General features: G+C 73.2%; 49 protein-coding genes (2 of these 49 running past the window's edge). 23 read left to right on the top strand and 26 right to left on the bottom strand.

All coding sequences use genetic code 11. The features are described 5' to 3' along the window. Positions 1-712, bottom strand: partial view of a pyridoxal-phosphate dependent enzyme gene (locus ABT160_RS08135; RefSeq protein ID WP_351645053.1) — the 5' portion only. It extends 323 nt beyond the left edge of the window; 712 of the gene's 1,035 nt are visible here — the first part of the coding sequence; it begins with the start codon at positions 710-712; the stop codon falls past the left edge of the window. A gap of 514 nt (positions 713-1,226) precedes the next feature. Continuing rightward, positions 1,227-2,228, bottom strand: coding sequence for a LuxR C-terminal-related transcriptional regulator (locus tag ABT160_RS08130; protein ID WP_351645051.1), 1,002 nt, complete (start codon positions 2,226-2,228; stop codon positions 1,227-1,229). Between the two features lie 247 nt (positions 2,229-2,475). On the opposite strand from ABT160_RS08130, the gene ABT160_RS08125 reads away from it, so the two are divergent. The 5 genes from ABT160_RS08125 (at position 2,476) to ABT160_RS08105 (ending at position 6,310) form a co-directional block, all read left to right on the top strand. Next, a complete protein-coding gene (locus ABT160_RS08125; RefSeq protein ID WP_351645048.1) occupies positions 2,476-2,781 on the top strand; it encodes a hypothetical protein in 306 nt (101 codons plus the stop codon). Positions 2,782-2,991: 210 nt separating this feature from the next. After that, positions 2,992-3,528, top strand: coding sequence for a hypothetical protein (locus tag ABT160_RS08120; protein WP_351645046.1), 537 nt, complete (start codon positions 2,992-2,994; stop codon positions 3,526-3,528). Between the two features lie 55 nt (positions 3,529-3,583). Then, a complete protein-coding gene (locus ABT160_RS08115; RefSeq protein ID WP_351645045.1) occupies positions 3,584-4,624 on the top strand; it encodes a ParB N-terminal domain-containing protein in 1,041 nt (346 codons plus the stop codon). 278 nt (positions 4,625-4,902) lie between these two features. Beyond that, entirely contained in the window at positions 4,903-5,982 is a 1,080-nt protein-coding gene (locus ABT160_RS08110; RefSeq protein ID WP_351645043.1) for a prephenate dehydrogenase, read from the top strand. A gap of 73 nt (positions 5,983-6,055) precedes the next feature. Beyond that, entirely contained in the window at positions 6,056-6,310 is a 255-nt protein-coding gene (locus ABT160_RS08105) for a Thoeris anti-defense Tad2 family protein (RefSeq protein WP_351645040.1), read from the top strand. Positions 6,311-6,379: 69 nt separating this feature from the next. On the opposite strand, the gene ABT160_RS08100 is transcribed toward ABT160_RS08105, so the two are convergent. The 3 genes from ABT160_RS08100 to ABT160_RS08090 form a co-directional block, all read right to left on the bottom strand. Continuing rightward, positions 6,380-6,886 carry a hypothetical protein gene (locus ABT160_RS08100; protein ID WP_351645038.1) on the bottom strand — a complete coding sequence of 169 codons (507 nt, stop codon included), beginning with the start codon at positions 6,884-6,886 and terminating at the stop codon, positions 6,380-6,382. 120 nt (positions 6,887-7,006) lie between these two features. Next, positions 7,007-7,675: a response regulator gene (locus ABT160_RS08095; RefSeq protein WP_351645035.1), complete on the bottom strand. Its 669-nt coding sequence runs from the start codon at positions 7,673-7,675 to the stop codon at positions 7,007-7,009. Continuing rightward, positions 7,639-8,910: a sensor histidine kinase gene (locus tag ABT160_RS08090; protein ID WP_351645068.1), complete on the bottom strand. Its 1,272-nt coding sequence runs from the start codon at positions 8,908-8,910 to the stop codon at positions 7,639-7,641. Before ABT160_RS08090 ends, ABT160_RS08095 begins: the two co-directional genes overlap by 37 nt. Positions 8,911-9,178: 268 nt before the next feature. Here ABT160_RS08090 and ABT160_RS08085 point away from each other — a divergent pair, with 268 nt between their 5' ends. The 5 genes from ABT160_RS08085 (at position 9,179) to ABT160_RS08065 (ending at position 14,847) form a co-directional block, all read left to right on the top strand. Next, entirely contained in the window at positions 9,179-9,916 is a 738-nt protein-coding gene (locus ABT160_RS08085; protein ID WP_351645034.1) for an ABC transporter ATP-binding protein, read from the top strand. Then, complete coding sequence (locus ABT160_RS08080) at positions 9,910-12,375, top strand: FtsX-like permease family protein (RefSeq protein ID WP_351645032.1); 2,466 nt, start codon at positions 9,910-9,912, stop codon at positions 12,373-12,375. The genes ABT160_RS08085 and ABT160_RS08080 overlap by 7 nt, the downstream gene beginning before the upstream one ends. A 131-nt stretch (positions 12,376-12,506) precedes the next feature. Beyond that, on the top strand, positions 12,507-13,700 hold the full coding sequence (locus tag ABT160_RS08075; RefSeq protein ID WP_351645029.1) for an amidohydrolase family protein: 1,194 nt from the start codon (positions 12,507-12,509) through the stop codon (positions 13,698-13,700). A 197-nt stretch (positions 13,701-13,897) separates the two neighbouring features. Then, positions 13,898-14,107, top strand: coding sequence for a hypothetical protein (locus ABT160_RS08070; protein ID WP_351645027.1), 210 nt, complete (start codon positions 13,898-13,900; stop codon positions 14,105-14,107). Further along, positions 14,104-14,847, top strand: a complete 744-nt coding sequence (locus ABT160_RS08065; protein ID WP_351645025.1) for a restriction endonuclease — start codon at positions 14,104-14,106, stop codon at positions 14,845-14,847. The genes ABT160_RS08070 and ABT160_RS08065 overlap by 4 nt, the downstream gene beginning before the upstream one ends. A 26-nt stretch (positions 14,848-14,873) precedes the next feature. On the opposite strand, the gene ABT160_RS08060 is transcribed toward ABT160_RS08065, so the two are convergent. The 7 genes from ABT160_RS08060 to rpmG all read right to left on the bottom strand — a co-directional run bounded on the left by ABT160_RS08060 (position 14,874) and on the right by rpmG (position 19,151). Continuing rightward, positions 14,874-16,142 (bottom strand): hypothetical protein, encoded by a 1,269-nt coding sequence (locus ABT160_RS08060; RefSeq protein ID WP_351645022.1) that lies wholly within the window; start codon positions 16,140-16,142, stop codon positions 14,874-14,876. Between the two features lie 114 nt (positions 16,143-16,256). After that, on the bottom strand, positions 16,257-16,448 hold the full coding sequence (locus ABT160_RS08055) for a hypothetical protein (RefSeq protein ID WP_351645020.1): 192 nt from the start codon (positions 16,446-16,448) through the stop codon (positions 16,257-16,259). A 504-nt stretch (positions 16,449-16,952) separates the two neighbouring features. Further along, positions 16,953-17,123, bottom strand: a complete 171-nt coding sequence (gene rpmF, locus ABT160_RS08050) for a 50S ribosomal protein L32 (RefSeq protein ID WP_351645018.1) — start codon at positions 17,121-17,123, stop codon at positions 16,953-16,955. A 61-nt stretch (positions 17,124-17,184) separates the two neighbouring features. Next, positions 17,185-17,421, bottom strand: coding sequence for a 30S ribosomal protein S18 (gene rpsR / locus ABT160_RS08045; RefSeq protein WP_351645016.1), 237 nt, complete (start codon positions 17,419-17,421; stop codon positions 17,185-17,187). 44 nt (positions 17,422-17,465) lie between these two features. Next, positions 17,466-18,617 carry a GTP-binding protein gene (locus ABT160_RS08040; protein WP_351645014.1) on the bottom strand — a complete coding sequence of 384 codons (1,152 nt, stop codon included), beginning with the start codon at positions 18,615-18,617 and terminating at the stop codon, positions 17,466-17,468. Between the two features lie 59 nt (positions 18,618-18,676). Next, positions 18,677-18,934: a type B 50S ribosomal protein L31 gene (locus tag ABT160_RS08035; protein ID WP_351645011.1), complete on the bottom strand. Its 258-nt coding sequence runs from the start codon at positions 18,932-18,934 to the stop codon at positions 18,677-18,679. A 52-nt stretch (positions 18,935-18,986) separates the two neighbouring features. Next, the gene (gene rpmG / locus ABT160_RS08030; RefSeq protein ID WP_351645009.1) at positions 18,987-19,151 is read right to left on the bottom strand and encodes a 50S ribosomal protein L33; all 165 of its coding nucleotides are present in this window, start codon (positions 19,149-19,151) and stop codon (positions 18,987-18,989) included. 132 nt (positions 19,152-19,283) lie between these two features. On the opposite strand from rpmG, the gene rpmB reads away from it, so the two are divergent. The 4 genes from rpmB (at position 19,284) to ABT160_RS08010 (ending at position 21,555) form a co-directional block, all read left to right on the top strand. Continuing rightward, positions 19,284-19,520: a 50S ribosomal protein L28 gene (rpmB, locus tag ABT160_RS08025; RefSeq protein ID WP_351645007.1), complete on the top strand. Its 237-nt coding sequence runs from the start codon at positions 19,284-19,286 to the stop codon at positions 19,518-19,520. After that, the gene (rpsN, locus tag ABT160_RS08020) at positions 19,520-19,834 is read left to right on the top strand and encodes a 30S ribosomal protein S14 (protein WP_351645005.1); all 315 of its coding nucleotides are present in this window, start codon (positions 19,520-19,522) and stop codon (positions 19,832-19,834) included. The genes rpmB and rpsN overlap by 1 nt, the downstream gene beginning before the upstream one ends. A gap of 213 nt (positions 19,835-20,047) precedes the next feature. Beyond that, a complete protein-coding gene (locus tag ABT160_RS08015) occupies positions 20,048-20,467 on the top strand; it encodes a hypothetical protein (RefSeq protein WP_351645003.1) in 420 nt (139 codons plus the stop codon). Positions 20,468-20,601: 134 nt separating this feature from the next. Next, positions 20,602-21,555 carry an SDR family NAD(P)-dependent oxidoreductase gene (locus ABT160_RS08010; protein WP_351645001.1) on the top strand — a complete coding sequence of 318 codons (954 nt, stop codon included), beginning with the start codon at positions 20,602-20,604 and terminating at the stop codon, positions 21,553-21,555. A gap of 15 nt (positions 21,556-21,570) precedes the next feature. Here the strand turns inward: ABT160_RS08010 and ABT160_RS08005 are convergent, their stop codons facing one another. After that, entirely contained in the window at positions 21,571-22,884 is a 1,314-nt protein-coding gene (locus ABT160_RS08005) for a hypothetical protein (protein WP_351644998.1), read from the bottom strand. Between the two features lie 248 nt (positions 22,885-23,132). Here ABT160_RS08005 and ABT160_RS08000 point away from each other — a divergent pair, with 248 nt between their 5' ends. The 3 genes from ABT160_RS08000 (at position 23,133) to ABT160_RS07990 (ending at position 25,949) form a co-directional block, all read left to right on the top strand. Then, complete coding sequence (locus ABT160_RS08000) at positions 23,133-23,621, top strand: hypothetical protein (RefSeq protein ID WP_351644996.1); 489 nt, start codon at positions 23,133-23,135, stop codon at positions 23,619-23,621. 275 nt (positions 23,622-23,896) lie between these two features. Next, positions 23,897-24,241, top strand: coding sequence for a DoxX family protein (locus ABT160_RS07995; RefSeq protein WP_351644994.1), 345 nt, complete (start codon positions 23,897-23,899; stop codon positions 24,239-24,241). Between the two features lie 52 nt (positions 24,242-24,293). Further along, the gene (locus tag ABT160_RS07990) at positions 24,294-25,949 is read left to right on the top strand and encodes a TIGR03086 family metal-binding protein (protein WP_351644991.1); all 1,656 of its coding nucleotides are present in this window, start codon (positions 24,294-24,296) and stop codon (positions 25,947-25,949) included. A 126-nt stretch (positions 25,950-26,075) separates the two neighbouring features. Here ABT160_RS07990 and ABT160_RS07985 read toward each other — a convergent pair whose 3' ends face one another. After that, positions 26,076-29,585 (bottom strand): DNRLRE domain-containing protein, encoded by a 3,510-nt coding sequence (locus tag ABT160_RS07985; protein WP_351644990.1) that lies wholly within the window; start codon positions 29,583-29,585, stop codon positions 26,076-26,078. A 535-nt stretch (positions 29,586-30,120) separates the two neighbouring features. Between ABT160_RS07985 and ABT160_RS07980 the strand changes: the two genes are divergently transcribed. The 3 genes from ABT160_RS07980 to ABT160_RS07970 all read left to right on the top strand — a co-directional run bounded on the left by ABT160_RS07980 (position 30,121) and on the right by ABT160_RS07970 (position 38,700). Beyond that, a complete protein-coding gene (locus ABT160_RS07980) occupies positions 30,121-37,311 on the top strand; it encodes a ricin-type beta-trefoil lectin domain protein (RefSeq protein WP_351644987.1) in 7,191 nt (2,396 codons plus the stop codon). An 88-nt stretch (positions 37,312-37,399) separates the two neighbouring features. Next, a complete protein-coding gene (locus ABT160_RS07975; protein WP_351644985.1) occupies positions 37,400-38,143 on the top strand; it encodes a hypothetical protein in 744 nt (247 codons plus the stop codon). A gap of 41 nt (positions 38,144-38,184) precedes the next feature. Then, positions 38,185-38,700: a hypothetical protein gene (locus tag ABT160_RS07970; RefSeq protein WP_351644982.1), complete on the top strand. Its 516-nt coding sequence runs from the start codon at positions 38,185-38,187 to the stop codon at positions 38,698-38,700. Between the two features lie 84 nt (positions 38,701-38,784). Here ABT160_RS07970 and ABT160_RS07965 read toward each other — a convergent pair whose 3' ends face one another. After that, positions 38,785-40,506: an FG-GAP-like repeat-containing protein gene (locus ABT160_RS07965; RefSeq protein WP_351644979.1), complete on the bottom strand. Its 1,722-nt coding sequence runs from the start codon at positions 40,504-40,506 to the stop codon at positions 38,785-38,787. A gap of 78 nt (positions 40,507-40,584) precedes the next feature. Then, the gene (locus tag ABT160_RS07960; RefSeq protein WP_351644977.1) at positions 40,585-45,186 is read right to left on the bottom strand and encodes an AAA family ATPase; all 4,602 of its coding nucleotides are present in this window, start codon (positions 45,184-45,186) and stop codon (positions 40,585-40,587) included. 146 nt (positions 45,187-45,332) lie between these two features. Here ABT160_RS07960 and ABT160_RS07955 point away from each other — a divergent pair, with 146 nt between their 5' ends. Continuing rightward, complete coding sequence (locus ABT160_RS07955; protein ID WP_351644975.1) at positions 45,333-46,214, top strand: hypothetical protein; 882 nt, start codon at positions 45,333-45,335, stop codon at positions 46,212-46,214. Positions 46,215-46,265: 51 nt separating this feature from the next. On the opposite strand, the gene ABT160_RS07950 is transcribed toward ABT160_RS07955, so the two are convergent. The 4 genes from ABT160_RS07950 to ABT160_RS07935 form a co-directional block, all read right to left on the bottom strand. Next, positions 46,266-47,513: a glycosyltransferase family 39 protein gene (locus tag ABT160_RS07950; RefSeq protein WP_351644973.1), complete on the bottom strand. Its 1,248-nt coding sequence runs from the start codon at positions 47,511-47,513 to the stop codon at positions 46,266-46,268. A 235-nt stretch (positions 47,514-47,748) separates the two neighbouring features. After that, positions 47,749-48,543, bottom strand: a complete 795-nt coding sequence (locus tag ABT160_RS07945; RefSeq protein WP_351644970.1) for a HEAT repeat domain-containing protein — start codon at positions 48,541-48,543, stop codon at positions 47,749-47,751. 104 nt (positions 48,544-48,647) lie between these two features. Beyond that, positions 48,648-49,019 carry a hypothetical protein gene (locus ABT160_RS07940; RefSeq protein ID WP_351644969.1) on the bottom strand — a complete coding sequence of 124 codons (372 nt, stop codon included), beginning with the start codon at positions 49,017-49,019 and terminating at the stop codon, positions 48,648-48,650. Positions 49,020-49,193: 174 nt separating this feature from the next. Beyond that, a complete protein-coding gene (locus ABT160_RS07935) occupies positions 49,194-49,604 on the bottom strand; it encodes a BlaI/MecI/CopY family transcriptional regulator (RefSeq protein ID WP_351644966.1) in 411 nt (136 codons plus the stop codon). Positions 49,605-49,799: 195 nt separating this feature from the next. Between ABT160_RS07935 and ABT160_RS07930 the strand changes: the two genes are divergently transcribed. Then, positions 49,800-50,636 (top strand): undecaprenyl-diphosphate phosphatase, encoded by an 837-nt coding sequence (locus ABT160_RS07930; protein ID WP_351644964.1) that lies wholly within the window; start codon positions 49,800-49,802, stop codon positions 50,634-50,636. A gap of 54 nt (positions 50,637-50,690) precedes the next feature. Here the strand turns inward: ABT160_RS07930 and ABT160_RS07925 are convergent, their stop codons facing one another. Further along, on the bottom strand, positions 50,691-52,079 hold the full coding sequence (locus ABT160_RS07925; protein ID WP_351644962.1) for a signaling protein: 1,389 nt from the start codon (positions 52,077-52,079) through the stop codon (positions 50,691-50,693). Between the two features lie 431 nt (positions 52,080-52,510). Here ABT160_RS07925 and ABT160_RS07920 point away from each other — a divergent pair, with 431 nt between their 5' ends. Continuing rightward, positions 52,511-52,900 carry a peptidase inhibitor family I36 protein gene (locus tag ABT160_RS07920; protein WP_351644961.1) on the top strand — a complete coding sequence of 130 codons (390 nt, stop codon included), beginning with the start codon at positions 52,511-52,513 and terminating at the stop codon, positions 52,898-52,900. A gap of 120 nt (positions 52,901-53,020) precedes the next feature. Here ABT160_RS07920 and ABT160_RS07915 read toward each other — a convergent pair whose 3' ends face one another. Then, positions 53,021-54,322 carry a phosphodiester glycosidase family protein gene (locus tag ABT160_RS07915; protein WP_351644959.1) on the bottom strand — a complete coding sequence of 434 codons (1,302 nt, stop codon included), beginning with the start codon at positions 54,320-54,322 and terminating at the stop codon, positions 53,021-53,023. After that, positions 54,316-55,035 (bottom strand): peptidase inhibitor family I36 protein, encoded by a 720-nt coding sequence (locus ABT160_RS07910; RefSeq protein ID WP_351644957.1) that lies wholly within the window; start codon positions 55,033-55,035, stop codon positions 54,316-54,318. Before ABT160_RS07910 ends, ABT160_RS07915 begins: the two co-directional genes overlap by 7 nt. 282 nt (positions 55,036-55,317) lie before the next feature. Beyond that, positions 55,318-56,328 carry an aldo/keto reductase gene (locus tag ABT160_RS07905; RefSeq protein WP_351644954.1) on the bottom strand — a complete coding sequence of 337 codons (1,011 nt, stop codon included), beginning with the start codon at positions 56,326-56,328 and terminating at the stop codon, positions 55,318-55,320. A gap of 1 nt (position 56,329) precedes the next feature. Continuing rightward, positions 56,330-57,379: an endonuclease/exonuclease/phosphatase family protein gene (locus ABT160_RS07900; RefSeq protein WP_351644952.1), complete on the bottom strand. Its 1,050-nt coding sequence runs from the start codon at positions 57,377-57,379 to the stop codon at positions 56,330-56,332. Next, positions 57,376-57,379, bottom strand: partial view of a glycosyltransferase family 4 protein gene (locus tag ABT160_RS07895; RefSeq protein ID WP_351644949.1) — the 3' portion only. 1,154 nt of this gene lie beyond the right edge of the window; only the last 4 of its 1,158 coding nucleotides appear in the window; its start codon lies beyond the right edge, outside the window; its stop codon occupies positions 57,376-57,378. Before ABT160_RS07895 ends, ABT160_RS07900 begins: the two co-directional genes overlap by 4 nt.

The raw sequence follows: 57,379 nt of genomic DNA, 5'->3' as shown, positions 1-57,379 counted from the left end.
GCACGGTGACCGGGCCGCCCGCGCGCAGCGCGGCCGTGAAGGCGGGCACCGCCGCGGGCTCGGCGCCCAGCACCGCCGTACCGTGCCCCGCCGCGGCCAGGCACGCCCCGGCCAGGGCGCTGCCCCCGCCGATCGGGACGACCAGGCTGTCCAGGGCCACGCCCTCGTCCGCCGCCTGCTCCAGGAGCTCGGCGCTCGCGGTGCCCTGTCCGGCGACCACGTACGGGTTCTCGTACGGGTCCACCACGTCGTAGCCGTGCCGTACGCGCAGCTCCGCGACCCGGGCCACGCGTTCGGCGAGGGTCGTCCCCGCGAACACCACCCTGGCCCCGGCCTCGCGGATGCGCCCGACCTTGGCCGGCGGCGCGTCGGACGGGAGCACGATCAGGGTGGGCAGCCGGTGCGCGCGGGCCGCCAGGGCCACCGCGATCGCGTGGTTGCCGGTGCTCTGGGCCAGCACCCCCCGGCTGCCCGCCGCGGCCAGCTCCTCCACCGCGAGCAGCGCGCCGCGGACCTTGAACGAGCCGCCGCGCTGGAGGTTCTCGGCCTTCAGCCACAGCCGGGCCCCGCACAGCGCGTCGAGCTGGTCCGAGCGGACCAGGGGAGTGCGCTGGACCCTTCCGGCCAGCCGCCGCCGGGCGCGTGCGACATCGGCGGGACCGGGCGCGGACGGCGCTCCGGTCGGGGCGGGGGCGCTCCTGGTATCGGGCATCGATGTCCCTCCGGGAATGTGCGGACGGATCCGTGAACGCGCGACCGGGCCGGAGAGGAATGCCCTTCCGCGGCGCATGATTGCGCCCGGATTCGGGAAAGGGCGGGAGGCAGCCGGAGTTCGGCACGGATGCCGCCGGTGAATTGCGGGCGAGTGCCCGCGCCAGGCGGTCAACGTACTGCGTCCCTCCGCGAACACGCACGTGTCCGCATTCACGGTGGGCGCGGGACATTCCGTCAAATGCCGAAGGCTTGACGCGAACCGCGGGACTCCACCGGCGCGCGAGCGGGCAATTGCGGCTGTCCTTCGGGCCGGGAATGGCCGCTCAACCGGGGAACACCGCGGTTGAACGGGACGCTCCGCGGCTGAACGCGGCGTTCCGGCGATCATTCCCGGCCAACGGCGCGGTGTGCGGCCGGAAAGTAAGCGGCCCGGGGCCGGAGGGCCGCGGGCGTGGGGTATTACGGGGTGATCCCGGTGGAGCGGTACGAAGCGGGCGCCGGGCGGGCGGCCGTCATTCGGGGGTGGCGGGCAAGTAGCCCTCCTGCACGGCGAGTACGCCGGCCTGGAAGCGGCTGCGCGCGTTGAGGTGGGTGAGCAGGCCCGTGGCGATGCGTCTCGCGGTGCGCGCGGACACCCCGAGCTTCTTGGCGATCGACTCGTCCGTGGCACCCTGGGCGAGCAGCTGGAGCGCCGTGACCTGCTGCGGAGTCAGCTCGCCCGGCTGCTGGGCCGGTGCTGCCGCCCCGAGCGGCTGGGCGGCGCGCCACTCGTTCTCGAACAGCGCGCACAGCGAGGAGATCAGCCCCGGTGAGCTGATGGCCACCGCGCCGACCCCCGTGTGGTCGCTGTCGGTGGCGATGATGGCGACCCGGCGATCGCAAATGATCATCCGGTTGGGCAGGGAAGGGGCCGTCCGCACCAGGGCGCCGTGGGAAGTGAGCCATTCTGCGTGTTCAACACTGGGCTGGTCGCGGCGAATGCTGTCGAGGTATATCGTGCGCATACTGATGCCGCGTTCAAGCAACCGACGGTTGAGAGGACGCGAAGCCCGCATGTTCGCCGCGGTCTGCGCCCCTCCGGGAGCGAAAGTCAGGAATTCTTCTTCGACTTGGTTGTTCAACGCCGCAAGATAATCGCGAATGGAATCGACGCCCTCGAGATATCGGACCGATGCATTCGACTGGGAGGACTGCTCGTGCGCGAACTCGGAGATGAGGCGTGCGGCCGCCGCGCGGCTCGCCTCGATCCGCTGCTGCTGGGCGGCCAGTTCGGCCTGCTGGCGCGCGAGCAGGATCTCCATGCCGAGGTGCGGGTTCACCGCGTGCACCTGGCTCGGATCCTCCGAGGACGCCCGGACCAGGGCCAGTTCACTGAGCTTGTCGAGTGCTCCGCGCAACTCCGCGTCCGGCAGGCCCAGTCGGTCCCCGAGCTCCGACAGGGAGTCGCCGGGGTGTGCCAGCATCCCTCGGTACACGGTTTCCGCGGCGGGGTCGAGTCCGAGGTTGATCAGCATCAAGCGTCCATCTCTGTCGAGCACTCCTGGCAGGATGCACGCAACCGATCACTTCCCAGCTGCGTACACGCGTTCCGGGCAGTTCTTCGCAAGCCTAACCGAGGCCCGTTCTCAGATCATCAAAATTTTTCCACGCCTGCTCCAGGGGACCTGACCGCCCCTTACACAGGCATGGTTGGGGCTGATAGCGACCTCTCCTGAGCTTTTGACGCGTGATGTTCCTCTTTATCCGGGCAAGGTTTTCTTCGTGTATCTCGTCCATATCCGTCTGCTGCCGCCCCCCGGGGCCGTCCCGTGGCCCGAAGACCTGGTGGCCCTGATGTCCCGGGACCAGGGGCCCGACGTCGACAACCGCATCGAGCACGTGAGCCCCCATCCGCACGCCAGGCCGCACCCGGTCGTCGGCGTCTACGTACAGGCGTCGACCCTCCGTGCGGCGGAAGCGGCCACGGAGCGCGCCTGGCACCGCGCGGTGCTGGCCCATCCGCCCCTGGGGGCCTGGACCGTGCTGTCCGTCGAGGCCCCGCTGCTGCGGCGCCACCTCGACGACTGATCCAGGACCGTTGTAAGGACGCTCTTAACTCGCCCTAAAGAAGGGGGAATCAGAGCCTCCACCCGGTGAAGGTCTGGACTGAACGGGCCAAGGCCGCTTTGCCCACCCCGAAGCCTCTTCTGCTACCCGCTGGCTGCGAGAAAACTCATGTCCATCGCCAGCAAGCACCGAGCAGAGCCCGAGCGAGTCTCGAGCGGAAGAGGAACCACGATGATCCGTCAGTTCATTCTCACCAGCGTCGCCGCCGGGGTCGTCCTCCTGGGCGCCCAGTCGGCCTGGGCCGCCGACTCCACGGCGGCCGAGGTCGCGGTGAGCGCGCAGAGAGTGCAGCCGGCCGCGCCCGAGGCACAGGTCAACGACGACTCGGGCTGGCAGCGCCCGGTCCCGACCGCCCCCAGCGGCCTGTCGGCCAAGGGTGACGCGACGACGCAGGACGACTCCGGCTGGCAGGGTCCCAACCCGACGCCGCCGAACGGTTTCGCGGCCAAGGGTGACGCCACGGTCCAGGACGACTCCGGCTGGCAGGGTCCGAACCCGACGCCCCCCAACGGCCTGTCGGCCAAGGGCGACGCGACGACGCAGGACGACTCGGGCTGGCAGGGTCCGAACCCGACGCCGCCGAACGGCTTCGCCGCCAAGGGTGACGCGACCGTGCAGGACGACTCCGGCTGGCAGGGCCCCAACCCGACGCCCCCGAACGGCCTGGCCATCACGGGCAACGACGACCGGGACTCCGGATGGCAGTAGAGGCAGCGAAAGACCCCCAGGTCAGCTCCCTACGCACGGCACTGGAGGTGTCGCCATGACCGCTCAGCTCGAAAGACCGTACACACTGCCCGTCCGCAGCAGCTCGGACTACCTGATCGCCCTGCGCGACAAGAGTCTCAGCGACGCACCCGTCGAACTCGTCGACCTCGACGCACTGCACGTCGTCTACACCCCCCGCACCACCGGCGTGGACACCGAGTACGCCCGGTCCCTCGCCGAGATCGAGTCCGAACTCCCGCCGATCCTCGTCCACCGGCCCACCATGCGGGTCGTCGACGGAGTCCACCGCCTGCGCGCCGCCCAGGCCAACGGACAGACCTGCATCCGGGTCCGCTACTTCGACGGCGACACCACCGACGCGGAACTGCTCGCGGTCGCCCTCAACGTCTCGCACGGCCGTCCGCTCTCCCTGGAGGACCGGGCCGCGGCCGCGGAGCGCATCTTCGCCTCGCACCCCGAGTGGTCCGACCGGGCCGTGGCCGCCGTCGCCGGACTCTCCGCCCGCAAGGTCGCCGAGATCCGCCAGAACTCCGCGGGAACCCTGCTGCACTCCGACCGCAGGATCGGCCTCGACGGACGCTCCCGCCCCGTCGACTCCACGTACGGCAGGGAGCTCGCCGGCGAACTGATCCGGCAGAACCCCACCGCGTCGCTGCGCACCATCGCCCGCCAGGCAGGCCTTTCGCCCGCCACCGTCGCGGACGTCCGCAGCCGGGTGATGCGCGGCGAGGACCCGGTGCCCTCCCGCCAGCGCGGCCAGTCCGACCAGAGCGGCGCGCAGCAGGCCTACCGCCCGCCGCAGCAGCGCCCGGCCGCCACCCGCACCCCCGCCGAGCTGGGCTCCCTGTTCGACGCCCTGCGCCGGGACCCGTCCATGCGGCTCAACGAGATGGGCCGGCACATCCTGCGGATGCTGGACGCGGCCGCCCTGGTCGCCCGCGACCGCCAGCGGTTCGTCGACAGCGTCCCCGCCCACTGCAAGGGCCAGATGTCGGAACTCGTCAGCGGCTACGCCGAGATCTGGGAAATGTTCGCGTACGACCTGAAGAGCAACCCCGCTCCCGAGAGCGCCTGACCGGAGAGACCCGGACCGGCGCGGTACGAGACGCCCGCCACGCGGCGTGCGGCGTCCACCGCCCTTCCCGGCCCGGCCCCGAGTCGCCCACTCCCCCCTCGCACTTGAATCCGCGTACACGCACGCACCCACGTGCCCACGCACCCGCGGACTCCGCACGTACAGGGCTCGTACGCGGCACACATGCGGCACGTACCCGGCCCGCACACAGGCACCCGTGCACGCCCCCGGCCGTCGCCCCCGCCGTTCCCGCTCCCAACGAAGTGGATGAGACCAGAATGTTGCGCACCGCGGCCGTCGTCGGAGCCGGCCTGATCGGCACCTCCGTCGCCCTGGCACTGTCGTCCCGCGGTGTCACCGTCTACCTCTCCGACCGCGAACCGATGGCCGCCCTCACGGCCTCCGCGCTCGGCGCGGGCCACGCCGAGGACCCGCCGGGGCCGGTCGACGTGGCGGTGCTCGCCGTACCGCCCGCCGACATCGCCGCCACGCTCGCAGCTGTACAGTCCCGCGGCCTCGCGCACGCCTACACCGACGTGGCCAGCGTCAAGGCCCGCGCGCTGGCCGAGATCGAGGAGAGCGGCTGCGACACCGGGAGCTACCTGGGCGGACACCCGATGGCGGGCGGCGAGCGCTCGGGCCCGCTGGCCGCACGGGCCGACCTGTTCGAGGGCCGCGTCTGGGCGCTGGTCCCCACCCGGGACACCTCCGACGACACCTGGCGGACGGTACGGGAACTGGTCACCCTGGTCGGCGCGACACCGCTGGTGCTGGACGCCGCCGGACACGACCGCGCGGTCGCCCTGGTCTCGCACGCCCCGCACCTGGTGGCCAGCCTGATGGCGGCCCGCCTCGAACACGCCGCCGAGGCGGAGGTGGGCATGGCGGGCCAGGGGGTACGGGACGTGACCCGGGTCGCCGCCGGCGACCCGCACCTGTGGCGGGAGATCCTCGCAGCCAACGCGTCGAGCGTCGCGGACGTGCTGACCGAACTGGCCACCGACCTGGACGAGGCGGTCGCGGCGCTGCGCGCACTCGCGGCGGACGACGACGGCACGGCGTCGGTCGCGCTGACCGCGCTCCTCGCGCGCGGCACGGCCGGACACGGCAGGCTGCCGCACAAGCGCGGCACGCCGCGCGGCGGTTACGTCACCGTCTCGGTGCTGGTCGGCGACCAACCGGGCGAGCTGGCACGGCTGTTCACCGACGTGAGCGCGGCGGGAGTGAACATCGAGGACGTCTTCATCGACCACGCCCCGGGCCAGATCACGGGCATGGTGGAACTCCTGGTCACGGCGGAGAACGCCGGACGCCTGACCCGCAGCCTGCGCGTCCCGAGCACGGTGATGGCCCGCTGAGGGCACGGCGGCGGACGGAGGAACCCGGCCGAACCCGCCCCCTCGCCGTCGCCGGACTCGTAGGCTCCGTGGCATGGACTTCTCCGCGGCGCTGGAGCTGATGAAGAACGAGCAGCGGCGCATGGCGCGCCGCAGCTGGATCCAGACGGGCAAGTACGTCTACCTGGAACCCGGATCGACCTGCACGAGCCCGGACGGGCGGCAGCGCGTGCTGGAGGCCCACCTGCGGTTCGTCACCGCCGACGGGACCGTACAGGCGGGCGTCCAGCCCTCGCACGCGGGGCTGCTCGCCGACGACTGGTACGACGTCGACGAGGACCCGGAGTGACCGAGCCGTCCCGCGGGGTGGTGGGACGACCGGGACGGCGGGACGGCCCCCGTCAGCGGCGGTAGTCCGTCAGCGGTAGTCGTCGGGGTGGCCCTGCATCCACGTGTTGATCTTGTCGCGGGTGCCGACCAGCGAGGTCTCGTGCTTCTTGAGGTTCTCGAAGGACCGGTCGCCGCCGAGCCGGGCGTCGAGCTTCTTGATCCAGTCGATCGGCTGGGGGAAGTGGCCGGGGCCCTTCGGGTCCGCCTTCATGGCCTTGTCCATGCGGTGCAGCTCGTCGTAGACGCGTCCGAGGAAGTAGGCGCAGTCACCGGCGGAGCAGGAGTCGCCCAGGGTGGCCTGGAGCCCGGCGAAGGCGTCGCGGACCTTCTCGGCGGGCGCTTCGGAGGGCGCTTCAGCGGGCACGTCGGCCGGGTCTGCGGCCTTGGCGGGCGAGGCGGGCGCGCTCGTCGGCGCCCCGGCCCGGTCCGTACGGTCCGCCGGACCGTCGGACTTCGCGGACGTGCTGCAGGACACGCTGAGCGCGGCCAGGGCCACGGCGATGACGGCCGCACCCCGCGCTGAGGACTGGAACATGGAATTCCCCCGTGGAACGTCGAGTGCCCCGACCCTACATAACGCCTGGTCGGTCGGCACCGGTGGCCGTGCGGGCGGCCCCTGCCGCTCCCCGTACGCGAAGCACCCGGGCCACCGTCCTCAGGCCCGCAGGTAGGCGAGGACCGCCAGGACCCTGCGGTGGGTCTCGTCCGCCGGGGGCAGGTCCAGCTTGGTGAAGATGTTGCCGATGTGCTTGCCGACGGCGGCCTCCGAGACCACCAGCTCCTTCGCGACGGCCCCGTTGGACCTGCCCTCCGCGACCAGGGCGAGCACCTCGCGCTCGCGCGGCGTGAGCCGCTCCAGCGGATCGCGGCGGCGGCGCAGCAGCTGGCGCACCACCTCCGGGTCGACCACCGTCCCGCCCTGCGCGACCGAGTGCAGCGCGTCGACGAACTCCTCGACCTGGCCGACGCGGTCCTTGAGCAGGTAGCCGACGCCCGTGCCGTCGCCGGAGTCCAGGAGCTCGGAGGCGTACGTCCGCTGCACGTACTGACTGAGGACGAGCACCGGCAGCGCGGGCCGCTTCCCGCGCAGCCGCACCGCCGCGTGCAGCCCCTCGTCCTGGAAGCCGGGCGGCATGCGCACATCCGTCACCACGATGTCGGGGGCGTGCTCCTCGACCGCCGCGACCAGCGCCTCCGCGTCCCCCACGGCGGCCACCACCTCGTTCCCGCAGCGGCCGAGCAGCCCGATCAGCCCCTCCCGCAGCAGCACGCTGTCCTCGGCCAGCACTACGCGGAGCGGTCGGCCGCCTCGGTCAACTCGCAAGGGAACTCCACCAGTAGCAGGGTCGGTCCGCCCGGCGGGCTGGACACGGCCAGTCTGCCATCGAGCACCGCCACCCGGTCCGCGAGCCCGGTGAGCCCGCTGCCCGCCGAGGAGTCCGCGCCGCCGCGGCCGTCGTCGCGGACCTGGAGGAACAGCCGTCCGTCACGGTGACCGCCGGTCACCTCCGCGCGGTCCGCACCGCTGTGCCTGGCGACGTTGGCGAGCGCCTCGCAGACCACGAAGTAGGCCGCGGACTCCACCCCTTGGGGCAGTCGGCCCGGCAGCCGGAGGTCGACGTCGACGGGGATCGCGGAGCGGTCCGCCGCGTCGGCGACGGCGGCGCCGAGCCCGTAGTCCGAGAGGATCTTGGGGTGGATCCCGTGCACGAGTTCGCGCAGTTCCTCGAGCGCCTTGCCCGCTTCGGCATGGGCCTTGGCGAGCTGCTCGGCCAACGGGCCCGCCGGTACGTCGAGTCGGGCCACGCCGAGTGTCATCGTCAGTGCCACGAGCCGCTGTTGCGCACCGTCGTGCAGATCGCGCTCGATACGGCGCCGTTCCGCCTCGAACGCGTCCACCAGGCGCAGCCGCGAACGGGCCAGTTCGACCACCTTCGCGTCGAGCTCGCTCTCGCGTGAGGCGATCAGCAGACGGGTCAGCGCGGCGCGGGCGCCCGCCGCGACGCCGAGCGCGTAGCAGCACAGCGCCATGGAGAGCAGACCCAGCACGGTGACGCCGAACGCGGTCGGCCAGCTGGTGACGGTCCACAGCTTGAGCACCTTCGTCTCCTGACCGCCGCCGACCGTGGCCATCGTCAGCGGCGCGGCCACCATGGACAGCGGCACGAGCAGGGCCGCCGTCACCACGACGGCGTCGACTGGCCACAGCACCCCGGCGAACAGCAGCGCGTACCCGAGCTCGCGCCACGTCGCCCGCTCCCGCAGCCTGGTGCTCAGCCAGGCCCACAACCCCGGTGCGTGCGGCACCTGGTGCGGGTCCGTCGCCGCACAGCCGTCGACCAGGCGCAGCCGGTGCCGCTCCACCCACGCCAGCGGGATCCCGCCGAGCGCGACCACCACGAGCAGGGGCAGCCCCACCAGGACGAGGGCGAGCGCCCCGCAGAGGGCCACCGCCACCACCGTCACCAGCAGGGCGACGGCGCCCGTCACCGCGCCGGTGAGCAGGTACGCGACGGAGCGCCAGGGCCAGGCCGACAGCAGGAATCCCGGCCGGGACATGGCCTGCCACACATTCCGAGGGTGCATGCGGATCACCGTAGGCGGGCGCGCCCGTCCGCTGCCATCGGGCCAGGGTGCGGATCGGGGGTAGGGCCAGGCCTACCCCGAACCTCGCCCCTGCCGCAGTGCTTCGACCCGGTCCCGCGCGGTTTCGTGGAGACGGCGGCCACGGAACCCCGTCGGCGGCGACTGACACCGCCACCGCCACCGACATCACCACGAACACCGACATCACCACGAACACCGACATCGACACGAACAGGAAGCCATGAGCGACGACGCGGTCCGATTGCACTCCCTCACCCGCCGGTACGGCTCGGGCGGCACCTCCGTCACCGCCCTCGACGACGTGTCGCTCGCCTTCCCCCGGGGGACGTTCACCGCCGTGATGGGCCCGTCCGGGTCCGGCAAGTCGACCCTGCTGCAGTGCGCCGCGGGACTGGACCGGCCCACGTCGGGCTCGGTCACCGTGGGCGGCACGGAGCTGACCGGACTGAGCGAGACCGGGCTGACCCTGCTACGCCGCGACCGGATCGGCTTCGTCTTCCAGGCGTTCAACCTGCTCACCGCGCTGACGGCCGAGCAGAACGTCGCCCTGCCGCTGCGGCTGGCCGGCCGCCGCCCCAAGAAGGCCCATGTGCGCGAGGTGCTCCACCAGGTCGGACTCGGAGACCGGGCGGGCCACCGGCCTACGGAGCTGTCCGGCGGCCAGCAGCAGCGGGTGGCCCTGGCCCGCGCCCTGATCACCCGCCCCGACGTGCTGTTCGGCGACGAGCCGACCGGGGCCCTCGACTCGCGTACCGGCCGGGAGGTGCTGACCCTGCTGCGCGGCATGGCCGACCGGAACGGCCAGACGATCATCATGGTCACCCACGACCCGGTCGCCGCCTCCTTCGCCGACCGCGTCGTCTTCCTCGTCGACGGGCGCGTCAACGGCGAACTGCTCGGCGCCTCCGCCGCGGCCGTCGCGGCGCACCTGACCGAGTTGGAGGCCGCACCGTGCTGACCACCGCGCTCCGCACCCTGCGCACCCGCTGGACCACCTTCGTCGCCAGCTTCGTCGCCCTCTGCCTCGGCGTCGCGCTGATCGCCGTCATGGGCCTCGCCCTGGCGTCCTCGCTGGACGCGCCCGACCGCGGACCGGAACGGTTCGCCGCCGCGCCGGTCGTCGTCAGGGGCCAGGACACCCTCACGGTGCGCACCCCGATCGGCGACCGCACCCAGGAGCTCGAACGGCCGCGCGCCGTGCCCTCCGACGTGATCGCGAGCCTGCGCGGCCTGGGGACCGTCGTCGAGGACCGGTCGTTCGCCGTACGGGCGCGGGGCGGACCCGCCGGTCTGCTGGGCCACCCCTGGTCGACCGCGGCCTTCGCACCGTACGAGCTCGACGCGGGACGCGCGCCCCGGGCGGCGGACGAGGTCGTCGTCAGCGGTGACTGGGCGCGTCCGGGTACCAGGGTGCGCACCGGCGCCGGGACGGTGCGCGTCGTCGGTACGGTGACCGGGCTCGGCTTCGAGGACGCCGTGTTCTACACCGACGCCCGCGCCGCCGAACTGTCTCCGCACAGCGTCCAGTTGGTGGCCGACGCCGACCCGGCGGCGGTGCGCGCGGCGGTACGGCGCGCAGCGGGCGGCGACGGCGTACAGGTCCTCACCGGGGACGCGCGCCGGTACGCCGACGCCGACCCCGACCGGGACAGCGAGGCCCTCACCGCGATGAACGCCCTGTTCGGCACGGCCGGCGGCGTCACCGGGTTCGTGTCGGTGTTCGTAGTGGCCTCGACCTTCGCGTTCGCGGTGGCCCAGCGGCGACGCGAGTTCGGGCTGCTGCGCACGGCCGGGGCGACCCCGGGGCAGATCCGCCGCATGGTCCTCTCCGAGGCGCTCGGGGTCGGTGTGCTCGCCTCGGCCGCCGGCTGCCTGCTCGGTTCCCGCGGGGCTCCGGTGCTCGCCGCGTGGGCGGTCGACGAGGGCCTCGCGCCCCGCTGGTTCACCATCGGCGACTACACCTGGCCCTGTCACCTGGCCTTCTGGACGGGCCTGTTCGTGACCCTGTGCGGCGTGCTGGCCGCGTCCTGGCGGGCGGGGCGCACCGGCCCGAGCGAGGCGCTGCGCGAGGCGTCCGTGGACACCCGGGCGATGACACCGGGCCGCTGGCTGTTCGGCGGGGCCCTGCTGGTCGTCGCCGCGGTGACGCTGGTCCTGGCCCTCGCCACGGACCCGGGCGACCTGCTGCGGCGCAAGACCTACGTGAGCCGCCCCATGCTGCTGATCACCGCGGTCGCGCTGCTCGCACCGGTGCTGGTACGGCCGCTGTCCCGGCTGCTCACCTGGCTACCGGCCCGACTCCCGGGCGCGAGCGGCATGTTGGTACGGGAGAACGTCGCCGCCGGAGTGCGCCGCACCGCCGCGCTCGCGGCACCCGTACTGGTCACGGTCGCGCTGGCGGGCTCGCTGCTCGGCGCCACGGCGACCCTCAACGGGGCGAAGTCCGCCGAGGTGCGGGCAAGGACGACCGCCGACCTCGTGGTCACCCCCGCGGGCGGAGCCGCCTTCGACGAGGCGACGCTGCGCGGGCTCCGGGCCGTGCCCGGCGCCGAGGTCTCGCCGAGCGCCCCGAGCGCGGTGTACGCCCTGGAGGACGGGGTGGCACTCATCAGGTCCGACGCCAGGGCCGTCGAACCGGAGTCGCTCGCGACGACAGCCCGTCTCCCGCTCGCCGCCGGGAGGGCGAGTGACCTGGACGACGGCTCGATCATCGTCAACGGGGAGTGGCAGCAGCACACCGTGGGCGAGCGGGTGGACGTGTGGCTCGGCGACGGTACGAGGAAGTCCCTCAGGATCGCCGCGGTCATGTCCGTCGGCACCGGGAACAACGGCGTGTACGTCACCCCGCGCAACTCCCCGGGGGCCCTCGCCGACCGCGTCGACGTACGCCTCGCCCCGGGCGCGGACGCGGGCGGCGTGGCCGCGGCACTGCGCCGGGTGGTGCGGGCGTCGGGCGGGGAGGTCCTCACCGGGGACGCCTGGGTACGGGCGACGTACCCCCGGACCAACCGGACGACCCGGGCGGGCCTGCTCCTGGTCCTCGGGATCGCCCTCCTCTACACCGGGATCTCGCTGGCCAACACCATGGTCATGGCCACCTCCGACCGGGTCCGCGAACTGGCCGTGCTGCGGCTGGCCGGTGCCACCCGGTGGCAACTGCTGCGGCTGACGGGGGCCGAGGCGCTGATGGTGGTCACGGTCGGCGGGCTGCTCGGCGCGCTGGTCGCCGTCCTCAACCTGATGGGCATGTGGGGCGCGCTGCGGCTGCTCTCGGTGCGTACGCCCGTCGGGATCCCGTGGACGACGCTCGGGGCGGCCACCGGCGCCTGCGCGGTGCTCGCCGTGACCGCGGCGGTCGCCGCGGCCGGAGCCACGCTCCGCCGCGGGGCGGCAGAACGGGCGGGCGCCCGGTCGTGACGGCGACGCGCGCACGGCGGCGGTCCGTCAACTCGCCCACCAGGGTGACGGGTTGCCGCCCGGGTCGTCCACTACGCTGCGCAACGCCGCCCGAGGCGGCGCGCGCCGCAACCGACCCGGGAGAACCACCCATGCTGATCACCGCAGGACGCATCCTCACCGCCCCCGGCGAGTACCTGACCGACGGCGCGGTCCTCGTCTCCGGGGACACCATCGCCGCCGTCGGCCCGCGCGTGGAGGTCGAGGCGCGGGCGTCGGCCGGGGAGCCGCGCCTCGCGTTCCCCGAGGGCACCGTCGTTCCCGGCCTCATCGACGCCCACGTGCACCTCTGCTTCGACGGCAGCGCCGACCCGGTGGCCGGGCTCGCCGCGCGGGAGAACGGGGAGCTGCTGGAGGACATGAAGGACCGGGCCCGTCAGCTGCTCGCCTCCGGCGTCACGACCGTACGCGACCTGGGTGACCGCGACGGCCTGGCCCTCGCCCTGGCGGCGCGGATCGCCGAGGGGGCCGAGGAGGGGCCGCGGATCGTGTCGGCGGGCGTTCCGGTCACCTCGCGCGGCGGGCACTGCTACTTCCTGGGCGGCGAGGTGTCCGGAGCGGCGGAGATCCGGGCCCTGGTGGGCAGGAACGCGGCCGCCGGAGCGAAGGTCATCAAGGTGATGGAGACCGGCGGCGGCCTGACGAAGGACGGGGCGAAGAAGAGCTGGGAGGCGCAGTTCTCGCGCGAGGAGCTCGCCGTGCTCGTGGCGGAGGCGCACGCGGCGGGGCTGCCGGTCGCCGCGCACGCGCACGGCACCGAGGGCATCGCCGCGGCCGTCGGTGCGGGCGTGGACACGCTGGAGCACTGCACGTGGATGGCGCCGGGGCGCGGTTTCGACCTGCGCGAGGACGTGCTGGCCGAGATCGTCGCGAAGGGCGTCCACGTCTGCCCGACGGTCTCCGAGCACTGGCCGATGCTGCCGAAGGTCTTCGGCGAGGAGTGGTTCGCGGAGATGGGGCGCATCGTGAGGGCGATGGCGGACGCCGGTGCCCGGATCGTCCTCGGTACGGACGCGGGGGTGCAGCGGACCGGGTTCGGCGGGCTGCCCGCGAGCATGAAGTTCTACGCCCACCTGGGCCTCGACCCGGCGCGGATCCTGGAGATGGCGACCGGCGAAGCCGCCCGCGCGCTGGGCCTGGAAGGGGTGACGGGCCGGATCGCGGAGGGCCACGGTGCCGACCTCCTGGTGGTGTCGGGCGACCCGCTCCAGGACCTGGACGCCCTGCGGAACGTCACCGCGGTCATCGCCGCGGGCCGCCAGTACGGGGCGACCACCGGGAACTGAACCGCGAGGAGCCCGTCACCCGGATCCGTGGCGAGGCCGGGGCGTTCCCGTGCGCCTGGAATGCGAGGGTCGGGAGGTTTCGGCCAGAGCGGCTGCTCCTTTGTGCCATTCGACGACGTCTCGCCCCGGGCCCGGCACCGTCCCCGCTACACAGGAAGCACCGAGGCGTCGTGCCGAGTCGGGGGAGGGGAACCGGGATGCTCACGATCGACGTCGCCGTGCTGCTCGCCGTCATCGTCTTCTTCCGGCTGCGGCGGCGTACGCAGGCACGCAGCCGGGTCGAGGAGCGGACGACCGTCCTCATCGTCCTCGCGCTGGGCGTGCTGATCGCACCGACCGCCGCCGGGCGCTGGATCGTCGACGTGCTCGGTCAACTGGCCGGCAGCGTCACGCAGGCCGGCCGATGACGACGGGCCCGCGCCGCAGGCGCCCCGCCGCCACGCGCAGGCCCCCGGCCCGCCGGCGTACCCGCTCCGCCGGGCGTCGACGGTCACGTGCACACGTACGTACGGGAAACCGGCTCACCGACCTGGTACTCGGCGCCTTCCTCGCCGTCGCCGTGGCCGCGGCACTCGTCAACTGGCTGCTGGCGCACTGGTGGATCCTCGCCGTCCTCCTGGCGGTCGCGGCGCTCTCCGGCGGCGCCTGGCTCTACCACCGTCAGGACCAGGCACGTTGGGACGCGGTGCGCGCACAAGGGCTGCGGTACGCACTCACCCAGCTGGACGGCCTGCACCACGCCTCCTTCGAGGAAGCCGTACGCGACCTGATGCGCCGCGACGGCTGCGGGGACGCGACCCGGGTCGGCGGTGGCGGCGACCTCGGCGCGGATGTCAAGGCGACCGACCCCTACGGGCGGCGCTGGGTCGTCCAGTGCAAGCACCGCAGGCACGGCCTGTCCGGCTCGGCCGTGGGCACCCCGGACCTCCAGGTGCTCAACGGCACCGCCCGTCCCGTGCACGGCGCCGACATCGCGGTGATCATCACCAACGGCCGTGTCACCGCACCCGCCGTCGCCTTCGCCCGGCAGCAACGCCTCCACGTCGTCGACCGGCACCTCCTGGGCGCCTGGGCCTCCGGGTCGCGCCCCCTGTGGGAACTGCTCCGCGCCCTGCCGCCGCCCCGGAAACCGACGGCACTGTCCTGACGGCGGCCTGACGACCGGACGGGGACTCAGGCCCCCGCGTACAAGCCCCCCGTCTCCATCAGACGGATGGACCGGTACGTATCCTCGACCGTCCGGCGGTCCTGGCCGTCCAGGACGACGTGGCCGGGGGAGGACGCCTCGTCGACGGTGCGCCGTACCGGCGCGCCCGCGGTCAGCCCCGGGCAGACGTGGGCGACGGCCGGCAGCGAGCGCAGCCTCCGCAGCACGCGGGCGTCGACGAAGCCGTCGTCCCCCGCGGCCAGGGTCATGCGCGTCGTGAACCGGCGCGGGAGCGCCACGGGGCGTACGAGACCGGCCACGTCGGCCGTCGCGGCGGCGCGGACGGGGTCGCAGGCGTGGCCGTGCAGTGGTCCGGTCGGGCCCTCCTGCACGTACGCCTGGGCCCGCAGCAGCGTGGCGCCCGACCCGGGGGCGAGGGCGACGTGCAGGCGGGCCGGGCCGAGGCCGATCCCGAGGACGGGCAGGGCCCGGAGCGCGAACTGCTTCAGGGACCTGGCGTGCGGGTCCGTACCGGGCACGGCGTCGGTCCGCTGGTGCAGGCCGTCCTCCGTGAGCGTCTCCCGCCACAGTCCGACGACCACGGGGTGCCGCTCGACCGGTCCGCTGACGGTGTCGATGAGGTACCGCGCCCCCGGCACGTGCTCCTGGACGACGAACTCGGGGTCGTCCGTGTGCCGGGGCGCCTCCGCGCGGAGCCGCTCCCACGCGTCACGGAGCTCCGTCGTGGTGCGGCACAGCGCCGGCTCCAGGGGTACGGCGCTGTCGGCACTGGCCAGGACGAAGCGGTCCATCCCGCAGAACCCGGCCCACTTCAGCGCCTGCGTGAGGCTCGACGTGCTGAGCGTGCGCGGCGCGGAGAGGCCCGCGTCGCGCAGGGCGGCCGCCTGCACCCCCCGGTCGGTGCGCAGCCAGGAGGTCGCCGGGTCGTTCCCCGCCAGGTCCAGCTCCGCGGCCAGCCGGTCGGCCAGGGCGACCCCCCGGTGGCTGCCCGCGACCACGGAGGTCACCTCGCTCACGCGCAGCCGCTCCAGCGTGTGCCGCAGCCCCTCGTCGTGCACGAACTCCTCGCCGTAGCCGCTGCGGTGAGGGAGGTGGCCGGGGGCCGGGGCGTGCCCGCCCCCGAGCCGGACCGCGACGCACCGCCACCCCTGCGCCCGGTACTCCTGGGCCAGGCGGGTGTCGCCGTCGACGGGAGCGATGATCGCGACCTTGCCACCGGGCATCACGAGTCGGGGCTCGGCCGGCGAGTTGGCGATGAGGGGCACTGCGGTCAACTCCAGGCGAAGTCGGTGGCGTTGGCGAAGTCGGTGGCGTTCGCGAACACGCGCCGCCACAGCGCGGCCAAGGGCGTCCCCGGCGCGGAGACGCGGTACGAGCGGCTGCTCACGTCAGGACCGGCCGCCCGTGACGAGCGCGTGGTCGATGTGACCGTTCGGGGGGCCCGCCCTCGTCGGGCGCGAGAGGTGCCCGCTCATCCGCGGGGCCGGCATGAGGCCGAAGCGTTCCGCGTCGTCCTCGACCGCGAAGCCGTGGCCGTGGCGCCGGGAGCCGTCGCGCAGCGCCGTCGTGAGGCGCCGCATGCGAACCCGTTCCAGAAACACGTGCCTCCCTCGTGCCCGAGCGCGTTGAGCCGACGAGCCGCGGACTCGCGCCGGACTCCCTCGTCACCCTGAGTAGAACCCGCCTCCCATCCCCATGGCAAGCAAACTGCGGCGCAGATGACAGCACTGCCACCACCGCGGACGCCGAATGGCCACAAGTTGCTCTGAGGGGCGCCGACGACGACGGCCGGCGCATCTGTCGCAGGTGGCGCTCACCCGCGTTCCTCCAGCCTGGGAGCCCGTAGTTGGGTCTCACGGGGCAGTGCCGGAGCCCTGGCGCACCGAGGAGCTGCGCCGCGGCCGGGTGACCAGATGTGTCCGGAAACCGACTATGGCGGGAAGGGGGAGGACGGGTACCGAGAGGGGTCCGCGTCACTGTCAGCGATCGCAAAGATGCGGGGAGGATCGACGGTGCCGCGGCGCGAACGACGACACGAGCACGGAGGAGCAGGAGGAGCGAGAGGGACAGGAGCGGGAAGAGGGTCAGGCGTCCGGGCGGAGGAGGCCGCGTTCGTACGCCTTGCGCAGGTGCTGGGGGACCAGGGTGGTGCTCCCGTCGACGGTGACGGGGACCAGGGCGGGAGCGAGGGCGCGCCACTGGGCCCTTCGGTGACGGGTGTTGCTGCGGGACGTCTTGCGCTTGGGAACGGCCATGGGCCAACTCCTCGTAGTCGGTGGGGGATCAGCGAGTGATCAGCGGGTGGTCAGGGAGTGTTCAGCGTCCGGAGTAGGGGAGCAGCGCCATCTCACGGGCGTTCTTGACGGCCGTGGCGATCCGGCGCTGCTGCTGCCGACTCACCCGGGTGACGCGACGGCTGCGGATCTTGCCCCGGTCCGAGACGAACTTCCGCAGCAGGTCGGTGTCCTTGTAGTCGATGTACGTGACCCGGGCCGTGTCGAGCGGATTCGGGCGGCTCTTGCGGACGGGCGCGGACGTGGTGGTACGGGGCATGGTGGCTCCCTTGTCGAGGGGGACGGGCGAGCGGTCGGTGCGGGTCAGGCGGCGGAGTCGAGCAGCCGGTCGAAGCCGGTGGGGTGGCGCCAGGTGCCGGGGCCGGAGGCGAGTTCGGCGTCGGTGAGCAGGCAGGAGTCGAGCAGGGAGAGCAGCCCCTGCCGGTCGAGGTCCGGGGAGGTGAAGACGAGGTGCTGGCACCGGTCGCCGTGCTCCGGGTGCCAGTCGAGCGCGGCCGCCGTACGCCGCTCGGCGGGCATCAACTCCCAGGCCGCGTCCGGCAGTGAGGCCATCCAGGGCCCGGCGCTCTCCACGCACAGCGCGCCTCCGGCAGCGTCCCAGCCGAGCAGGCTGTCGGGGCGGTCCGCCAGCCAGAACCGCCCCCGGCTCCGGGCGGCGGCGCAGCTCAGGTGCTCCAGTGCCGCGTACAGACGGCTGGAGTGGAAGGGGCGGCGACGCTGCCAGACGAGCGTGCTGACGCCCTGCTCCTCGCAGTCGTGGGGCAGCCGTGCGCACGCCGGGTGCTGGGCGGCGGCCGCGGCGTCCACGTCGAAGCCCGCGGAACCCGCGGTGCCCGCGAACGCGACCGCCGCCAACTGCCCCGACCCGATGGAGACGTGTGTCGCGCAGGGGTGCAACTGCCGGAGCAGCGCGAGGTCGTCGAGACCGGTCCCGGGGCTGTCGGCCACGGCGAGGACGGGAGCGTACTCCAGCTGTCGCGCGAAGGTGTCGGCCACCGTGCGCTGGTCGGCGGGGGTCGCGGCGAGTCCGGCCTCCGCGAGGTCGTCGCCGTTGGACAGGCAGGCCAGGACAAGGGACGGGTCAATCGCCGTGATGACGTTGGTCAGTTGGAAGAGGTTCCCGCCGTGGGTGGCGATGACCTCGGCCATGGCGCGGGGCTCCACCGAGTCCCACAGCTCCACCACGGCCAGGCGCGTGAGGCCGCTGTCGGCCAGACGCTCCAGCTCGGGCACCAGGTCCTCGCGCAGGGCGCAGCAGGCGCAGTCGTTGACGAGCGGCGCCTCGCCCCAGGACGTCTCTCCGTCCGCGTCGCGCACGCTGCGGCGCACCGTGCCCGACGGGCCGGCGGAAGCGTCGTGGTGCAGGGCGGCGCTGTGGGGGACCTCGCGCAGCAGCCGTTCGACCGCGGCGCGGCGGGCGTCCGCGTGCAGGCCGCCGACGACCACGACGGGCATCGGCCGCCCGGGTGCCTGTTCCCCGGGGGCCGGTCCCCCGGAGGTCGCGCCTTCGTGCGTCATCGTCGGCCGCCGTCTCGTCCGTACCGCCGCTCGAACCGCTGGACGCGGCCCGCGGTGTCCAGGACGCGCTGCGTGCCGGTGTAGAAGGGGTGGCTCGCCGAGGAGATCTCGACGTCGACGACCGGGTAGGTCCGGCCGTCCTCCCACTCGACGGTCTTGTCGCTGGTCATGGTCGACCGGGTGAGGAAGGCGAAGTCGCCGGCCTTGTCGCGGAAGACGACCGGGCGGTAGTCGGGGTGGATTCCGGGCTTCACGGGTGCTCCTTGGGGGTGTACGGGGGAGGAGGGGCGGGCCGGTCCGGCGCGGTCAGCGCTCTTCGCGGAACTCGACGTGGCGCCCGGCCGCGGGGTCGTACTTGCGCAGGACCAGCCGGTCCGGGTCGTTGCGGCGGTTCTTGCGGGTCACGTACGTGTAGCCGGTTCCGGCGGTGGAGCGGAGCTTGATGATCGGGCGTACCTCGTTGCGGGCCATGACAGGTACTATACGACAACGATTACCATTTTCAATAACGGATCGAAGGCATCGAGGTCATCGATCGGGATGTCGATCGGATCTTCGATCGGGACGTCGATCGAGAGCATCGAGGGAAAGGCAGCACCGCACATGTCCGCTCACTGTCAACTGACCGGCGCACGACCGGTCTTCGGCAAGAAGATCTCCCACTCGCACCGGCGTACGTCGCGACGCTTCGACCCCAACGTCCAGAGCAAGCGCTACTGGCTCCCGGGAGAGGGGCGGTACGTGCGGCTGCGGCTGAGCGCACGCGCCTTCAAGACGGTCGACGCCATCGGGGTCGCCGCCGCCGTCGCCCGGATCCGGGCCCGTGGGGAGCGTGTCTGATGGCGAAGCAGAGCAAGATCGCGAAGAACGAGCAGCGCAAGCGGATCGTCGCGCGCTACGCGCGGAGGCGGGCCGAGCTGAAGGCCGTCCTGGCGTCCCCGGACGCTTCGGAGGCTGCCGAAGCGGCGAAGGCCGCCGCCCGGGCGGAGCTGCGCCGTCAGCCCCGCGACGCGAGCGCCACACGGGTGCGCAACCGTGACAACGTCGACGGCCGCCCCCGTGGCCACCTGCGCACCTTCGGCTTGTCGCGGGTCCGGGTGCGGGCCGAGGCGCACGCCGGGAACCTGCCCGGCGTGACGAAGTCCTCCTGGTGAGGGCGCGGCCGGGCGCCTCCCGGGTGCCCGGCCCCGCGCCCGGCCGACGCGCCGCGTGTGCCTCTGCGCGGACCGTGCGCCCCCACGGCGAGGTTCACGCCGAGGACAAGTCGGAGATAAGGCTGGAGGCACAGCTCTACGCATAGCCCCCCACACAGCCCTCCGCACAGTCCTACGCACAGCTCTACGCGCGGGGTGATGAAAGGATTCGGCATGGCACCTCAGGCATACCTGGAGCCGGGACGGCTGTCCGCCATAGCGAAGATCCTCGACCGCGCGGGCGGTCATCTCAGCGCCGCGGTCGACGAACCGGCTCTGCGGCTCGCCCAGGACGGCCAGGGCGCGACCGTGGTCCGCTCGCTGCTCGAACTCTCACGCAGCGCCTCCTACGACGTGACCTGCGCCGTACGTCACGCCAGCGGCGGCGATCTGCCCCGGGCGCAGGCCCACTTGGAGGCCGCCCGCACCGCCCCCGACAAGCACCCCGCGCCCGCCTGCGGGCTGCCGAGTCCGCTGCCGGGCGGGGTCCGTACGGCCCTGCAACTCCTGCGCGGGATCTCGGGGTTCTTCAACGCGGAGACGGAAGCGGCGTTCGTCCGCGCGCTGAGCATCGAGGCGGGCGGCGGGCGCTGAACTGCCCGTTGGGCCCGTCCGCTCTGTCGGTGATCCACAGGCGATGTGTCGGTGGCCGCTGGGAGTGTGGGGTTCCGAGGTGCTCGGAGAAGCACCCGTGACTGCCTCTTCCCGCCGCAAGGAGCCCCGTCGCCATGTCGCCCACCCCACGCTGGAACGTCCGCCGACTGCCGGACGCCGAAGGCCGCGTCTTCCTGGTCACCGGCGGGAACGCCGGCATCGGCTACTTCGTCGCCGAACAACTGGCGTCCACCGGAGCCACTGTCGTACTCGGCAGCCGCAGTTCCGTCAGGGCCGAGGTCGCGCTGGCCTCGATCCGCGCACGTGTCCCCGGCGCCAGGGCGAAGGCCGTACGGCTCGACCTCGCCGACCTGTCGTCGCTCAGGACGACGGTGGACTCGCTCGCGGACCTGCTGGCGGACCCACCGGGAGTCGAGCACCTCGACGCGGTCGTCCTCAACGCCGGGATCGCGCTGGACGACCCGCCGCGCGGGGAGACCGGGGACGGCCACGAGCTCATGTTCGGCACGAACCACCTCGGACACTTCGTCCTGACCCACTGGCTGCTGCCACTGCTGGCAGCCGCGCCGGCGGGCCGTGTCGTGACCACGGGCAGCTTCGCCGCGAAGTCCGAGCGGCTCGACCTGGACGACCTGCAGTCCCGCGAGGACTACCGGCCCCAACGGGCTTACGGCCGCTCGAAGTTGGCCCAGATGTACTTCGGCCTCGAACTCGACCGCCGCCTGCGGGCCGCCGGGAGCACGGTGGTGAGCGTGGTGGTCCACCCCGGCGGCGCACTGGACTCGCTCACCCCGTCGCGGCCGCCGGTCCACGTACGTACCACCGGCGCACGGCTGGGCGCGGCACCCGCGGCCCTCCTCGTCCAGGGCAAGGACGCCGGGGCGTGGCCCGCGGTGCGGGCGGTCCTCGATCCGGCCGTGGGCGGGGGCCAGTTGTGGGGTCCGCGGGTCTTCGGACTGCGGGGCGAGCCGCGACGCGAGACGGTGTGGGACCACTTGGCCGACCGCGCCGTCGCGACCCGCCTGTGGGACGCGAGCCGCGACCTGACGGGCGTGGACCCGGCCTGATCGGCCGGACAAGTCCTAGCGATCCGCTCGCACCCGTGCCGAGCCGCTCGTGGCTTCGCGCAGGGCCCTGCGGTACTCCGTCGGGCGGGACGCGTAGTCGATCCGCGCCGCGATGCCCGCGGGGTCGGCGTCCGGCCCGCGCAGCAGGTCGACGGACGCCTGCGCGAGCCGGGCCCGTACCCCGTCCGCCCCGGCCCGTGCGATCAGTTCGCGCAGGCCCGAGACGGCCTCCCGGGCCCGTCGGCGTTCGCGCGGGTCCGCGCGCAGCATCGGCCGCACCCCCGTCGCCGGGGCGGCCTCGCAGAGCAGGGCGTCCAGGCCGGCGGCCAGGGACCGGCCCTCCCGTATCGTGGGTTCCGCCGTGGCGCGGGCCTCCACCAGCACCCGCAGCGCGTTGAACAGCGCGGTCGTCTCCGCGTCCTGGCGGTCCGGGTCCAAGGGCAGGGCGCTGTCCCGGTCGAGCCCCGCCGCCGTGCGGCGGGCCGCGGCCACGACCTTCTCCGCCCGCTCCAGTCCCATCCCGGGCACCGCTGCCACACCCCAGACCTCCGCGTCGAGCGCGTCGCGCACCGTCCGCACGCCGTGGTCCGCGAGCACCGCGAAGTGACCCCTGTTCAGACCGGTGCCGCGCAGCTTGGACAGGGGCCTGGCGGCCAACTCCGCTGCGAGCAGCTCCTGGTGGAGCGGCTCCCACGCCTCCCGCACGGCCCGCACCGCCGCGCGGTGGTCCTGCGCGACGGCGGCGGCGTCCTGCCGCAGCCGTCGCGCCCGGCGCACGAGCAGCGGACTGATGCCCTTGAGCCGGCGCGCCGAACGTGCGCCGCCGCACAGGACGCCGACCGCCAGGGAGAGCAGTCCGAAGAAGCCGAGGAAGCCGACGACTTCGTACGTGGTGTCGACGTCGTCGCCCCCGGTGTCACCGCGCGGGTCCTCGTCGCTCTCGGCGACGTGTTCCCCACGCGCGTCCACCACGAGCAGATCGCCCTCGTGGGGACCCTCGTCGATCATGGAGCCGTACTCGACCCCCTGGTCGGGGGCGTCGAGGTCGTTGGGCGCCTTCAAGGTCGAGCCCCGGTCGGGGTCGCACCGGAAGGGGACGACGCGCTCCTTCTCGCTGACGTACTCCCAGTACCGCACGACGCACGTGCCGTCGGGGTCCTCGTGGATCACCTGGAGCTCGGTGAGGTGGGTCCTGAGGTACGGCTGGGGCGCCGGGCCGTCCACCGCGACGGCGTTCACCACCCCGGACGCGCCGACGAGCACGAGGCCGACGACCGCGAACCACCGGTAGATCCCCACGTGATGGACCCGGTACTGGGCATGTCTCATGTGCCTGTCCCCCCGACCGTGCCTGTTCCCCGACTGTGCCTCGTCCTCCCGACGTCGGCCACTGACGCGAGCGACCGGTGACCGGTGACCGGCGACCAGGGTGACGCCCGCCCGGTCGTACCCACCAGGGGGCGATCAGGTAAGGGGGACGGCACGTGCTTGCCCGCTTCCGGCAAGGAGCGCGAGGGACAGGTCCTGACACCCCGGGCCAGATGCTGCGCCGCTGCCGGCCTTCGTAGGATCACTCCATGCCCGCTGATGAAACCGTCATATCCCGTGCCATGTTCTCCCGCCGCCCTCTCAAGCCGATCGCGGATCCACGGCCGATGGAGCGGCTGCCCGAGCGGATCTGGTCGGACGCGGACTGGGAACGGATCCGGCGTGGGTACGCGGCCCGCGACATGGACGAGAAGTGGCACGTCATCACCGAGGAGCACGTGGTCCACCTGCACCGGAGCTGGACCGGCAAGGGGATCTACACCGCCGACTTCGCACCAGTGGAGGATGGGTGGCGGATCGTCAGCGCCGTGGCGCAACGCCGCCGCGTGCCCGCGGACACGGACGACGCCTACGACCGCGTCATGCTGGAACTGGTGATGAGCTCCATCGTCCTGGGCGAGCCCGCGGCCGACCTGCGGTCCGCGCTGGTGGAGCTTACGCGCGAGAACTCGGGCTCCGACGACGTCGCGGGCGGTGTGGTGCTCCACAGTTCCCTGGGTCTGCGCTCGGACTCCTGAAACCCGCCGCTCCAACACCCGGTCCCGACCACCCGGATCACGGCCTGACCCGCCCCGCGGCCCGCGCCCAGGGACGGTATCCGCCTGCTGCGTCCCAGCCGCGCACCACGCATGGCTCGGACATCTGTGCAGGTCAGGCAGTTCTTCGGTGTCCCACGGTGTCCCACCGGGCTGGGGTTCTCGGCGGGTGGGGGCTGTGATGGGGTCACACCCCGACGGGCCGCGAGCAACAGCCCCGGCCCCGCACGCAGCACCGAGACCCCAGGAGCCCCACCATGTCCACCACCGCCGTCGTACTCACCGTCCTGACCGCCCTCTGGGTCGGCTTCTCGGGCGTCTCGCTGCTCCGCCGCGCCCCCTTCGTCGTCGAGCCCCTGGTGGCCTACGGCGTGCCCCGCGCCTGGTGGACGCCGCTCGGGCTCCTCAAGCTCCTCGGCGCGGCGGGGCTGCTGGCCGGTCTGGCCGTGCCCGCCCTCGGAGTGGCGGCCGCGGTGGGCCTGATCCTGTACTTCCTCGGCGCGGTCGTCACCGTCCTGCGCGCCCGCTCCTACAAGACCGTCGCCTTCCCGGTCCTGTACCTGGCCCCGGTCGCGGCCACGCTGGTGGTCGCGTTCGCGTAGGACACCCGTGAAGCTTGACCCTCCCACGGGGGGAGAGTCGAAGGTGGAGCGCATGAGCAAGGACGGAGCGCCAGGGCCCACGTGGAGCATCGGGGCCGTGGCACGGCGGACCGGGCTGCCGGTGAAGGTGGTCAGGCACTGGTCGGACGCGGGCATCGTCGTACCGGTCGGCCGGACCACCGGCGGCTACCGCCTGTACGACACCGACGGCGTGGCCCGGCTCCAGCTGGCCCGCACCCTGCGGGACCTGGGGCTGGGCCTCGGCGAGATCCGGGCCGCGCTGGACCGCGAGGGCGGGCTCGCCGAGGTGGCGGCCGCGCACGTCGAGGCCCTGGAGGGGCAGATCCGCCGGCTGCGGACCCACCAGGCCGTCCTGCGTACCGTCACACGCCGCACCACCCACGAAGGACTCGTCCTGATGACCCGCACCGCCCACATGTCCCCCGACGAACGCCGCCGGCTGGTCCACGACTTCCTCACCGACACCCTCGGCGACCTGGAGGTGCCCCACTTCCGTGAGGGGCTCCGCGCAGCTGGTTCCGGGCTCCCCGAGAATCCGACCGACGAGCAGGTCGACGCCTGGCTCGAACTGGGCGAGCTGATCGCCGGAGGGGAGCTGCGACCCGCCATGCGGCGCATGGCCCGGTACGCCGCCCGTTACGGGGAGGAAGCACAGGGCCAGGAAGCGCAGGGCCAGGCAGCACATGACCAGGAAGCGCAGGGTCGGGATCCGCAAGGCCGGCAAGTGCGGGACTCCGCGATGGCCGAGGAGATGCGCGCCCTCACCACGACCTGGACCACACGCGTCCGCGTCGCCATGCGGAGCGGCATCGCGGCGGACTCACCGGCCGCCGACCAGGTCGTCGCCGGGGTCATCGCCGCCTGGCTGCCCAGCGGCGCGAACACCGCACCCGCCGTGACCCGCGACGGTGCCGAGGCGCGCACGCTCCTGCTCGAACAGCTCAGCCACGCGGCCGAGCCCGCCGTCGAACGCTTCTGGCAGCTGCTGTGCGTCCTCGGAGGTCGCCCCGTGCCGCCCGGGATCGCCGACGAAGGCCGCTGGCTCACCACCGCGTTGCGCGCCAATCCCGCGCCCGGCGCGGGCACCACCCGGCTCGAAGCCCTCTGCACGGACGGCTCCGACCCCTGGCCGGGCGGTGTCCTGGAGGCGTTCACGCGCGTCCAGGACACGGTCGGCTCGCTCGTGCGCGCGACGGCGCCGGACCGGTTCGGACTGCCGACTCCCTGCGCGGCCTGGACCGTACGCGACCTGCTCGACCACCTGGTGTGGGAGCACGTCATCTGGGGCGGCCTGGCCCACGGCACGCCTCCCACCGACGGCCACACCGACGACCACCTCGGTGACGACCACGTCGCCGCCTTCGAGGCCGCCGCGGCCCACGCGCGCGATGCCTTCATGGCGCCGGGAATGACGGCCCGCTCCTTCGGCCCCGCTCCCGGCCGTCGCGTCGTCGAGCAGCTCCTCGTCGAACTCCTCGTGCACGGCTGGGACCTGGCGACCGCACTCGGCCGCGACCGCGACCTGGAGCCCGACATCGCGCGCGCCGCCCTCCCGGTCGTACGAGAGGTCTACGGGGCCCTGCCCCGCACCCCCGGCGGATCCTTCGCCCCGGCGCGGCCCCTGCCCGAGCACGCACCGGCCCTGGACCACGTGGCCGCGTACCTCGGCCGCACCGTCCCGGAATGACCGGCCCCGCACGCGCCCGTGACGTTCCGGTCCGCACGTGCGGACCTCGCTCGTCCGGCCGGAGCGCCGCCGAGGGGCGTCCCCCCGTAGTGGAGGAGCGCCCCTCGGCGGTGGTCCTGCCCCGGCTCAGCCGATGGCGGACTTGTACTTCCAGCCCGCCCCGTCGCTGTTGCTGACGACCTCGACGCCCGCGTGCGGCATCTCGCCCCGGGTGCCCGCGTAGAACCGTACGGCGCCGTCCGTGCGCACGGTCCAGATGTCCGGGATCCCGTCGCCGTTCGCGTCCGGTGTCCCGAAGAGCAGGCGGATGCTGGCGCGGCTCCAGCCCGCGGCACCGTAGACGGTGTCGGCCCCGCCCGCGGAGTTGGCGCCGGAGCCGAGCGACGTCAGGTCGACGCCGCTGCCGGAGGCGTCCTTCTTGCCGGTCCGCAGGTAGAGCTTTCCGCTGGTGTCGCTGCGGTAGATGACGTCGGTGACGCCGTCCCCGCTGACGTCCTGCGCCGTGACGACGTCCCGTTCGGTCCAGGCCGAGGCGGACAGCTGGACGGCCTTCTCGACGCTGGCGCCGTTGTAGCCCACCAGGATCCAGAGGGCGTCACCGACCCTGAGGAAGAAGTCGGTCTTGCCGTCCCCGGTCGCGTCGCCCGCCGAGACGATCTGGCTGATGCTGTCCGGCGCGGGCGCGTTGGAGGGGAGCAGGACGGCCTGGCGCTTGTCGATGTTGACGCCGCCGTAGCCGTCGCCGGGATACACCCAGAGCTTTCCGTCGCGGCGCACCACGAGGTCCTGCAGGCCGTCACCGCCGTAGATGTCGCCGAGGTGGGTGACCAGGGTGTTCTTCCAGTAGCCGGAAGGCGCGGCGACGTACTGGGGCAGGCTGTCGGTCCCGTTGGGGTCCTTGGCGGCGTTGCCCTGGTAGGCGCCCGACATCGAGTAGTCGAGGTCGCCGGTGCCCTTGCTGAGGTCGGTGGTCGACTCGGAGGCGTACAGGCGCAGGTTGCCGTTGCCGTCGACCACCATCAGGTCCGGGAGCCCGTCACCGGTGAAGTCGCCGGGCTTGTCGGCCTGGTCCCTGGGCGTGACGTAGAACAGGTACTTGGTCGGCGCCGAGGGGTTGCCCGCGTCGTCGACTGCGCGGACGTACAGCACGTTCGGTCCCGCCAGGGGCGGCTTCACGTTGTTGACCGTGGTCGTCGTGGTGACCGGCGCACCGTTCGTCCGGGCCACCGAGAACGGGTAGGACGCCTGGTTGAATCCGTACTCGTACTTGACCACGTCCGTCTGCGTCGCCTTGAAGGTGAAGGATCCGGCGGTGCCGAACTTCACCGTGCTCCACTTCGCGTCCTCGGGGTCGTTGTTGAACCCGTTGTCGCCGGCGTCCGCGTCCGGGAACTGGGTGGAGACGGCCGACGGCGGACTCGGTCTGGCGTTGTCGAAGACGAACCGGCAGGGCGTCTTCGCGGGGGAGTACGAGGAGGTGGCACCGAACTTGTCGACCGACTTGGCCCGCCACGAGTACGTGGTGCCGTTCTTCAGCCCGCTGGTGGAGAAGGGGTCGGTGTGCACCTTGGCCGAGCCGCCCTGGCTGCCGACGGACACCTTGGCCTTGCCGCCGAGCAGGTTGGAGGTGCTCCCCCCGGAGGGCCACAGTTCGAAGTTCACGGACTGGAGGTTGCCGTCCTTGTCGCTGCTGTTGGCCCACAGCGTGATCGAGGAGGCACCGATGTTGACGTACGGCGACGTGGTGTCGCAGCGCACGCCGTTGGGGTCGAGGACCATGCTGCCCGGTGCGGCGGGCGGCCGGTTGTAGGAGAGGTCGACGTACGGGTCCGTGCCGCCGTCGGCCTGGAACTTCTTCCAGGAGTACTGGGAGTTCTCGTCGGTGGCCCGCATGCCGATGGTCATCGTCTTCCAGCCGCCGTCCACGGCCTTCTTGGCCGTGGACTTGATGTCGAAGGCGACCCAGTCGTCGGGGCAGGAGGACGACTTCCAGCCGTGGGCGAAGCTACCGCCCCCGATCTTGTTCGCACTGGTCATGGACGGCGCGTTCTTCCAGTTCGTCTTGGAACTGATGGTGCCGGTCAGGTGCACGGACATGCTGCGCGCGCTGCACGACCAGGAGTACGTCTCCAGGGTGCGCAGCTTGGCGCCGTGGACCGTGGCTCCCTTCAGGTCGGGGTCCCAGTCGATGCTGAAGAAGGAGCGCGAGGTGCCCCAGGTGTCGGACTCGAAGCCGACGCGGGCCTCGTGGGTGCCGCCCTTGTTGAAGTTCTTGCCGTTGTAGAAGCTGGCGCTGGGGTGGCGGCTGTAGGCGGTGGTCCAGTCGTTGGTGTGCTTCTTGACCGAGGGGTCGACGAAGACCGGGTAGACGGTGGCGGGGTCGTCCAGGAAGGCGCGGTCGGGGGTGAGGACCCAGTCCGAGCCGTCCAGGTCCACGCCGACGAGCGTGCCCCGGGAGTCCGGCTGCGGACCGTTCACGCCGGGCAGCGACAGGGTGGCGCCGGAGCCCGTCTGCGAGGGCTCCGGGGTGGGCTCCGGCGGTACGGGGGGCGCGGTGCCCTCGATCTCCCCGATGACGGACGGGTCGGCCGCCTCGTCGGTCGCCGTGGGCAGCACCTCGTCGAACGGGTCCTCCTGGTCGCCGTCGTCGAGGGAGTCCGACGGCTCGGGGGAGGGCTGGTCCTCCGGGGTGTCGGAGGGGGCCGGGCCCTCCGACGGGGTCGCCTCGGGCGCGGTCGGCGACGCTGAGGTCCCGGCCTGGCCGTCGGTGAGCGCGGGGGTGCCGGAGCTGTCCCACATCAGGGGGGTCGGGGACTCGGCCACGTCCCGGTCGTCGGAGTCCACGGCCGAGACGATGCCGGTGGTCGGGTCGAGCTCGAAGCTGAGGTCGGGGGAGGAGAGGCCGTAGGCCAGCCGTGCGACCCGGGGGTCCGCGGCGGCCTGGCGGGTCTTGACCACGAGCAGCTGTGCGAAGCCGCCGTCGTCGGCGGTCAGCACGAGGTCGGCGCCGGGCAGGATCTCCGGGTAGAGGGCGCGGGAGCCATCGATCACCGGGGTGGGCACGGTCCCGGGCCAGGTCAGCACGATGTCGTGGCCGTCGACGGTGAGCGTGGCGATGGTGTTGCCGGTGGCGGTCGAGGCCTGCGGCAGCAGCGACACGCGCCGCGGAGTGGTGCGCGAGGCGCGGCCGGTCTCGTCGGAGGACGGCACGGCGGACCCCGCGGTGGCCCGTCCCGCCGATCCGGCGGAGAAGACCGTGCGGACGTTGGTGGCGCGGGGGCTCCAGCCGCCCGCGACCCGCTGCAGGTCCGTGTCGATGGCCTTCCAGACCCCGTCGACCCGGGCGCGGATCGGGCTGGCGTGGATGCGCCGCTGGAACAGCCCGTCGGGCCTGGCCCAGGTCGTGGAGTACGCGGTGCGCAGCCCGGTCGCCTCCACGGCCCGGCCGGACTTCCGGGCCTGGCCGGCCGCTTCGGTCTCGCCCAGCGGTACGGCGCTGTGCGTGCCGGGCCGCGCGGCGCCATCGCCGTCCTGGTGGCCGGTGAGTCCCGCGTAGGTGAGGACGGAGGCGGCGACGGCGACCGCCGCCGTCGCCGCGAGCGGCCTGCGCCCGGGCGTGCGCCATCTGCCAGTCATGAGCGAGGTTGTTCCTTCCCCCTCGACACCGGCGGGCGCGCGAGCGCGGGCCGGGTCGTTCCGGATTGCCACGCGCGTGGCCCTGGGGGCTCCGGCGTGGTGAATGCGTGGAGATCATGGCCTACGGCCCGGACCCCGTCACGGGGACGAGGGGAACCGGGCGGCGGCGCCGGCCGTTGCCCGGCGTGCCGGGGTGTGTGCGGTGCCGCGGGGGTCAGGGGCGACACCGGACGGACGAACCTGTGCATTACGTCGACAATCCGGCCATGATCGAGGTCGATTTCCGGCCACTTCGACGCTCGGGCCGGTAATCCGGCGAAGCAGCCCGTTTACGTGGAGGGCCCCGCGGTGGCCCGCTGACGGCAAATTCCCGAACCCGTCAGCTGATCGGCGCGTTTGGTGCTGTGATCATCATCACTTGATCACTTTCCTTCTGGTTTTCCTTCACAACTCACCTACAGAATCCCGTCTCTGATAGGGCATCACCGCTGGTCCGTCTCCGGACCGCTTCTTGTCGTCCGGGGGGACCCCACCCGTGCCTGCCACGTTCTCGGCGCGCTCCACGCGCCTGCGCACCGTCGTCGTCCCGGCGATCGGTGCCGCACTGCTCGTCACGCTGCTCCCGGTACGGGCCGCGGCCCTGCCGCCGGGACCGGCCAAGGACGAGGTGCCCCGCGAGGAACTCGTACTGGAGCAACTGCCCACCGAGAAGCGGGTGGATGGCGAGAACCGCAACGCGGGTCTGGGCTCGATCGCCGTCGAGGCGCCCGCCGACCAGGACCAGCCGCCGGCGGGAACGGCGACGCCGCCCGCCGGCGGTACCGCCGCCGTCACCTTCGGCGCGCCCCAGGCAGGGGCCGTGCAGGCCTCGTACGGCGCCGCCACGGCCGCGCCGGCCGCGCTCGAACCCGTCGGCACGCTCCCCGTGAAACTCGGCCCGGCGCCCGACGCCGCGGTACCGACCGGCACGTGGCAGGTCAGCGTGTACTCGCGCACCACGCCCGAGGCCGACGGCGTCGACGGCGCCGTCGTCAAGGTCACCGCGCCCGCCACCGGCTCCGTGCCCGTCTCGGTGCAGCTCGACTACAAGGCCTACCAGAACCTCTACGGCGCCGACTGGGCCTCCAGGCTCACCTTCGTGCAGTTCCCCGAGTGCTACCTGACCACTCCCGACGCCGAGGAGTGCCGCACCTACGAGGAACTGGACACGGTCAACGACACCACGTCGAAGACGATCACCGCGACGGTCGACACCGCCGCGGACGGCACCGTCACCCCGGTCGCCGCACCCCGGACGGGCGCGCCCGCGTCCGGCGTCCTCCAGGCCTCGTACAGCCGCTCCGCCGGGATCCAGCAGGCCGCCGCGGGCGGCGACCAGGCCGTCATCGGCGCCGTCGACTCCGGGGCCGGCGAGGGAGGCACCTTCAAGGCCAGCCCCCTGGCCTCCAGCGGCAAGTGGACCGCCGGCAGCTCGTCCGGCGCGTTCACCTGGTCCTACCCCGTGCAGGTGCCGCCGACCCCGGCCGGTCCCGCGCCGAAGATCTCGCTGGACTACAACTCCCAGATGGTCGACGGCAGGACGGCCACCAACTCCCCGCAGGCCTCCTGGATCGGCGAGGGCTGGGACTACAACCCCGGCTACATCGAACGCCACTACCGGACCTGCAAGGACGACCGCAAGGCCATCGCGGCGGGCACGCCCAACAACGCCGACAAGAAGTACAAGACCTCCGACCTGTGCTGGGCCTCGTACAACGCCGTCATGTCCTTCGGGGGCCGCACCACCGAACTGGTCCGCGTCGACGACACCACCTACCGCCCGCAGAGCGACGACGGCACCCGGGTCGAGCTGAGGACCGGGGCGTCCAACAAGGACAACAACGGCGAGTACTGGGTCGTCACCACGCGCGACGGCGTCACCTACTACTTCGGGCTCAACAAGGTCGGCGACGGCCACGCCGACACCGACTCCGTCTTCACCGTCCCCGTCTTCGGCAACCACCCCGGCGAGCCCTGCCACGCCGCCGCCTTCGCCGACTCGCGCTGCAACGGCGACACCAACAAGCAGCAGGCCTGGCACTGGGGCCTGGACAAGGTGCTGGACCCGGCCGGCAACGCCATGATCGTCAACTGGGCCCGGTCGGCGAACTACTACGCGGTCAACAAGAAGTTCAAGTCCCCCGAGAAGTACGACCGCGGAGGCCTGCCCGACTCCATCGAGTACGGCCTGCGCGAGGGCGCCCTCGGCGCCACCCCCGCCGCGAAGGTCGACTTCCTGCGCGCCCAGCGCTGCCTGCAGGACACCACCGTCTGCGCCTCCGAGAAGTTCGACAACACCAAGGACCCCGCCTCCTACCGCCCCTGGTGGGACAGCCCGGGCAACCTCAACTGCAAGGCCGACTCCAAGCTCTGCCCCGCCTTCCCCTCCTTCTGGAACCGGATGCGCCTGGGCGGCATCACCACCTACGCCCAGCGCCCCGGCGTCACCGGCCTGTCCAAGGTCGACTCGTACGTCCTCAAGCACTCCTTCCCGCGCGACTGGTACGACACCGCGCCCGGCCTGTGGCTCAACTCCATCTCCCGCTACGGCTACAAGCCCGGTGACACCACAGGCACCCCGCTCAGCGCCAACGGCGTCAGCTTCGAGCCGTACGTCGTCGGCACCGGCCCGTCCCACCCGCTCGGCGGCTACCTCAAGGACCAGCAGCTCCCCAACCTCGTCCCGCGCGACGGCAAGGACCAGCGCCCCGGCTTCACCCGGCCCCGCATCGGCGCGGTCGCCACCGAGAACGGCGGCGACATCGAGGTGACGTACAAGGGAGGCTGCAAGGTGCAGCCGACCGTGGCGCCCGAGGACAACACCACCACGTGCTTTCCCGTCCGCTGGTCCCCGGACGCCGAGGCGGAGAAGCCGGCGCTCGCCTGGTTCAACAAGTACGTCGTGCACACGGTCACCGAGACCGACCGGATCACCGGGGTCTCCGACCGCGTCACCTCCCTGTACACGTACACCGACCCCGCCTGGGGCCTGAGCGACGACGAGTTCGGCAAGCCCGACCTGCGCACCTACAGCGAGTGGCGCGGCTACCGGCAGGTCACCACCGTCCGGGGCAACAAGTCGGTCCCCGCGCCGGAGCGGCCGCAGACCCAGTCCTCCTCCACCGTGCGCTACTTCCGCGGCGCCGGCGGCGCGGTCAAGGACTCCACCGGCACCGTCACCCTCGCGGCCGACGACGCCCCGCAGTACGCGGGCATGGTCGCCGAGACCCTCACCCACAACGGCACGGGCGGCAAGCTCGTCAAGCGCACGCTCAACTTCCCCTGGTCGCAGCAGACCGCGTCGCGCACCCGCGAAGGACTGCCCGCCCTCCTCGCGCACCGCACCGGCACCCGGCGCACCGACGCGATCCAGACCGTGGGCAGCTCCTGGCAGGCGGTGCGCACCGAGACCGAGTACGACTCCGCCACCGGCCTGCCGACCCAGGAGGAGACGGCCGTCGTCAAGCCCAACGGCACCGGCGAGACCCTCAGCGACTACACCTGCTCCAAGACGGAGTACGTCTCCAACGCCGGCGCCAACCTCGTCGGCCTGCCCAAGGAACAGCGCAAGACGGCCACGTCCTGCGCCGGCTACGCGAGCGCCGATCCCGCCACCCAGCTGATCAGCGCCGTACGCACCAGCTACGACAACGGCAGCTGGGGCATCGCGCCGACCAAGGGCTTCCCGACCACCACGGCGGGCATCGACAGCGCGGGCACCGCCTACTCCGTGGTCACCACCACGACCTACGACCCGCTCGGCCGCCCGCGCAAGGTGACCGACCCCGAACTGGGCGTCTCCGAGACCCAGTACACCCCCGGCGACACCGGCGGTCCGGTCACGGCCGTCAAGAAGATCAACCAGAAGGGCCACGCCTCCACGGTCACCCTCGACCCCGGCCGCGGAACCGTCCTCACCAGCACCGACGCCAACACCCGCGTCTCGCGCATGGAGTACGACGCACTGGGCCGCCTGATCAAGGGCTGGTCGGCGGGCCGCTCCGCGGGCACCCAGGCCCCCGACACGGTCATCGACTACCAGATGGCCACCGCGTCCTCCAGCGTCACCAGGCCCACCACGGTCACCGTCCGCAACCTCAAGGACGACGGCGTCGGCTACGCCAAGGAAGTGACCATCTACGACGGCCTGATGCGCCCGGTGCAGAAGCAGAGCGAGGCGCACGGGCCCGGGCGGATCATCACCGACACCCGCTACGGCGACCAGGGCCAGGTCGTCGAACAGACCGGCTCCTACCTGGCCAAGGGCGAGCCCGAAGCCGCGCAGTTCAAGCGGCTCAACGACGCCGTGGTCCCCAACCTGGTGCGCACCTCCTACGACGGCCTCGGCCGCCCGGTCAAGCGGACCACCCTGCACTCCGGCGTGACCGTCTACTGGGACGTCGCCGAGTACGGGGACAACTGGACCATCACCCGGCCCGCGGGCGGGGCCACCCCCGCCACCCGCACCTACACCGACGCCCGCGGCAACATCACCCGCGTCGACCAGTCCACCAACAAGGCCCAGGAGGAGTGGCGGACCACGTCGTACGGCTACGACGCGCGCGGCAAGCGCACCAGCGTCAAGGACCACGCGGGCAACCAGTGGACCTACACCTACGACGCCCGCGGCCTGCTGGCCTCCGCCACCGACCCCGACATCGGCGACGCCTCCTTCACCTACGACGCCCTGGGCCGCCAGCTCAGCGCCACCAACTCCCGCAAGCAGACGACCTTCACCTCCTACGACGCGATCGGGCGCGTGCTCGCGGTCCGCGAGGGCTCGGCGACCGCCGCCCCGGTCAAGGAGTTCACGTACGACCTGCCCGGCGCCCTCGGCAAGCCCGCCGGCTCGGTGCGCCACGACGCCACCGGCGACTACGTCGACCGCGTCACGGCGTACGACGGCGAGTACCGGCCCACCGCGCGCGAGTTCGTCGTCCCGGCCCAGCCCGGCACGGCGGGCCTGTCCGGCACCTACAAGTACAACTACAGCTACACCCCCAGCGGCAAGCAGCTGTCGGTCACCCTGCCGGCCGCGGGCGGCCTCGCGGCCGAGAAGGTCATCACGCGCTACAACGACGACGGACTGCCCGAGTCCACGTCCGGCGCCACCTGGTACACCTCCGACGTCACCTACTCCCCCTACGGCGAACCCCTGCGCACCGTCAGCGGTCCGCAGCCCTACCGGGTGTGGAGCACGAACTTCGTCGACCAGGAGACCGGGCGCCTGCAGCGCACCGTGTGGGACCGGGAGACGGACGACTCGCACCGCATAGCCGACTCCTACCTCTCCTACGACCGCGCGGGCAACGTCACCTCCGTGGCGCGCAAGGACACCGACGGAGCCACCTCCACCTGGGACAACCAGTGCTTCACCTACGACTACCTCGGTGAACTGGTCCACGCGTGGACGTCGAACCTGCCCGTCACCGCGGCCACCGGCTGCAAGTCGGCCTCCGGCACCTCCTGGGGCTACCGCTCCGACGGCATGAGTTCCGCCGGACCCGTCGCGGAAGCCGCGGACGCCATGTCCGACGCGGCCGCGCCCGACAGCGAGATGGCGGCCTCCCTCGGGGCCGCCGCCCCCGCCGCCGCCACCGTGGCCACCACCGGCCAGGCCTACTGGCAGTCGTTCACCTTCGACGCCCTCGGCAACCGCGCCACCCTCACCGAACACAACCCGGCCGACCCCGCGCTCGACCGCAAGGACACCTACGGCTACGGCAAGACCGTCGCGGGCAACGGCACCCAGCCGCCGACCACCGTCCAGCCCCACATCCTCACCAAGGTCGACCGGCCCACGGGCACCGACCCCGCGTACGTCGCCGACGCCACCGGCAACGTCACCGACCGCAACCAGACCGGCGGGGCCCAGGCACTGACCTGGAACGCCGAGAACAAGGTCACCTCCGTCACCGGCTTCGGCGACGGCGCGGGCGCCGTGGTCGGACTGAACGGCAAGTGCCTGGACCTGGAGGGCAACCAGACCGCGGACGGCACCCCGCTCCAGCTCTACCGCTGCAACAACAGCACCGCCCAGCAGTTCGCGCTCACCGGGAGCACCCTGCGCATCAAGGGCAGGTGCGCCACCGTCAGCGGCGCGCTCGTCCAGCTGGCCGCCTGCGACGGCAGCACCGCCCAGAAGTTCACCTACCGCCCCGCCGACAAGACCTTCCTGCACGCCGCCACCGGAAAGTGCCTCGACGTCCCCCAGCAGAACGACGCCGACGGGACGAACCTCCAGGTGGCCGCCTGCGGCACGGCGGCGGGCCAGAAGTGGACGCCCGCGGACCGCACCACCTACGTGTACGACGCGGGCGGCAACCGGATCCTCCAGACCTCGGCCGCGGGAAGCACCCTCTTCCTCGGCGAGACGGAACTGTCCGCGGACTCCAAGGGCAACGCCGTCCGGGCGAGCCGCACCTACGCCCACCCCGGCGCGCCCTCCGTCGTCCGGGTCGCCAGCGGCGGCAGCACCACCGGGCACAAGATCTCCGTCCTGCTGTCCGACGCCCTCGGCACCGCCACCGCCTCGGTCGACCAGGCCGACGGCCAGACGGTCACCCGGCGCTCCTTCAAGCCGTTCGGCGACGCACGCGGCGCCAGGCCCACCACCTGGCCCAACCAGCGCACGTACCTGGGCACCGGCATCGACGACACCTCCTCGGGCCTCACCCACATGGGGGCCCGCGAGTACGACCAGGACACCGGTCGCTTCCTGTCGGCCGACCCGCTGATCGACATCGCCGACCCGCTCCAGATCAACGGGTACGCCTACGCGAACAACAACCCCGTCACCAAGGGCGACCCCGACGGCCTCCAGCCGATCGAGTGCTGGGAGGGCACCGCGGTCTGCCACGGCGGCCGGATCGTCAGCGTCAAGGAGGCGGAGGTCAAGCCCCCCAAGGCGCTGACCGAAACCACCAGCGACAAGGGCCAGCGCGTCATCTACGACGAGAAGGGCGTCCCCCACACCATCGCCAAGACCCCCGGAAAGATCCCGTCCGAGCGGGTCGCGATCAAGTACATGAACGAGGACCTGCGCTCCGGACTCGACTTCTACGACCCCAAGACCGGCAACGGCAGCGAGTACCTCTGGCAGGACGACAACGGGGTGCTCCCCAAGAAGGGGGTCGTCCACGACGCCAACGGCAACCACCGGGCCGCCGGCACCACGGCCGACTTCGTCAAGGTGACCTGGAGGAACGGCAAGATCGTGGCCGTGGAGACGTGGGACGCCAACGAGAGCACCCGCAAGGACGGCACCGCCAAGGCGACCATCGACTCGATCGAGAAGACGGTCACCAACAAGATGGCGGTCGACGGGAAGGCGCAGTCCCCGAACGTGGTCTTCGTCGCCTCCAGCCTGGAACAGGCCCACCTGGTGCGGGACCGGTTCGTCGGCAACGCCAACGTCCGCGTCATCTTCGACGGCGGCCCGGGCAAGACGAGCTTCGACACCCACCTCTCGCCCGGCTTCAAGGCGGGTTCGACCGGCTCGTCCACGCCCCGGGGAGGCAGCGGCGAGCGGGGCTCCGGCAAGAGCACGGGCCGCGGCATGGGCGGAAAGATCATGGGTGGCGCCGGCATCCTGGGTGACCTCGCCTTCATCTGGGAGGGCTGGAAGACCCTGCAGAGGGGATGCGACGATGTGATCGTCTCCTGCAGCCCGCCGCCGGTCGTCTAGACCATGTGAAGGCACCACCTGGACGGGGCGCGACACCGCACACCACGGGGAACCCGCCCCGCCACTGAGAAGGACGAGCAAGAGAGCCATGGCCAAGCAACACGTCACCGTCTGCCTCGCCCCGTGCGAGCCGGCGGACCTCCTCCGCGCGATCGGCGAGGCCATGGCCCCCTTCGACATGAACCAGGACGACATCGACCTCGCTGAGCGCCACGGCCGGTGGGACTACTGGTACGTCTCCGGAGTCGGCCGCGAGTTCGCGGTGCGCCCCGGCCACGAACACGATCCGGGGCTGGTGCGCACCGAGGACTGGCTGGACGGCATGGGCCTCGTCCCGTGGACCGAGGACGACGCCGAGCGCGCGCCCGACCGGCACTGCTACGGAGGCCCGAAGGAACTCCTCGACCTCGGCCGGGAGCGGGAGGAGGCCGCCGCGCGGGCCGAGCGGGAGTGGCGGGCCTGGCACGAGCTGGCGGCCGCCCACCCCGCCCCGCTGCCCTTCAGCACGTTCTCCGCCAGGACCGAACGGGACCCTGACGCCTACCCGTGGGACCGGGCCGTCGCCGACTACGACGCGCAGCCCCTGCGGGCCGCGCTCGAAGCACACCCCGACGTCGACTCGTTCGGCGACGACCCGTACGCCACCTTCGGCGCGGATCTGGACGCGTACGTGGAGCGCCGGGTGATCCGGGTCCTGCCGACCGCCGCGCTCCTCACCCTCGACGGGCGCTGGGCCGAGGGGGCCGGGGACGACTACTACCGCTGGGCCACCCACTACCTGGACGCCCTGCCGCCGAGTTCGATGATCGTGCGCGTGCACCACCACCAGTAGGGCGGAGCACCGCGCCCCACCCCAGCGAGCAGAGAGCGACCATGGGCTTCCTCGACCGGCTGACCGGCACCCGACGGCCCGCGGAAGGCGTCGAGCCGCGGCCGCGCGAGGCCGTCGTGTCGGCCCTCTTCGCCCTCAACGCGCCCGACCGGCCGTGGACCGTGCGCTACGGAGAAGGAGACGGTGCCGCGCTGGTCGCCGAGTGGATCACGACGGGACCGGGAGGACAGCCGTCCCGCTCAGGGCTGACCGAACTGCACCGCACCTACCGGATCCTCTTGAAGTTCGTGCCCGCCGAGCACGAGGTGCGTGCGCTCGCCACGCAGCGCGAGGTCACCACGGTCGTCGGCCGCCCGGCGCTGAAGGTGAGGTCCGAGCACGGCCGGGGCGGCAACATCAGGACCGTCGCACGCGCCTGGCACGTGGAACGCGGCCCGGACGGTGAGCCCCGCCGCACGACGTACGACTACGACAGCGCGGAGATGAGGGACCCGGTACGGGAGGCGGTCCTGACGGCGGGCTGGACCTGGCGCGTGGTGACGTTCGGCAGGCTCTAGCCGAACGTCCTGACCCGGGTCGCTGTACGGAACGGACGGCAGGAAGCCCGTCGGGTCCCGCCGTCCGTTCCGTACAGCGACCCGTCACCCGATCGCGCGGATCGCGTTCCAGCCGCCCGGGCCGACCGTGCTGCGGGCGCCGTCCACCGGGTGGCCCGCGGCGTTGGTCCCGCCCGCGTAGAACATCAGCGTGCCCTCGCCCGTCGTCGTCCACAGGTCCGCGACGCCGTTCCCGTCCGCGTCGCCCGCGCCCGTGAGCAGTGGGCGGCTGCCGGTCCCGTAGCCGTGGCCGTACTCGGTGCGCTCGCCGAAGGTCCCGTCGCCGCGGCCGCGGTAGAGCCACAGCTTCTGGTCTTTCCCGTCGCGCGCGAACAGGTCCACGTTCCCGTCGCGGTCCGCGTCCCCCGCCGCGCTCAGGTCCATCGGGGACCAGCCGTTCAGGCCGATCCGCACGCCCGCCCCCACCCCGGGGGCCGCGGCGCGGTCGCCCGGGTAGAACCACAGGGTGTCGCCCCTGGTCGCGACCACGTCCGGGTACCCGTCCCCGGTGGCGTCGCCGACGCTGACGATCCTGGAGTCGGTGGGGAAGCCGGTGCCGATCCGGACCGGGGAGGCCAGCGTGCCGTCGCCCCGGCCGGGGTAGACGCGCAGCTCGGTGCCGACGCGGGCGACGAGGTCCTCGGTGCCGTCGCCCGTCCAGTCGCCCCGGTGCGAGACCGAGGCGCCGGTCCAGCCGCCGGAGCCGATCTGCACCGGGCTGCCGGTGACGGAGCCGGTGCCGAGGCCCGCGTACAGGCGCAGCTTGCCCTGGTCGTCGACGGCGACCAGGTCCGACCTGCCGTCACCGTTCATGTCGCCCGCCCGTGGTGCTCCGCGCAGCACGCCCGTGACCGGGGCGTGGTCGGAGAAGCCGTTCGGGCTGGTGCCGGGCGTGTTCGGGGTGGTGTCCATCCGCGTCGCGTCGATGGCGCACGAGGCGAACCTGCTCGCGCCGACCGATCTCCCGGTGAAGAGGTGGTCCAGCTTGTGCCAGGTGTGCGAGCCCGCGCCGGTGCCGTCCCAGCCGTGGTACGTGTACCCGTCGACGCACTTGTCGTACGACCCGGTCAGGGGCGCCATTTCGGCCGCGTCCGCGTTGCGGTTGAAGTCCCCGCCGAGCACGAAGTCGCCGGAGGAGTGCGCCGTCACGAACGCCTTCACGTTCTTGATCTGCTGTGCGGCGCGCGCCTCTTGGCCGGGGATGACATGCGTGGTGCACGGCGTCGTGCTCCAGCCCTGCACGGCGACGCACAGCGCGGGCAGCGTCTGCCGGTCGTCCGGGGAGGCGGGGAGCGTGTCCTCGGACCAGGAGGCGGTGACGGTCCCCTTGACGGCGAGCAGCACGCCCAGGTCGCCGGAGAGTCCGCCCCGGCAGTCGGTACGGCCGTCGGGGCGGGCCCCCTTGGCGTGCCGCACGGACCACGCGCCGCCGAGCTTCTCCTGGAGCAGCGCCATGTGGCTCCCGGGGGCCCCGCCGCAGACCTCCTGCAACATGACCACGTTGGCCCGCCGTTCGTCGACGGCCTTCTTGACCTCGTCGATCTTCACGCCCGGCTCGTTGCGGTACGGGCAGTAGCCGGCCTCCCCGCGTGCGCCGCCGGCCTCCCCGCAGATGTTCCACGACACGACCCGCACCTCCTCCTGCGCGGGCGCGGCAGGGGCAGAGACGGTGGCAGGGGCGGCGGATGCCGGGGCGGTGGCGAACGCCGTGCCCAGTGCCGCGATTGCTGACGCCGCCGATGTGAGCGCGCGTACGGATCTCTTCAATTCCCTGACCTCATCCGTGTACGTACAGGTGTGCAACAGGCGTTCGCGTGCCGGCGGCGGTCCCGCGCGGTACGTCCCTCACAGCAGCGTCTCGTCCAGACGCAGCGTCACCAGGCCGGCCGGGCCGAGGACGTGGAGGACGGTGCCCGTGGGGGTGATACCGGTGGCCAGGCCGTGCACCGGCGCTCCCGTGATCAGGCTGTGGCGGAGCTCGCCGGTGAGCGGGTCCCGGAAGCGCACGCCGCCGGGGTCGCCCGAAGCGAGCAGGGTGCGGCCGTCGCCGAGGGGGACGGCGGCGAGCACGTGGCAGTCGTGCGTCTCCCAGCTCGTCAGCAGGCGGCCGTCGGCCGTGTCCCAGACGTGGACGTCCGTGGAGGAAGCGACGGCCAGGAGCGTGTGGCCCGGGAGCGGAAGGGCGCACGCGAGCCGGAGCACCGTCCTGAAGTGCGGGGGTCGCCTCAGATCGGCGACGAATTCGCCGGTACGCGGATCCAGGAGCCGGATGGTGCGCGCGCCGATCACGGCGATCGGGCCGAGCCCGTCCTTGCCGTCCCCCTCTTCGCCGCGCCCGACGTCAACGGGCAGGGCCACGCACAGCCGCAGGCTCTCCTTCACCGGACCCGGGCAGGGGACGGTGGTCCTCGTACTGGCCTCCGGATCCCACACCGCGAGGTCGACGGCGTGCTCGCGCGTGCGGTGGAAGTCCGGCTCGCGTTCCGCGCCCAGGACCAGCGGGCGGCCGTCGACCGTCGTGGTGACGTGCACCTGCGGGCCGTCGCGTTCGAGCAGGACCTCCTCGGTGACCAGGTCCCGTACGGACCACGAGTGCCGGGTCTCGAGCAGCACGAGGGCGCGCCCGGGAGGTGAGGCGACCGGTTCGACGGTCCTCACTCCTCTGATGGCCAGCCGCTTCAGCAGCCGCCCCGCTGCGGCGTCGTGGACGTCCAGGCCCTCGCGGGTGCCGACCACGACGACGCCCGCGGTCCCCGGGTAGGCCGCCCTGCACAGGGGCCACTCGCGGATCCGCATGCCCCATCCCGGGGCGAGGCGCGGCGCCGCGTACAGCGTCTCGGGCAGACCGGTCGCGTGCGATCCTCCGGCGGGCTCGACGTCCCAGAGCCGGACGCCCTGCGGACCGGCGGAGACGATGCGCGGACCCCTCGGCGTGTCGAGGACGGCGATGCGGTCCACCTGTGGCTGGTCCGCGTCGAACTCCCTGTCCCACTGCCCGCCGATGTCCCGTACGGCGATCTTGCCCGGGAGGGATCCGACCAGGGCGTTCCCCTCGGGCAGTACGGCCAGGGGGCGGCCGCGCACCGGCCGGTGCGGCACCAGCCGCGCGCGGAACGGGTCCCAGATCCGGGGACGCGCCAGGCTGCGCAGGATGAGCAGGTCGTCCTGTCCGGGGCGGGGCACGGCCATGTCCACCCTGGGGTTCTCCCCTCCGAACGGCGGGTGTCCGGTGAGCCCGGAGAAGGGGTCCCAGAGGCGGATGCCCTCCGGCGTGGGTACCGCCACGAGGGCGTGCCCGCTCGCCGCGCGTACGACGGCCGTCCCCGAACTGCGGAACCGGGTCGTCGAATGCGGGAACCCCATCGCCTTGGTCGTGCGGCCCGGACCCCGGCCGTGGGCGGCCGGCCACCACAGGAGCGTCTCGGCCTGGGTGAAGACGAGCAGCTTCCAGCGGGACGCCCCGTCCTCCAGGACGTGCGCGTCGACCACGTGCCGCCGGTCCAGCGCGGTGATGGGCTGGCCCGAGCCGGGATCCAGGACGGTGACCCCGCGTGCGCCCCAGACGGCGAGGAACGTGCGGCCGCCCGTGGCCCGGATGGGGGCCAGACCGCGCGCGCGGCCGTGCTTGCCGTGCGGCAGTTCGGCCGTCAGGCGGCCGGTCGCGCTGTCCCAGACGCGTACGGTCCCGTCCTCCGACAGCACCGCGACCAGGGCGCGCCCGTCGAGCGTCGGCAGCACGCACAGGCCCGTGGTGTCCCCGCGCGTGGGCGCGAGGACGTTGGCGCGGGCCGCCCACCTGCCCCAGTCGAGCGCGGCCGGGACACCGCCCGGCGCGGCCCAGTGCTCGCCCCGCGCACCCCGCTGGAAGGCGATGCCACCCCGGCGGGCGAGCCGGTCCGAGGCGTCGTCGGCATGGAGCTCGTCGGCGTGGCCGACGTAGGGCTCGATCAGGGCGGCGGCGGTCAGCAGCCGCCGCTCCGGGTCCGAGGTCGGCAGCGGCAGGCCGAGGCGGGCGCGCAGCGTGCCGGAGGTCTCCTGGGCCAGCAGCTCCAGCGGCACCCTCCGGTCCTCCAGCACCCCGCCGGCGTCCGCGTGGTGCAGGAAGTGGCGGCGTACGTACGGATGCACGGGGTGGGGCAGCGACCGCTCGACCAGCGCGGCCAAGGCGTCGGTCACGGCTGCGTGCGCCGTGCGCAGCGCCACGGTCCTGCTCGGCGGCCGCCACCAGTACGAGGAGGTGACCGCCGACCCGGCCAGCAGCCAGTCGGGGTCGGCGAGCAGCAGGTCGCTCAACCGCTGGTGCACGGGACGGTAGACGGTCCGCCCGTCCTCCTCGGCCGTGGCCAGGTAGCCGGTCAGCCGGCTGCCGCGCAGCGTCCGGATGGCGGCGTCGGCGGCGTCGGCACGGTCCGCGGTCACGTGTCCCGGAGCGAGCGCGGCGGTGACGGCGGGCCAGACGTCGCCCCACGGCAGTCCGGCGCCGGGTGCGAAGGCCGTGGCCCGCAGGGCGGCGACGAGCAGCTCGGCGCGGACGCCGGTGCTCCGCGAGACGGACCGGACGTCCTCGCGCAGGAGTCCGCTGGTGCCGTCCGCGAGGCGCTCGTGCCAGTCCTCCTCGGCGAGGTCCTGGCGCCCCTCCTCCCTGCGCAGTTGGTCGGCCGCGATCCGGGCGTCGAGGAAGGACGGCGCGACGGCCGCCGCGATGACGTCCGCCGCTTCCGCGGCTGCCTCCGGCGCGTCGTGGTAGGGGCTGGCGACGGGCGCGAGCAGCAGGGCGGCGGCGTAGGCCGCGATGTCGGCGGCGCAGTCGGGGCCGTCGGAGCGCAGCGTCTCGGCGGCGAGTCCCTCGGTGCCCAGCGCCGTGGTCAGCCCGAGCAGCAGCTGGTCGGCGCGTTCGTCGACGAGGTCGTCCGCGGCCGGGTAGGCCAGGACGGGGGAGCTGCGGATGCCGAGGAGCAGCCGGGCGCCGCGGGTTCCATCGGGGCCGCGCAGCCGGGCGAGCGGCAGGACGACGTCGTTGAGGACGGCGAGCGGGTCGGCGGCCTCGTCCAGGGCGTCGATGACGACGGTCACCGGCCGGCCGCTCCGGGACCGCTCCAGCACGTGCCGCAGCAGTGCCCGCAGCGGCAGCTCCGCGACCGGTGGGGACGACGGCTCCCCGGGGCCCTGGCGGAGCCCGTCGAGGAGATGGCGCACGACCGTCCCGGCGGACTTGTTGCGCGCCAGCACGGCGACGTCGACGGCACCGGGACGCGGACGCAGCGCCGGAGGGGTGCCGGCCACCGCCCCGGCGTAGCGCGGATCCGTAGCGAAGCCCGGGTCGGAGAGGGTGACCAGGCGGGCCAGGAGGGCCGACTTCCCGGAGCCCGCCGCTCCCGTGACCACGAGGGCGCCCTCGCCGTCGTCGAGGAACGCGGTCAGCCGGGCCATCTGGGTCGCCCGCCCGCTGAAGTACCAGCCCGCGTCGTCCTCGGCGGCCCGGCCCGAGGCGCGTTCGGACCAGAAGCCGTCCACGGAGCCGACGGCCATGTCCCGGAGCGCGTCGCCGCCCTGGAGCGTGTCCCCGCCCTGGAGTGCGTCCCCGTCCCGGAGCGCGTCGTGGTGTCCGGCCGCGTCCTCGGCCGGGAGCAGGGCGAGCTCGCGCAGGGCCGGGCCGACGGGACTCGTGGTGGGCCGGAAGCGCGGGTTGGGCAGGCAGGCGCTCGGGCCGCGGCGACGGGAGCGGGGGACGATCCACCGCGCGTCGACCAGGTCCTTCTCCCTGCCGTGCTCGTCCCGTCCGACTTCGTCCAGGAGCTGTTCCCACTCCTGGAAGGACAGGTACGGGGCGGTGTAACCGGCGGCCTCGTCGCGCATGCGCTCGCAGGCCAGGACCACGCGTTCGGTGAACGAGCCGACCAGTGGCTGCTCGTCGTGGTCGCCGGCCGTCACCACGGCCGCCCCGTCGTGCCCGCGCCGCTCCTTGCCCAACGCCTCCAGGAGGACGGTGAGTTCGGCGTCCAGGGTGCCGGCGAAGCACGAGTCGACGAGGACCAGGACGTGTTCGGACTCGCTGTCCAGGACCGCGGTGATCAGCTCGCTCGTGGGGAAGGCGGTGGCGAACGGCCGTTCCTCGGTGGTCCCGGCGAAGGTCAGGAAGTGGCGCGGGGCGACACGGCGCAGACCGTGCCCGGTGATGTAGACGACGACGGCCTCCTGGTAGCCGGCGGCCGCGAGGTCCTCCCGGCGCAGGAAGTCCCGCAGTTCGCCGGGCGTACGGACCGGGGGCGCCTGGTGCACCTCGAAGCGGCGCGCGTCGTCGAGGGCCGGGTCCGCGAGCCACCCCGTGATCCGTTCGACCTGCCGGGCGATCCCCTTGTCGAAGCCCGGGGGACTGTCCGCGTACCCGTCCACCGCGACCACGACCAGCCGCCGCCGGACGATCCCGTCCAGGTCCTCCGTACCCACCCGTTCACCCGCCCCTGCTCCCCGTACCGTGCGCGACGTGCTGCGCAGGCCCCGCCAGCCTATCGGGGCCTTGGGCGGCACCGGTCCGTGGCTACGATCAGTGCGGGCAGGACCCGCTGGACGGTGACGGTGAACGAGGGGGACGCGTGGACGTGCTGGACGTCGTCGGGGTGCACGGCATCAGGCAGGGGGCGTCGGCGACGACGGACGACCTGAGCCGCACCTGGCAGCAGGCGGTGGAGACGGCCGTGGCCACCGCAGGGCTCGCCGCGGAGGCCGGACCGGTCAGGCTCACGGTCCCCTCCTACCAGGGCGCCTACCCGAGGACGGTGACCCGGTACATGCGGCTGGGGCCCGACGCGCCCGACGACTCCCCGGTGGAGGCGGAAGAGGAGGAGTTCGTCCTGGACGCGCTGGCGGCGTACGCGCCGTCGGCCGTGGCGGTCGAGGCGGCCGAGCCGGGCGGCGACCTGACCCTGGGCGCGGGGCGCCTCACCCCGCGCATCCTGCGGCGGGCCCACGCCGTGGACCGGGTGGCGGGCAAGGGCGTGACGGACCGCCTGTTGTGGCTGGTCCGCGAGGCGTACGGCTACCTGCGCCACGAGGCGACGGGAGCCGCGGTACGCGCCGAGGTCGCCGCGGCCCTGGCGGCGACGGGCGCGCGGATGGTCATCGCGCACTCCCTGGGCAGCGTCGTGTTCTACGACATGCTGAGCCGCGGCGAGGTCCCGGCCGCGGGGGACGGCGGCGTCACCGCGCTGATCACCTGCGGCTCCCCGCTGAGCTGGCTGGCGGTCAGGAAGGGCGTGCACGCCCCCGGCGCCCCGCTGTCCGTGCCGGCGGGAGTGGAATGGACCAACCTGTACGCCGCCAACGACCCGGTCAACAAGGGCGGCGGCCTGGAGCACCTGGCCACCGGGGTCACGGACGTCAAGGTCAACAACGGCAAGCTCAACCCCCACGACGTCCGCCGCTACCTCGACAAGCCGGTGGTGGCGCAGCGGCTGGCCGGGGTGCGGTCGTCCTGACCGGGTGACGGGTAGGGACCGCCTGCACGCTTCACACGAACGCCGGGGCCCCTACGGCTGTTCGCCGGTCGCGGGCGTGTGGCGGGCCCGTCCCTTCGGCAGGCGCTCGCGCGAGGAGAGCAGCAGGGGCAGCCCCAGGACGACCGGGAGCCACATCAGGCAGCCGAGGCGTTCCGCTTCGGCGGGCAGGGGGTGCGCGGCGGCCTGGGCCAGTCCGACGGCGGCGATGGCGCAGGCCGTGAGCCCGAGCACGCGGTTGCGGCGGGCGCACGCGTAGAGGGCGGCCGCGGTGAGGAGCAGGAACGCCGGGTGGGTGAGCTGCTGCTGCAGCCAGTCGGTCCAGAACTGGACGTTGCTCCGGGCCAGGCGTGCCCAGGGGTCGTCGACCAGCGGGTGCTTGAAGTGGAGGGTGTAGGTGTCCTGGAGCGTGGTCTGGGTGGAGGGCAGCCCGGCGAGGGTGACGGCGGCGCCCGTCGCGAGCGCCGCCGTCACCGTCGTACCGAGGAGCCGGCCGGTGCCGGGGGTGCGGCGTCCCCGGCGTCGGCGGTACGCGGCCAGGACGATCGCCGCCACCGCCAGTGCGCCGGCGAGCAGCAGCGCGGTCGAGTAGCGCACCCAGAAGCACAGGCCCACCGAGGCGAGGAGCCCCGCGGCGGCCAGGCCGTGGGAGCGTTTCGTACCGTCCCGCGCCAGCCGGTGGAAGGCCCACGCGGCACCGAGCGCGGCGCACAGGACGAGCCCTTCGGTGAGGGGTTGCAGGGTCCACCACCCAAGTGGCGTGGCCAGCAGGACCGCTTGGCCCGCCACGGCCGCGCGCCGGGTGGTTCCGGCGGAGCGCAGCAGCAGGTAGGTCAGCAGCATGGCCACGCCCAGTACGCCCGCGGACAGGATCTTCGGTCCCGCGAGGGGGCCCGCGAGCTGGATGCTCCCGGCCAGCAGCCAGGGGTAGCCCCAGCGTGCGTCGAAGATCGCCTGGAAGCGGGGGTCGCTGGTGGTGAGGTCATCGGCCGTGCGCCACTTCGCCCGGCAGGCGTCGGCGATGTCCCTGGCCAGTACGTGGCGGGGGGCCGCGAGCGGTTGCAGGGACCGTTCCCGTGCCCGGCCGTCGGCGCGGCTGACGCAGAAGGCGTTCAGGGCGGTCCGGTGGGCCTCCTGCGGGGTCGCGCCGCGGTGGACCTCGGCGGCCCGGATGTAGCGGTAGCTGTCCGGGAAGACCGTGGGAGCGGGCCCCCACGCCAGGTAGAGCGTGGCGAAGAGCAGGGGGACCAGGAGGGGGAGAAGGAAGCGGGGGCGGCGCATGGGGAGGGGAACGACCAGGCTCTACGAAGTGGGACGGACCGGGAGAGAATACTCGACCCGTTCCGCTCAGAGGAGGAGCCGTGGGCAGCGTGCCCTCCTGGTGGATCGACCCCTGATCCCGGTCGTCGTACCGGTCCGGTCGACGCGCAGAACGCCGCCCCGGCGGCCCCGAAGGGGGCCCCGCCACGTCCCCGTGGACGACGCCGTCGCCCGCCCCGGGCGAGCCGTACGAGGGCTAGCTCACGCCCTCGACCGCGTCCCGGACGTCCGGATCGGGGTCGTCCGCCAGGGTCCTCAGCACCTCTGCCACGCCGGGGGTGGACCAGTGCCCTATCGCCCACACCAGGTCCTCGCGTACGCCCGGGTCGGGGTGGAGGGCGAGACGGCCGAGTTCGGCCAGCGGGCCCCGTCGGCGCATGCCGAACCAGTGCAGGGCCTCCCGCAGCACCACCGGGTCGCCCGGGTCGCCCGCCTGCGCGATCCTGGCCAGCAGGACCCGCGCCGGCGGGGGCGGTCCGTCCAGGGGGTGCGGCAGCCGCTCCCGCAGGCGCCTGCCCCCGTACTCCCCCCTGACGCGGCAGCCGAAGCACGTGCACGGGCGGACGCCGTGCGCGTCCGGCCGGTACCGCCAGCCCACCACCTGGGGCGCAGTGCGGATCCGGTGCACTTCGCGGGGCCGGACCGCCCTCGGCACGAACACCTCCCACCCCCGGGGGTCCTCCAGCGCGGCGATCCGCCGTACCGCCTCGGCCGCGGGGACGGTGTCCTGGGCCTCTTGCCTCCGCTCCCCGTAGTGTCCGACCAGGACGTCCTGGGCGTCGTCCAGGCGTACGTGCACGGCCACCAGCCCACCACGGCTGCCGAAGCGGCCCAGTTCGCGCAGCCATTGGTGGGTGAGGGTGTACGACGCGAGGACCGGGAAGCAGTACACGCCCCGCGCCCCGCCCTGCCCGTGGCTGTCCGCGCGGATGCCCGCACGGCGTACGCGCGGGGCGTTCGCCGCCGAGGTCAGGTGTACGAATATCGCCATGGGCAGGGATGCTACCGACCCGGATCCGTCCGCCCGCTCGCGCGAGGGCGCGCCCCGCGCGTGCGGGCGTGCGGGCGTGCGGACGTGCGGACGTGCCGGACCCGTCAGTACCCCTCGGGCCGTGCGTCGTCGAACGGCGTGGCGTCCTCGACCCGGTTGGGGTCCGTGGGGCGGCAGGCCGTCATCACCAAGAGCTTCATGCCGCGCCACTCCCCGAGGGCGGCGTAGCTGCCCTCCGGGGCCGCCGGATCGAGGCCGGGCGAGAACGTGGGCCACTCCACGTCCGCCTGGAGTGCCACCCGGGCCACCGCCGGGAACCTGACGCGCGGATCCTCCTCCACCTCCATCCAGATGCACACCTCCGTCCTCCCGTCGTTCCACGGGCTGGCGTCGGCGTTCCTCACGTCCACGTTCAGCTTGGGCAGTGCCTCCAATCCATCCAGCAAGTCGGCGACCGCGCGCAGCGCTGCTGACATCGAGACGTCCATAGAGAGCCCCCCATGCGTGACATCCCGGGAACTGCTCGCGCGGCCCCGGGCCCCTGGACCTGTTCTGCCACCAGGCCGGGGCTCTACACGCGGCATTCGGCCAAGTCCGGACCGGCCAAGGCCGACCGGCGCGGCCAGGGCCCCGGCCGAGGGCGGTGGCCCTTACGCGCCGGGACCGAGGAGCCGGCGCAGCAACTCCTCGTCCTCGGGCGAGAGTTCGTCGACGAAGCGCGACAGGACCAGGGCGCGGTCGTGTCCGCCGTCCATGACCTGGCGCATGTGCCGGGCGGTGAGGCCGGACTCGTCGGTGACCGGGGCGTAGGCGTAGCTCCGGCCGCGCGGGGTGCGTTCCAGGACGCCGCGCGTGTGCAGGCGGGCCAGGGTGGTGGCCACGGTCGTGTGGGCGAGGCCGGTGGCCAGGTGCTCGACGACCTCGCCGGGGGTGAGCGGCGCGTCCACGGTGTGCAGCAGGGCGAGGATCTCGCTCTCCAGTGCCCCGTTCGCCCTCCGACCCCGACCCCGACCCCGGCCCCCGTCCCGATCCCCGTCCGGCGATGGTTCCTGCCCGCCCACGATCGTCCTCCTTCGGCCTTCAGCGCGTGGTCCGTGTTCCACGCTATCTTCTATCCGCGAATAGAAGATGACGTGGGTCCCGGTGCGCCGCCGTGTCCTGCCCGGGCGCCACCGGACAGTGCTCCAGGGCCTGTTCAGCCGTCTTCGTCCGTCCCGCCACCCCGGGGCGGCCCGACCGACCGAAAGCGGAGGCACGTGAGCGCGATCAGTGTGGGACAAGCCGTCATCCTGGGTGTCGTCGAGGGGGTGACGGAGTTCCTCCCGGTCTCCTCCACCGGGCACCTGAAGATCACCGAGGGCCTGATGGGCATCCCCGTCGACGACAAGGCCGTCGTGGCCTTCACCGCCGTGATCCAGGTCGGCGCCATCGCGGCGGTCCTGACGTACTTCTTCAAGGACATCACGCGGATCGTCAGCGCGTGGGGCCGCGGTCTGGCCCACCGCGAGGAACGCGGCCACCACGACTACAAGTTCGCCTGGTGGGTCATCTACGCGACGATCCCCATCGTGGTGGTCGGCCTGGCCGCCAAGCCCCTCATCGAGGGCCCGCTGGCCTCCCTGTGGGTGGTCGCGGGCTCCCTGATCGTGGGCAGCGGCCTGATGTGGGCGGCCGACCAGATGGGCCGGCACAAGCGCGGGGAGGACGACACCACCCTCAAGGACGCGATGCTCGTGGGCTCCTCGCAGATCCTCGCCCTGCTCTTCCCCGGCTTCTCCCGCTCCGGCGCCACCATGTCCACCGGCCTCATCCTCGACCTGGAACGCGTCGCGGCCACCCGCCTGTCCTTCTTCCTCGGCATCCCCGCCCTGACCGGCGCGGGCCTGTACGAACTCAAGGACGCCCTCGGCGCCGGCGTCGACGCCCTGCCCCTGGTCGTCGGGACGGTCGTGTCCTTCGTCGTCGCGTACGCCTCGATCGCCTGGCTGCTGAAGTTCGTCGCCAAGCACTCCTTCAACGCCTTCGTCATCTACCGCGTCGTGATCGGCGCCCTGCTGTTCGCCCTGCTGGGGACGGGCACCCTGCACGCCTGACCCGACGGGCCGGGGTCAGGGCCGGGGCCGGCGCCGGGTCGTGGCGGAACGGGCTCAGCTGGTGAAGTACCCGCCGTCGAGCCCGATCCAGCCGGTGAGCTTGCGCTGGTCGAAGACGATCAGCGAACCGTCGGTGGTGACCTCCCAGCGGACGGTGAGGGAGTCGGTGACCCCGGCCCCGCTGATCTGGCCCGTCAGGCCCTGCGTGCGGTTGGGGCGGATGTGCGGCGGGAGCGTGAGCACCGTCTCGCCGTTGGTCCACGGGGTGCCGTCGGCGCGCGACAGCCGGAGGTGGATGTCGACGCGGTTGCCCAACTGGCGGTACTGGGGCACGTAGTTGCCGGAGTTGGGGGTGTACACGGCGGTGTCGTAGTCCAGGCTGGTCCACGGGACGTGGTCGCCGGTGCCGTCGGTGGTGCTGGTGATGCCGTAGAGGGCCATGCGACGCGGTCCTGGTTCTTGGGTGGCGAAGCCGAAGACGAGCTGTGGACCGGCGGGCGTCGGCCGCACAGTGATCGATTCGGTCTCGCGGTGGGACAGGGAGAGAGCGGTGGCGTTGAAGCGCCGCTCGATGATCTGGCCGGTGGTGATGTCGTAGACGTTCCACCAGGAGTTGCCCGGGGCCGGGTTGGTGGCGCTGTAGGCGCTGCCCTCGTTCTGGTGGACGAGGTCCCCGTACAGGCACCAGGACTGGGTGCGGTACCCGGCGGGGAAGCGGTACAGCGGGGTGAACGCGCGGCTCTTGAAGCCGTCCAGTTCGTAGACGCGGTACTCCTCGGAGCCGGGGGCCCCGTGCCGCACGGCGACGCGGCCGTGCTCGACGTCCAGGGAGGGCGTGACGTGGGAGGACCCGGGGACGGGGTCGAACACCTCGATCCGCGGGCTCCCCGCGTCGAGCACGGCGTCGGCGACGAAGGCGGTGCGGCCCACCCGCTTGCCGTACGCGAAGCCGCTCTTGACGGGGTCGGCGTCGGTCTCCAGCCAGAGCCAGGGACGTCCGTCGACGTGCTCGACGCCGAGCCCGCCGCCGTGGCCGACACCCCGCAGGTACATGGCGGCGCGGACGGTGCCCTCGGGGGTCACCTCGCTGACGCACAGGTCGCCCCGGCGGTCGCGTTCGGCGCCGGGCACGGCAGCGGGTTCGTCGGGCAGCCGACGGCCGTCGCTGATGATCTGCGACACGTAGGCCAGGCCGGTCACGGCGTCGAAGGCGACCTGCTGGTGCACCCTGCTCTGGGTGAGCCGGACCTCCTTGCCGAACAGGTCGACCGGCTCGGCGCGCAGGTCGAACCGGTGCCGCGCGTGCAGCTTGCTCCCGGACGGGCCCGCGGCGGCGACGGGCGGGGCGGAAACCGGCCGGTCGGCGGCCTGTGCCGTCCCGAGGGGAGCAAGGACCGGCGCCGCCGCGGCGGCGGCGAGCACGGTGCGGCGCGTCAGCGGCATGTCGGTACGGCTCCCGCTCCGTGCCGGGGGACCGCGGTGCGAGGGGGCGCGGGCGTGGTGGCGGTAGCGGTGCCGGTGGCCGCCACGACACCGACCGGGCCGGGTACCGACCGCCGGGTGGAGTGCGCAGCCATGGGCGTGCGATCCGCCTTTCAGGATCGTATTTTCTGCTGGGTCATCATCTTTGCACGCCACGGTCCGAGCCCCTGACCTGGGACGAGACCTGGCGTTCCGCTCGGTCCGCTCAGCCCGGCGCCGCCACGACGGCCCCGGTCCCGTCCGTCGGAGATTTGGCGCTTTCGCCCCTCTTTCTCCTCGCCCCCTTCTGCCAGCCTGGTCGTACACCGCAAGGCGAGCGACCGCCCGTCGTGGAAGCTCGCGAGCACATGTCGTCGGCTGCCGAGGCAGCGACGACCCATCGGAGGCACCACATGCGCAAGACACTCACCACGTTCGGTACCGCGGCCGCCCTGGTCCTGACGCTGGCCACCGCCGCCGGCCAGCCGGCGGCAGCGGCACCAGCACCGGCTGCCGGTTGGGCCCGCTGTCCCAACGGGTACTTCTGCATCTTCGACGGGGTCAACGGAACCGGCACCATCGCCTACTTCAAGTCCGGCTCACCGGACTTGCGGGGGCAGTCGATGGACAAGCGCACGTCCTCGTACTGGAGCCGGAACGCCGAAGGGTTCTCCCTGCACGACGGGTACAACTACGGGGGCAGTTGCTTCTCCGTCTTCCCCGGGGCGCAGACGAACCTCCCCTCGTCCTTCCCGGCATGGGACAACCGCGCCAGCTCGATCTCGAAGTACGTGTGCGGATAGGAGTACGTGTGCGGTCAGCCGTGCTCACGGCGCCGGTCCGTACGTGTGTCCGGACCGTACGCGCGTGAGGCGTGCCGCCCGCGCCCGCACAGGCGCCGGCGGCACGCCGGATCCCCGGGGCTACTGCGCCAGCAGCCCGTACCCCCCGAACCCCGCGTAGACGCTGTCGGCGACGGCCCGTTCGCCCGTCGCGTCCGAGGGGCGGTTGACGATCCGCTGGCCCAGCACCATGGTGGTGGACCCGCCGCCGTCGAGGTTGAGCGCGTCCACGGCGCCCAGGTCCTGCATGACGCGGGCCAGTTCGTCGAGGGTGACGCCCGCGCGCGTGGTGCGTCCCGAGACGGTCACCAGCAGGGTGCGGGCCGCTCCGTCCGCGCCGATGGCGGTGCGGGGCGCGCTGTCGGTGTTGTTGCCCGTGTAGGCGTACGCGGCGTTGCGTACGAGTTCGTAGTGGCCGTTCACGATGTCGACCGAGGCGTCGAGGGCGATGTCGTCGCCGAAGCGCTCGTCGCGGGCCTCGGTGTCGACGCGCAGGGCGGTGCCGACGGTCGCGTTGGCCCTGAGCCAGGCGGCGCCGTCGCCGACGCCCTGGAGCACGGTGCCGCCGGCCGGTACCCGGGTGCCGCCGCGGCCCTGCGGGTCGAGCGCGGTGACGGTCCCGCCGGGGCCCACGACGGCCTCGGCCCCGGGGTCGTCGTCCGCGGTGATGTCCGCCTTGTCCCCGGGGCGCGGCGTGGTGGAGCCGTACTGCGGAGTGAAGGAGACGATCTCCGAGGCGTCGGTGTAGATGCCCGGCACGGAGGTGCGCACGTCGCCGGGGCCCTGGGGGCAGCGGGGCACCCACCCGGGATGGCGGTTGACGCCGTCCAGGTCCCAGGTCTTGCCCGTGGCCGAGGTGACGGTGGCGTGGGTGGTGACCTGGGTGACGTACGGGCGTCCGTGCTGGAGCACCACGGCCTCCGCCTGGGAGGGGGCGGCGCAGGACAGGGCCTGTACGACGCCTTCCTGGACGGACACGCCCATGGTCGTGAGCGTGCTCTTGTCCGCGTCGAGGGCGAAGAACCCGCCGTTGACCCCCGCGTGCGGGCGCCGTGCGGCCACGGTCGTGGTCGACGCCAGCTGGTCGGTGGTGCGCTCGGGAAGCGCGAAGCCGGTGCCGGTCGTGCTCTCCAGGGTGAGGGGAGCCGTGTCGGGGTCGACGCGCAGCACGTCCACCACGCGTTCGTCGCCGGGGTTCTCGTAGCGCACGTGGGTGATGCCCGGTGCGTACGCGGTGGTCGTCGCGGTGAAGCCGGGCTGCGTGATCAGGGACGACGCGGGGTCGTCGGCCGACGCCGGTCCGGCCGTCAGCGACGCCAGCAGCAGGGTGGCGGTGGTGAGGACGTACGGGCGCCGTGCGCGCCGCGGGGCCGTGGTCAGCACTCGGAGGTCCCCCTGACGAGTCGGTGCGAGGAGAAGGCGGGGGCGTAGGGCGCGGGCACCACGGTGCTGTCGCCCTTGAGGACGACGTAGGCCTTGTACGCGCGGCCGTCGACGGTCCAGGTGCTGGTGAAGTCCGGGGCGCGGTAGAAGCACGCGTGCAGCCCGGTGCGGTTGAACACGGAGACGGCCTTGTTGTCCCAGTCGGCGCCGTAGCGCGGGTCGTCGGCCGTGGAGGAGGTCATCGGGCCGCGGCCGCCGGGGTCCTGGAAGAGGCAGAGCGAGTGGTCGGGGCAGCGCTCGTAACCCGTCCAGCAGCCGGCCTTGGACTTGGCCAGCTTGTGCGAACTGACCTTGTTCGTCAGGTCGTTGCTCGCGAGGGAGAGGTTGCCCCGGAAGCCGGGCCGCAGCGCCTGCAGCGTGCCGCCGTACCCGGTGCCGTCGTACACGCAGGCCCAGTAGGAGGTGTCGTTCCAGACGGAGACGGCCGCGTCGTCCCAGGAGTCGTCATAGCCCTGGCCGTCGTCGGCGGGGCCGAAGGAGCGCGCGGTGCCGGTGCCTTCGGCCTGCGCGTACACGCACAGCCGGCCGGTGGCGCAGCCGTCCCATCCGGCGGCGCGGGCGTCCTCCGCCACGCCAAGCGACACCGCGATGCCGCAGATCAGGGAGGCGACCACCGCAAGGAGTGCGGCAGGTCTGGAAAGGGGTCGTATCACGTGGAGCACCTTCGTGGTCGTGGTCGCGGGAACGGGCAAGGACGCGGACACGACGAGCAGCAGCCGGACGGGGCTCCGCGCACGCGGACAGCGCCGGCGCAGGCGGGGGAGGGGCCCCGGCTTCGGGATCCCCTACGCCGCGCGCATCCTACGCTGCTCGACGCGGACGCCGTCCCGCGCCCCGTTCACCGGGCGTCGACCGGTGGCCCCGTGACCAGCGGAATGTCGAGGCGGCCGAAGGGGACCCGGCCGCCTCGTGGGCCCGGCACGGCCCCCGTCACCTCACCGGCGCTCCGGGTCCGTCTCGATCACGCTGTACGGATACGGCAGCACCTCCCGGCTCGCCTCCGTCAGCAGCTCCGCGTCCGCCGGGTCCAGGTCAAGGCCCGCCGCCCCCAGGTTCACCTCCAGCTGCTCCGGGGTGCGCGCGCCCACGATGGGCGCCGTCACACCGGGGCGGCCGAGCAGCCAGGCGAGCGCGACCACCGGGACCGCCAGGCCCGTGCGGGCGGCGACCTCGTGCAGCGCGTCCAGGACCCGCCAGGTCCGCTCGTCGCCCTCGTAGGCGCTCCACGACTCGCCCCAGCCCAGCCGCTCGGCCGTCTCCACCCGGGTGCCCGGAGGCGGTGCCTGGGCGCCCCGCCGGATCGCGCCCCCCAGCCAGCCGCCCCGCAGCGGACTCCACGGGATCACGCCCAGGCCCTCGTTGCGGGCGACCTCCATCAGCTCCCACTCGGCGGACCGGTCGAGCAGGTTGTACAGCGGCTGGAGCGCGGTGAACGGCTCCCAGCCGCCCGCCCGGGCGAGGTCGATCGCCTTCTGGAGCTGCCAGCCGGAGAAGTTGCTCGCCCCGACGTAGCGCACCTTCCCGGACGTGACCAGGGTGTCCAGCGTGGCCAGGGTCTCCTCCAGCGGCGTCCCCGGGTCCCAGGCGTGCACCTGGTACAGGTCGATGTGGTCGGTGCCCAGGCGGCGCAGGCTCGCCTCCACCCCGGCCAGCACGTGGTTGCGGCCCAGGCCGCGGTCGTTGGGGCCCTCGCCCGTCCCGTACCGGACCTTGGTGGCGACCACCACGTCCTCGCGCCGCCGCCGCTTCAGCCAGCGCCCGAGGATCTCCTCGGAGGCGCCCGCCGAGTAGATGTCCGCGGTGTCGACGAACGTACCGCCCGCCTCGGCGAAGCGGTCCAGCAGCGCGTGGCTGGTCGCCTCGTCGGCCTCGCGGCCGAACGTCATGGCTCCCAGGCACAGTTCGCTCACCCGCAGGCCGGTGCGGCCCAGGTAGCGGTAGCGCATGTCAGTCTCCTTCCTGCTGTCGTCGGGGGTGGTGGCCGGAGCGGGCGCGCCGGTCCGCGCCGGTGAGCGACACGGACAGCTCCTGCACGCTGTGGTCGGAGAGCCCCTGCGGGTCGCGGAACCGGTAGCCGTGCACCGCCGCGCCCGGCGTGGTGAGCGCCCAGTCCAGGCGCCACCAGCGCATCCCGGGCCGCGCCTGCCACGACCGCGGCCAGAAGCGGCCGGTGACGGGCACCGCGTCCGTGCCGAGCCGCCGGACGCGTCGGGCGTCGCCGATGGCCGCCGTGGTGTTGAAGTCCCCGGCGATCAGCGCGGGATGGGGGCAGCCGGCGACGTCCCGGGCCAGTCCCTCGTACTCGCGCGCCCGGTCCCCGGCCCGCACCCGCACCGCGCGGTAGAACTCGGCGCCCAACGGGCTGATCAGCCGCAACTGCACCGGCACGTGCACGTTGAAGGTGCTCAGCACGCCCCGCCCGCCGGGCACCTCCAGGTCCACGCGCAGCGTGCGGCGCGCGGCGGTCTCCACCACGGCCGCCACCGGCAGCCGCGACATCGTGACCAGGCCCCGGGCGATGACGATCTCGTGGCCGGGGAACGACGCCCGCAGCCGCCGTTCGTCGTCGATCAGCCCGTACGTGCCGTCGAACCGGTCGTGGTGGTACTCCTGCAACAGGTACACGTCCGCGTCCAGCTCCCGCAGGAACGCGTAGAACGGGTCGGGATCGGTCGCCTGGCACCAGTGCTGCGTGTTCCACGCCACGACCCGCACCCCGCCGCCCCCGGGCGCGCCGCCCGCACGGCGCACCAGCGCACCCGGCACGAGCCCGCTCTGCCGCGCCCCGAGCAGCAGCGCCCCGCCCGCCACCGCGGCCGCCGCCGCGTCCCCCGCCGCCCAGGCCGGCGCCAGCAGGAGCAGCGGCACGACGACGAACAGCACCGGCGGCAGCAGCGAGGGCAGCAGCCAGAACCACCACCTGCCGGTCAGCGCCAGGTGCGCCACCAGGAACACCGCCCACGCGAGCGCCGCCCACAGGAGCGCGCCGCCGTTCAC

The sequence above is a fragment of the Streptomyces sp. NPDC001941 genome, assembly GCF_040296945.1.
Lineage (GTDB): Bacteria > Actinomycetota > Actinomycetes > Streptomycetales > Streptomycetaceae > Streptomyces.
Note: the sequence above shows the minus strand (reverse complement) of the source record. Positions and strands in the feature narration are given on the sequence as shown.

Excerpts from the sequence above, each read along its gene's own strand:
- ABT160_RS08015 (WP_351645003.1), top strand. The coding sequence starts at position 20,048 with ATGGCACCTCAGGCATACCTGGAGCCGGGACGGCTGTCCGCCATAGCG.
- ABT160_RS07975 (WP_351644985.1), top strand. The coding sequence starts at position 37,400 with ATGGCCAAGCAACACGTCACCGTCTGCCTCGCCCCGTGCGAGCCGGCG.
- ABT160_RS07970 (WP_351644982.1), top strand. The coding sequence starts at position 38,185 with ATGGGCTTCCTCGACCGGCTGACCGGCACCCGACGGCCCGCGGAAGGC.
- ABT160_RS07950 (WP_351644973.1), bottom strand. The coding sequence starts at position 47,513 with ATGCGCCGCCCCCGCTTCCTTCTCCCCCTCCTGGTCCCCCTGCTCTTC.
- ABT160_RS08120 (WP_351645046.1), top strand. The coding sequence starts at position 2,992 with ATGATCCGTCAGTTCATTCTCACCAGCGTCGCCGCCGGGGTCGTCCTC.
- ABT160_RS08115 (WP_351645045.1), top strand. The coding sequence starts at position 3,584 with ATGACCGCTCAGCTCGAAAGACCGTACACACTGCCCGTCCGCAGCAGC.
- ABT160_RS07945 (WP_351644970.1), bottom strand. The coding sequence starts at position 48,543 with ATGGCGATATTCGTACACCTGACCTCGGCGGCGAACGCCCCGCGCGTA.
- ABT160_RS08055 (WP_351645020.1), bottom strand. The coding sequence starts at position 16,448 with ATGCGGCGCCTCACGACGGCGCTGCGCGACGGCTCCCGGCGCCACGGC.
- ABT160_RS08075 (WP_351645029.1), top strand. The coding sequence starts at position 12,507 with ATGCTGATCACCGCAGGACGCATCCTCACCGCCCCCGGCGAGTACCTG.
- ABT160_RS07995 (WP_351644994.1), top strand. The coding sequence starts at position 23,897 with ATGTCCACCACCGCCGTCGTACTCACCGTCCTGACCGCCCTCTGGGTC.
- rpmG (WP_351645009.1), bottom strand. The coding sequence starts at position 19,151 with ATGGCCCGCAACGAGGTACGCCCGATCATCAAGCTCCGCTCCACCGCC.
- ABT160_RS08085 (WP_351645034.1), top strand. The coding sequence starts at position 9,179 with ATGAGCGACGACGCGGTCCGATTGCACTCCCTCACCCGCCGGTACGGC.
- ABT160_RS08110 (WP_351645043.1), top strand. The coding sequence starts at position 4,903 with ATGTTGCGCACCGCGGCCGTCGTCGGAGCCGGCCTGATCGGCACCTCC.
- rpsR (WP_351645016.1), bottom strand. The coding sequence starts at position 17,421 with ATGCCCCGTACCACCACGTCCGCGCCCGTCCGCAAGAGCCGCCCGAAT.
- ABT160_RS08065 (WP_351645025.1), top strand. The coding sequence starts at position 14,104 with ATGACGACGGGCCCGCGCCGCAGGCGCCCCGCCGCCACGCGCAGGCCC.
- ABT160_RS08105 (WP_351645040.1), top strand. The coding sequence starts at position 6,056 with ATGGACTTCTCCGCGGCGCTGGAGCTGATGAAGAACGAGCAGCGGCGC.
- ABT160_RS08100 (WP_351645038.1), bottom strand. The coding sequence starts at position 6,886 with ATGTTCCAGTCCTCAGCGCGGGGTGCGGCCGTCATCGCCGTGGCCCTG.
- ABT160_RS08010 (WP_351645001.1), top strand. The coding sequence starts at position 20,602 with ATGTCGCCCACCCCACGCTGGAACGTCCGCCGACTGCCGGACGCCGAA.
- rpmF (WP_351645018.1), bottom strand. The coding sequence starts at position 17,123 with ATGGCCGTTCCCAAGCGCAAGACGTCCCGCAGCAACACCCGTCACCGA.
- rpmB (WP_351645007.1), top strand. The coding sequence starts at position 19,284 with ATGTCCGCTCACTGTCAACTGACCGGCGCACGACCGGTCTTCGGCAAG.
- ABT160_RS07920 (WP_351644961.1), top strand. The coding sequence starts at position 52,511 with ATGCGCAAGACACTCACCACGTTCGGTACCGCGGCCGCCCTGGTCCTG.
- ABT160_RS07925 (WP_351644962.1), bottom strand. The coding sequence starts at position 52,079 with ATGCCGCTGACGCGCCGCACCGTGCTCGCCGCCGCCGCGGCGGCGCCG.
- ABT160_RS07990 (WP_351644991.1), top strand. The coding sequence starts at position 24,294 with ATGAGCAAGGACGGAGCGCCAGGGCCCACGTGGAGCATCGGGGCCGTG.
- ABT160_RS08090 (WP_351645068.1), bottom strand. The coding sequence starts at position 8,910 with ATGTCCCGGCCGGGATTCCTGCTGTCGGCCTGGCCCTGGCGCTCCGTC.
- ABT160_RS07940 (WP_351644969.1), bottom strand. The coding sequence starts at position 49,019 with ATGTCAGCAGCGCTGCGCGCGGTCGCCGACTTGCTGGATGGATTGGAG.
- ABT160_RS07905 (WP_351644954.1), bottom strand. The coding sequence starts at position 56,328 with ATGCGCTACCGCTACCTGGGCCGCACCGGCCTGCGGGTGAGCGAACTG.
- ABT160_RS08070 (WP_351645027.1), top strand. The coding sequence starts at position 13,898 with ATGCTCACGATCGACGTCGCCGTGCTGCTCGCCGTCATCGTCTTCTTC.
- ABT160_RS08040 (WP_351645014.1), bottom strand. The coding sequence starts at position 18,617 with ATGCCCGTCGTGGTCGTCGGCGGCCTGCACGCGGACGCCCGCCGCGCC.
- ABT160_RS08000 (WP_351644996.1), top strand. The coding sequence starts at position 23,133 with ATGCCCGCTGATGAAACCGTCATATCCCGTGCCATGTTCTCCCGCCGC.
- ABT160_RS08130 (WP_351645051.1), bottom strand. The coding sequence starts at position 2,228 with ATGCTGATCAACCTCGGACTCGACCCCGCCGCGGAAACCGTGTACCGA.
- rpsN (WP_351645005.1), top strand. The coding sequence starts at position 19,520 with ATGGCGAAGCAGAGCAAGATCGCGAAGAACGAGCAGCGCAAGCGGATC.
- ABT160_RS07985 (WP_351644990.1), bottom strand. The coding sequence starts at position 29,585 with ATGACTGGCAGATGGCGCACGCCCGGGCGCAGGCCGCTCGCGGCGACG.
- ABT160_RS08005 (WP_351644998.1), bottom strand. The coding sequence starts at position 22,884 with ATGAGACATGCCCAGTACCGGGTCCATCACGTGGGGATCTACCGGTGG.